This is a genomic window from Streptomyces adustus, assembly GCF_009377175.1.
Taxonomy (GTDB): Bacteria; Actinomycetota; Actinomycetes; order Streptomycetales; family Streptomycetaceae; genus Streptomyces; species Streptomyces adustus.
Genome location: NZ_VJZD01000009.1, coordinates 1 through 57,089 on the forward strand (window position 1 = coordinate 1; position 57,089 = coordinate 57,089).

52 protein-coding genes (1 of these 52 running past the window's edge) are annotated in these 57,089 nt (G+C 71.6%); 24 read left to right on the forward strand and 28 right to left on the reverse strand.

The features are described from left to right. Positions 1-1,164: phosphoenolpyruvate carboxykinase (GTP) (locus FNH09_RS03780; protein WP_162468077.1), on the reverse strand; the 1,164-nt coding region annotated here is incomplete at its 3' end. Between the two features lie 311 nt (positions 1,165-1,475). Between FNH09_RS03780 and trhA the strand changes: the two genes are divergently transcribed. The 4 genes from trhA (at position 1,476) to FNH09_RS03800 (ending at position 5,278) form a co-directional block, all read left to right on the forward strand. Beyond that, positions 1,476-2,189, forward strand: coding sequence for a PAQR family membrane homeostasis protein TrhA (trhA, locus tag FNH09_RS03785; protein WP_152885166.1), 714 nt, complete (start codon positions 1,476-1,478; stop codon positions 2,187-2,189). A gap of 119 nt (positions 2,190-2,308) precedes the next feature. Then, a complete protein-coding gene (locus tag FNH09_RS03790; protein ID WP_152885168.1) occupies positions 2,309-3,877 on the forward strand; it encodes an MFS transporter in 1,569 nt (522 codons plus the stop codon). Beyond that, complete coding sequence (locus FNH09_RS03795; RefSeq protein ID WP_152885170.1) at positions 3,874-4,512, forward strand: TetR/AcrR family transcriptional regulator; 639 nt, start codon at positions 3,874-3,876, stop codon at positions 4,510-4,512. The genes FNH09_RS03790 and FNH09_RS03795 overlap by 4 nt, the downstream gene beginning before the upstream one ends. A gap of 34 nt (positions 4,513-4,546) precedes the next feature. Beyond that, positions 4,547-5,278, forward strand: a complete 732-nt coding sequence (locus FNH09_RS03800; RefSeq protein ID WP_162468078.1) for a Mut7-C RNAse domain-containing protein — start codon at positions 4,547-4,549, stop codon at positions 5,276-5,278. A 23-nt stretch (positions 5,279-5,301) separates the two neighbouring features. On the opposite strand, the gene FNH09_RS03805 is transcribed toward FNH09_RS03800, so the two are convergent. From FNH09_RS03805 to FNH09_RS03825, 5 genes are all read right to left on the reverse strand, one after another. Beyond that, a complete protein-coding gene (locus FNH09_RS03805) occupies positions 5,302-7,728 on the reverse strand; it encodes a galactose oxidase family protein (RefSeq protein ID WP_420802734.1) in 2,427 nt (808 codons plus the stop codon). Further along, complete coding sequence (locus tag FNH09_RS03810) at positions 7,725-8,930, reverse strand: glycosyltransferase (protein WP_152885172.1); 1,206 nt, start codon at positions 8,928-8,930, stop codon at positions 7,725-7,727. Before FNH09_RS03810 ends, FNH09_RS03805 begins: the two co-directional genes overlap by 4 nt. Continuing rightward, positions 8,927-10,576: a phospholipid carrier-dependent glycosyltransferase gene (locus FNH09_RS03815; protein ID WP_162468079.1), complete on the reverse strand. Its 1,650-nt coding sequence runs from the start codon at positions 10,574-10,576 to the stop codon at positions 8,927-8,929. The genes FNH09_RS03810 and FNH09_RS03815 overlap by 4 nt, the downstream gene beginning before the upstream one ends. Further along, a complete protein-coding gene (locus tag FNH09_RS03820; RefSeq protein ID WP_152885174.1) occupies positions 10,573-11,841 on the reverse strand; it encodes a glycosyltransferase in 1,269 nt (422 codons plus the stop codon). Before FNH09_RS03820 ends, FNH09_RS03815 begins: the two co-directional genes overlap by 4 nt. Before the next feature lie 203 nt (positions 11,842-12,044). Next, complete coding sequence (locus FNH09_RS03825) at positions 12,045-14,078, reverse strand: thioredoxin domain-containing protein (protein WP_152885176.1); 2,034 nt, start codon at positions 14,076-14,078, stop codon at positions 12,045-12,047. Between the two features lie 161 nt (positions 14,079-14,239). Here FNH09_RS03825 and FNH09_RS03830 point away from each other — a divergent pair, with 161 nt between their 5' ends. Further along, positions 14,240-17,443, forward strand: coding sequence for a tetratricopeptide repeat protein (locus FNH09_RS03830; protein ID WP_152885179.1), 3,204 nt, complete (start codon positions 14,240-14,242; stop codon positions 17,441-17,443). A 106-nt stretch (positions 17,444-17,549) separates the two neighbouring features. Here FNH09_RS03830 and FNH09_RS03835 read toward each other — a convergent pair whose 3' ends face one another. Together FNH09_RS03835 and mca are read right to left on the reverse strand one after the other, a co-directional pair. After that, positions 17,550-17,795: a hypothetical protein gene (locus FNH09_RS03835; protein WP_152885181.1), complete on the reverse strand. Its 246-nt coding sequence runs from the start codon at positions 17,793-17,795 to the stop codon at positions 17,550-17,552. Further along, positions 17,788-18,669: a mycothiol conjugate amidase Mca gene (gene mca / locus FNH09_RS03840; protein ID WP_152885183.1), complete on the reverse strand. Its 882-nt coding sequence runs from the start codon at positions 18,667-18,669 to the stop codon at positions 17,788-17,790. The genes FNH09_RS03835 and mca overlap by 8 nt, the downstream gene beginning before the upstream one ends. 215 nt (positions 18,670-18,884) lie before the next feature. Here mca and FNH09_RS03845 point away from each other — a divergent pair, with 215 nt between their 5' ends. Together FNH09_RS03845 and greA are read left to right on the forward strand one after the other, a co-directional pair. Then, positions 18,885-19,283, forward strand: coding sequence for a DUF4307 domain-containing protein (locus FNH09_RS03845; RefSeq protein ID WP_152885185.1), 399 nt, complete (start codon positions 18,885-18,887; stop codon positions 19,281-19,283). Positions 19,284-19,518: 235 nt separating this feature from the next. Further along, the gene (gene greA / locus FNH09_RS03850; RefSeq protein ID WP_162468080.1) at positions 19,519-20,019 is read left to right on the forward strand and encodes a transcription elongation factor GreA; all 501 of its coding nucleotides are present in this window, start codon (positions 19,519-19,521) and stop codon (positions 20,017-20,019) included. A gap of 76 nt (positions 20,020-20,095) precedes the next feature. On the opposite strand, the gene ilvA is transcribed toward greA, so the two are convergent. Further along, on the reverse strand, positions 20,096-21,325 hold the full coding sequence (gene ilvA / locus FNH09_RS03855) for a threonine ammonia-lyase (protein ID WP_152885189.1): 1,230 nt from the start codon (positions 21,323-21,325) through the stop codon (positions 20,096-20,098). A 163-nt stretch (positions 21,326-21,488) separates the two neighbouring features. Between ilvA and FNH09_RS03860 the strand changes: the two genes are divergently transcribed. The 3 genes from FNH09_RS03860 to FNH09_RS03870 all read left to right on the forward strand — a co-directional run bounded on the left by FNH09_RS03860 (position 21,489) and on the right by FNH09_RS03870 (position 22,973). Beyond that, entirely contained in the window at positions 21,489-21,995 is a 507-nt protein-coding gene (locus tag FNH09_RS03860) for a MarR family winged helix-turn-helix transcriptional regulator (protein WP_152885280.1), read from the forward strand. Between the two features lie 176 nt (positions 21,996-22,171). Then, positions 22,172-22,684, forward strand: coding sequence for a sigma factor-like helix-turn-helix DNA-binding protein (locus FNH09_RS03865; protein ID WP_338017457.1), 513 nt, complete (start codon positions 22,172-22,174; stop codon positions 22,682-22,684). A gap of 40 nt (positions 22,685-22,724) precedes the next feature. Further along, complete coding sequence (locus FNH09_RS03870) at positions 22,725-22,973, forward strand: hypothetical protein (protein ID WP_162468081.1); 249 nt, start codon at positions 22,725-22,727, stop codon at positions 22,971-22,973. Positions 22,974-22,988: 15 nt separating this feature from the next. Here FNH09_RS03870 and FNH09_RS03875 read toward each other — a convergent pair whose 3' ends face one another. Then, the gene (locus FNH09_RS03875) at positions 22,989-24,149 is read right to left on the reverse strand and encodes a cystathionine gamma-synthase (protein WP_152885191.1); all 1,161 of its coding nucleotides are present in this window, start codon (positions 24,147-24,149) and stop codon (positions 22,989-22,991) included. A gap of 140 nt (positions 24,150-24,289) precedes the next feature. On the opposite strand from FNH09_RS03875, the gene FNH09_RS03880 reads away from it, so the two are divergent. Further along, complete coding sequence (locus tag FNH09_RS03880; protein ID WP_152885193.1) at positions 24,290-25,408, forward strand: hypothetical protein; 1,119 nt, start codon at positions 24,290-24,292, stop codon at positions 25,406-25,408. Between the two features lie 4 nt (positions 25,409-25,412). On the opposite strand, the gene FNH09_RS48170 is transcribed toward FNH09_RS03880, so the two are convergent. The 4 genes from FNH09_RS48170 to FNH09_RS03900 all read right to left on the reverse strand — a co-directional run bounded on the left by FNH09_RS48170 (position 25,413) and on the right by FNH09_RS03900 (position 28,793). Beyond that, positions 25,413-26,009: a DUF3592 domain-containing protein gene (locus FNH09_RS48170; RefSeq protein ID WP_238426442.1), complete on the reverse strand. Its 597-nt coding sequence runs from the start codon at positions 26,007-26,009 to the stop codon at positions 25,413-25,415. 37 nt (positions 26,010-26,046) lie between these two features. Then, on the reverse strand, positions 26,047-27,510 hold the full coding sequence (locus FNH09_RS03890; RefSeq protein ID WP_152885196.1) for a hypothetical protein: 1,464 nt from the start codon (positions 27,508-27,510) through the stop codon (positions 26,047-26,049). Next, entirely contained in the window at positions 27,503-27,832 is a 330-nt protein-coding gene (locus FNH09_RS03895; RefSeq protein ID WP_152885198.1) for an SAV_915 family protein, read from the reverse strand. Before FNH09_RS03895 ends, FNH09_RS03890 begins: the two co-directional genes overlap by 8 nt. Positions 27,833-27,995: 163 nt before the next feature. Beyond that, on the reverse strand, positions 27,996-28,793 hold the full coding sequence (locus FNH09_RS03900; protein ID WP_152885200.1) for a nitrilase-related carbon-nitrogen hydrolase: 798 nt from the start codon (positions 28,791-28,793) through the stop codon (positions 27,996-27,998). 254 nt (positions 28,794-29,047) lie between these two features. Between FNH09_RS03900 and FNH09_RS03905 the strand changes: the two genes are divergently transcribed. Beyond that, positions 29,048-30,520 carry an FAD-binding protein gene (locus tag FNH09_RS03905; protein ID WP_152885202.1) on the forward strand — a complete coding sequence of 491 codons (1,473 nt, stop codon included), beginning with the start codon at positions 29,048-29,050 and terminating at the stop codon, positions 30,518-30,520. A gap of 61 nt (positions 30,521-30,581) precedes the next feature. Here FNH09_RS03905 and FNH09_RS03910 read toward each other — a convergent pair whose 3' ends face one another. Further along, positions 30,582-31,622, reverse strand: coding sequence for an NAD(P)-dependent alcohol dehydrogenase (locus FNH09_RS03910; protein ID WP_152885204.1), 1,041 nt, complete (start codon positions 31,620-31,622; stop codon positions 30,582-30,584). A gap of 179 nt (positions 31,623-31,801) precedes the next feature. On the opposite strand from FNH09_RS03910, the gene FNH09_RS03915 reads away from it, so the two are divergent. Continuing rightward, entirely contained in the window at positions 31,802-32,713 is a 912-nt protein-coding gene (locus FNH09_RS03915; protein ID WP_152885206.1) for a helix-turn-helix domain-containing protein, read from the forward strand. A gap of 81 nt (positions 32,714-32,794) precedes the next feature. On the opposite strand, the gene FNH09_RS03920 is transcribed toward FNH09_RS03915, so the two are convergent. The 4 genes from FNH09_RS03920 to FNH09_RS03935 form a co-directional block, all read right to left on the reverse strand. Continuing rightward, on the reverse strand, positions 32,795-33,478 hold the full coding sequence (locus FNH09_RS03920; RefSeq protein WP_152885209.1) for an ABC transporter ATP-binding protein: 684 nt from the start codon (positions 33,476-33,478) through the stop codon (positions 32,795-32,797). 90 nt (positions 33,479-33,568) lie between these two features. Beyond that, positions 33,569-34,996, reverse strand: coding sequence for an ABC transporter permease (locus FNH09_RS03925; RefSeq protein ID WP_152885211.1), 1,428 nt, complete (start codon positions 34,994-34,996; stop codon positions 33,569-33,571). A 237-nt stretch (positions 34,997-35,233) separates the two neighbouring features. Then, positions 35,234-36,496 carry a L,D-transpeptidase gene (locus FNH09_RS03930; RefSeq protein WP_202919587.1) on the reverse strand — a complete coding sequence of 421 codons (1,263 nt, stop codon included), beginning with the start codon at positions 36,494-36,496 and terminating at the stop codon, positions 35,234-35,236. A 221-nt stretch (positions 36,497-36,717) separates the two neighbouring features. Beyond that, positions 36,718-37,071 (reverse strand): hypothetical protein, encoded by a 354-nt coding sequence (locus FNH09_RS03935; protein WP_152885215.1) that lies wholly within the window; start codon positions 37,069-37,071, stop codon positions 36,718-36,720. 109 nt (positions 37,072-37,180) lie between these two features. On the opposite strand from FNH09_RS03935, the gene FNH09_RS03940 reads away from it, so the two are divergent. Beyond that, entirely contained in the window at positions 37,181-37,534 is a 354-nt protein-coding gene (locus FNH09_RS03940) for a hypothetical protein (RefSeq protein WP_162468082.1), read from the forward strand. A gap of 41 nt (positions 37,535-37,575) precedes the next feature. Beyond that, the gene (locus FNH09_RS03945) at positions 37,576-38,370 is read left to right on the forward strand and encodes a hypothetical protein (RefSeq protein WP_152885217.1); all 795 of its coding nucleotides are present in this window, start codon (positions 37,576-37,578) and stop codon (positions 38,368-38,370) included. Between the two features lie 111 nt (positions 38,371-38,481). Here the strand turns inward: FNH09_RS03945 and hutH are convergent, their stop codons facing one another. The 4 genes from hutH to FNH09_RS03965 all read right to left on the reverse strand — a co-directional run bounded on the left by hutH (position 38,482) and on the right by FNH09_RS03965 (position 43,253). Further along, complete coding sequence (gene hutH, locus FNH09_RS03950) at positions 38,482-40,020, reverse strand: histidine ammonia-lyase (RefSeq protein ID WP_152885289.1); 1,539 nt, start codon at positions 40,018-40,020, stop codon at positions 38,482-38,484. A gap of 94 nt (positions 40,021-40,114) precedes the next feature. Then, entirely contained in the window at positions 40,115-41,257 is a 1,143-nt protein-coding gene (locus FNH09_RS03955; protein ID WP_152885220.1) for a GGDEF domain-containing protein, read from the reverse strand. 137 nt (positions 41,258-41,394) lie between these two features. Further along, entirely contained in the window at positions 41,395-42,195 is an 801-nt protein-coding gene (locus FNH09_RS03960) for an enoyl-CoA hydratase/isomerase family protein (protein WP_152885222.1), read from the reverse strand. 98 nt (positions 42,196-42,293) lie between these two features. Then, positions 42,294-43,253 (reverse strand): hypothetical protein, encoded by a 960-nt coding sequence (locus tag FNH09_RS03965; RefSeq protein ID WP_152885224.1) that lies wholly within the window; start codon positions 43,251-43,253, stop codon positions 42,294-42,296. A 277-nt stretch (positions 43,254-43,530) separates the two neighbouring features. Between FNH09_RS03965 and FNH09_RS03970 the strand changes: the two genes are divergently transcribed. Beyond that, positions 43,531-44,091 (forward strand): hypothetical protein, encoded by a 561-nt coding sequence (locus tag FNH09_RS03970; protein WP_152885226.1) that lies wholly within the window; start codon positions 43,531-43,533, stop codon positions 44,089-44,091. An 85-nt stretch (positions 44,092-44,176) separates the two neighbouring features. Here FNH09_RS03970 and FNH09_RS03975 read toward each other — a convergent pair whose 3' ends face one another. Continuing rightward, entirely contained in the window at positions 44,177-45,340 is a 1,164-nt protein-coding gene (locus FNH09_RS03975; RefSeq protein WP_162468083.1) for an adenylate/guanylate cyclase domain-containing protein, read from the reverse strand. Positions 45,341-45,626: 286 nt separating this feature from the next. After that, the gene (locus FNH09_RS03980; RefSeq protein ID WP_152885228.1) at positions 45,627-46,493 is read right to left on the reverse strand and encodes a biotin--[acetyl-CoA-carboxylase] ligase; all 867 of its coding nucleotides are present in this window, start codon (positions 46,491-46,493) and stop codon (positions 45,627-45,629) included. A 110-nt stretch (positions 46,494-46,603) separates the two neighbouring features. On the opposite strand from FNH09_RS03980, the gene FNH09_RS03985 reads away from it, so the two are divergent. From FNH09_RS03985 to FNH09_RS03995, 4 genes are all read left to right on the forward strand, one after another. Next, positions 46,604-48,196, forward strand: coding sequence for an acyl-CoA carboxylase subunit beta (locus FNH09_RS03985; protein ID WP_152885230.1), 1,593 nt, complete (start codon positions 46,604-46,606; stop codon positions 48,194-48,196). A 15-nt stretch (positions 48,197-48,211) separates the two neighbouring features. Next, positions 48,212-48,421: an acyl-CoA carboxylase epsilon subunit gene (locus FNH09_RS03990; RefSeq protein WP_162468084.1), complete on the forward strand. Its 210-nt coding sequence runs from the start codon at positions 48,212-48,214 to the stop codon at positions 48,419-48,421. Between the two features lie 178 nt (positions 48,422-48,599). Further along, positions 48,600-48,728, forward strand: coding sequence for a morphogenic membrane protein MmpB (mmpB, locus tag FNH09_RS49445; RefSeq protein WP_274390201.1), 129 nt, complete (start codon positions 48,600-48,602; stop codon positions 48,726-48,728). A gap of 31 nt (positions 48,729-48,759) precedes the next feature. Further along, positions 48,760-49,380 (forward strand): Maf family protein, encoded by a 621-nt coding sequence (locus FNH09_RS03995; protein ID WP_152885234.1) that lies wholly within the window; start codon positions 48,760-48,762, stop codon positions 49,378-49,380. On the opposite strand, the gene FNH09_RS50025 is transcribed toward FNH09_RS03995, so the two are convergent. Continuing rightward, complete coding sequence (locus tag FNH09_RS50025) at positions 49,381-50,118, reverse strand: hypothetical protein (protein ID WP_420802735.1); 738 nt, start codon at positions 50,116-50,118, stop codon at positions 49,381-49,383. 375 nt (positions 50,119-50,493) lie between these two features. On the opposite strand from FNH09_RS50025, the gene FNH09_RS04005 reads away from it, so the two are divergent. After that, entirely contained in the window at positions 50,494-52,266 is a 1,773-nt protein-coding gene (locus FNH09_RS04005) for an ATP-binding protein (protein WP_162468085.1), read from the forward strand. A gap of 172 nt (positions 52,267-52,438) precedes the next feature. Here the strand turns inward: FNH09_RS04005 and FNH09_RS04010 are convergent, their stop codons facing one another. Both FNH09_RS04010 and FNH09_RS04015 read right to left on the reverse strand, forming a co-directional pair. Beyond that, positions 52,439-53,401 (reverse strand): DeoR family transcriptional regulator, encoded by a 963-nt coding sequence (locus FNH09_RS04010; RefSeq protein WP_162468086.1) that lies wholly within the window; start codon positions 53,399-53,401, stop codon positions 52,439-52,441. A 166-nt stretch (positions 53,402-53,567) separates the two neighbouring features. Further along, a complete protein-coding gene (locus FNH09_RS04015) occupies positions 53,568-55,016 on the reverse strand; it encodes an NAD(P)H-quinone dehydrogenase (protein ID WP_152885236.1) in 1,449 nt (482 codons plus the stop codon). Between the two features lie 106 nt (positions 55,017-55,122). Here FNH09_RS04015 and FNH09_RS04020 point away from each other — a divergent pair, with 106 nt between their 5' ends. The 3 genes from FNH09_RS04020 to FNH09_RS04030 all read left to right on the forward strand — a co-directional run. Then, positions 55,123-55,560, forward strand: coding sequence for a gamma-glutamylcyclotransferase family protein (locus tag FNH09_RS04020; protein WP_152885238.1), 438 nt, complete (start codon positions 55,123-55,125; stop codon positions 55,558-55,560). A 141-nt stretch (positions 55,561-55,701) separates the two neighbouring features. Further along, on the forward strand, positions 55,702-56,526 hold the full coding sequence (locus tag FNH09_RS04025; RefSeq protein ID WP_162468087.1) for a purine-nucleoside phosphorylase: 825 nt from the start codon (positions 55,702-55,704) through the stop codon (positions 56,524-56,526). 479 nt (positions 56,527-57,005) lie between these two features. Continuing rightward, a protein-coding gene (locus FNH09_RS04030; RefSeq protein ID WP_162468088.1) for a phosphohexomutase domain-containing protein crosses the window boundary here: on the forward strand, positions 57,006-57,089 show its 5' end (the start). The gene runs 1,548 nt beyond the window's last position; 84 of the gene's 1,632 nt are visible here — the first part of the coding sequence; its start codon is at positions 57,006-57,008; its stop codon lies off the right edge, out of view.

Here is a 57,089-nt window from a genome sequence, read left to right on the forward strand (position 1 = left end):
GGCGTTGGGGTGGGCGGCGGGCACGCCGGACTCGGGCGTCCAGTCGTTGCCCTTCCAGTCGGTGAGGTGGGCCGGGGTCTCCTCCGTCATGCCCTCCCACCAGATGTCGTCGTCGTCGGTGAGGGCGACGTTGGTGAAGACGGAGTTGCCCCACAGCGTCTTCATCGCGTTGGCGTTGGTGTGCTCACCGGTGCCGGGCGCGACGCCGAAGAAACCGGCCTCGGGGTTGATCGCGTACAGGCGGCCGTCCTCGCCGAAGCGCATCCAGGCGATGTCGTCGCCGATCGTCTCGACGGTCCAGCCGGAGACGGTGGGCTCCAGCATGGCGAGGTTGGTCTTGCCGCAGGCGCTGGGGAAGGCGGCGGCGACGTACTTGGACTCGCCCTGCGGCGGGGTCAGCTTGAGGATCAGCATGTGCTCGGCGAGCCAGCCCTCGTCACGGGCCATGACGGAGGCGATGCGCAGGGCGTAGCACTTCTTGCCGAGCAGCGCGTTGCCGCCGTAGCCGGAGCCGTAGGACCAGATCTCGCGGGTCTCGGGGAAGTGGGAGATGTACTTGGTGCTGTTGCACGGCCACGGGACGTCCGCCTCGCCCTCGGCGAGGGGGGCGCCGAGGGTGTGCACGGCCTTCACGAAGAAGCCGTCGGACCCCAGCTCGTCCAGGACGGGCTGTCCCATCCGGGTCATCGTGCGCATGGACACCGCGACGTAGGCGGAGTCGGTGATCTCGACGCCGATCGCGGAGAGGTCCGAGCCCAGCGGGCCCATGCAGAACGGGACGACGTACATCGTCCGGCCCTTCATCGAGCCGCGGAAGACGCCCTTCTCGCCCTGGAAGATCTCCCGCATCTCCGCGGGGTCCTTCCAGTGGTTGGTCGGACCGGCGTCCTGCTCCCGCTCGGAGCATATGTAGGTCCGGTCCTCGACCCGGGCGACGTCGGTCGGGTCGGATGCCGCGTAGTAGGAGTTGGGGCGCTTGATCGGGTCGAGTTTGCGGAAGGTGCCCTTGGCCACCAGTTCCGCCGACAGCCTGTCGTACTCGGCCTCGGATCCGTCACACCAGACCACGTTGTCCGGCTGCGTCAGTTCGGCGATCTCGTTGACCCACGAGATCAGTTCCTGATGGTTGGTGGGGATGACGGGAGCCGCGATGTCGCGCGCCACGATTGCTCCTAAAAAGAGGGGATTTTTTGTTGGAGGCCCCGTGGGGGCTGCGACCCGGATGCTGCGCCGCGGAGACAGTTCCGCTCATCCGGTGCCGACCGCACTCATTTGATCATCCGACGTGTCCGCCCATATGTCCAGAGGGCGTCACAGGTGAGCGGAGTGACCATCGCCACGTGTAGCCGGGGTTCTTTGCGTCCACATGGCGTTCGACTGAAGGACTTTTTGCGTTGCCCGAATCACGTGAGATCATGGACACTCGCAGGCTGTACTGACACGTAACTTACGGTTCCGTAGGTACCATGCCCTCCATGACTGCGCCCGTCCCCGACGCGTCGACGGACCCGTCGGCCGCCACCCCCGGCCCCGCCGCGCCCGCCCCGTCGCACCCGATCAAGCCGAAGCTGCGTGGCTGGCTGCATCTGGGCATGTTCCCGGCCGCACTGATCTCGGGACTGGTGCTCACCGCCCTCGCCGACTCCCCACGCGGCCGCATCGCCTGCGGGATCTACGCGCTGACGGCGTGCCTGCTGTTCGGCGTGAGCGCGCTGTACCACCGGGGCGACTGGAGCCCGCGCATGGACGGCGTCCTGCGCCGCCTCGACCACGCGAACATCTTCCTGATCATCGCGGGCACCTACACGCCGCTCACCATGCTGCTGCTGCCGGAGGCCAAGGGGCAGTGGCTGCTGTGGGGCGTCTGGGGCGCGGCGGCCGCGGGCATCGCCTTCCGCGTCTTCTGGGTCGGCGCCCCGCGCTGGCTCTACACGCCCTGCTACATAGCGATGGGCTGGGCGGCCGTCTTCTTCCTGCCGGACTTCATGCGCACGGGCGGTATCGCGGTCCTCGTCCTGGTGATCGTCGGCGGCCTGCTCTACAGCGCGGGCGGGGTGATCTACGGGATCAAGCGGCCCAACCCGTCACCGCGCTGGTTCGGCTTCCACGAGGTGTTCCACTCCTTCACCCTGGCCGCCTTCATCGTCCACTACGTCGGGATCTCGCTGGTGGCGTACCAGCACGCGTAACACCCTCCCCCCTTTTCATGGCCACGGCTCACGAGCCGTGGCCATTTTTCGTTGCCCGAGCTCTGCCGAGAGCAGACTTCACTTGACACTTAACATCTTTTGACAGCTACTCTCATTTCATGGTTACTGTCACGCAAGGCGACGACGTGCCGCGCGACGCCCGCCGCTGGTGGGCTCTGGGCGCCCTGGTCGCGAGCATGCTGGTGCTCGGTTTCGACATGACGATCCTCAATGTGGCGCTGCCGACGATGGCGGACCAGCTCGGCGCCACCACCGGTCAGCTCCAGTGGATGGCGGACGCGTACATCGTCGTCTTCGCCGCGCTGATGCTCCCCGCCGGACTGCTCGGCGACCGGTTCGGACGGCGCCGGATGCTGATCACCGGGCTGGTGATCTTCCTGGCCGGCTCCCTGGTCGGCACCCTGGCCGGCCAGGTGGACTGGGTGATCGCCGCCCGCGCGCTGATGGGCGTCGGCGCGGCACTGGTGATGCCGCTCGCCCTGTCCGTGCTGCCCTCGCTCTTCGGACCGGACGAGCGCACCCGGGCGGTCGGGATCATCTCGGCCGCCTCGGCGCTCGGCCTGCCCCTCGGCCCGATCATCGGCGGCTTCCTGCTCAACCACTTCTGGTGGGGCTCGGTCTTCCTCGTCAACGTCCCGATGGTCGCCATCGGCGTCACGGCCTGCGTGTTCCTGCTGCCCGAGACCCGCGACCCGGCCTCCCCGAAGGTCGACGTCGTCTCCACCGCGCTCACCGCGTCCGGCCTCGCCGCCCTCATCTACGCGATCATCGAGGCACCCGGGCGCGGCTGGGGCGACGCACTGGTCCTGTCGTGCTTCGCGGTGGCCGCGGTCCTGCTCGCCGGCCTGGTCCTGCGCGAGCGGCGGACCGAGCGCCCCATGCTCGACATGAGCCTGCTCGCCCACCGCGGCTTCCTGCTCAACACGGCCGCGGCGACCCTGGTGATGTTCGCCCTGTCCGGCCTGATGTTCGTCCTGCCGCCCTACCTCCAGGCCGTGCTCGGCAACGACGCCCTGGGCACCGGAGTGCGGCTGCTGCCGATGATGGGCGGTCTGATGATCGCCGCGCGGACCGCCCAGCCGGTGGTGGCGCGGTTCGGGTCCCGGGCCGTGGTCGCCGTGGGCCTGGTCGTCCTCTCCTTCGCCGCGCTGCTCGGCAGTCGCACCACGACCGACTCGGGTTACGGCTTCACCGCGCTGTGGCTGTCGGTCGCGGGCCTCGGCTTCGGCTTCTCGGTCGTCCCGGCGATGGACGGCGCCCTGGCCGCACTCCCCCGCGACCGGGCCGGCAGCGGATCCGGGCTGCTGATGACGCTGCGCCAGGTCGGCGGCGCGATCGGTATCGCCCTGCTCGGCAGCCTGCTCGCCGGTGCCTTCCGCGACCGGCTCGACGTCACCGGGCTGCCGGCGCGGGCCGCCGACGCCGCCGGGGACTCGGTGGTGGCCGCGCACCTCGTCGCCGAGAAGGCGGGCTCGGCCCACCTGGCGGCCTCCGCGGACGGCGCCTACGTCCACGGCATGGGCCTGGTGCTGCTGGTGTGCGCGATCGCCTCCCTGGCCGCCGCCCTGCTGGCCGCCGCCTTCCTGCCGAGCACGCGGCCCGCCCGGAACGAGGAGGCCGAGGAGAGCCCGGCCGTGGTCACGCTCACGGGTGATGCCCGACAATGAACCCCATGACGGCCGCACAGCGCACCACCCCCGCCGACCGCCCCCAGCTGGGACTGAGGGAGCGGAAGAAGATCAAGACCCGGGAGGCGATCCGTGCCGCCACCTACGGGCTGATCAAGGAGCAGGGGTACGACGCCACGACGATCGACCAGATCGCCGAGCGCGCCGAGGTGTCGCCGTCGACCGTCTTCCGCTACTTCCCGACCAAGGAGGACATCGTCCTCACGGACGAGTACGACGCGCTCATCATGGAAGAGCTGAGCGCCCGGCCCGCCGACGAGCCGTGGCCGGAGTCCATCCGCTATGTGATGCACCGGGCCCTCGCCCTCGGCGCCAAGGACGACATCGAGGTGTCCCGGCTGCGCAGCAGGCTGACGGTCGAGGTCCCCGCGGTGCGCTCGCGCATGATGGAGAGCATGTCGGTCACCGGCCGCATGCTCTGCCAGGCCATCGGCGAGCGCACCGGCCTCGACCCGGAGAGCGTCGAGGTGCGGGTCTACGCCATGTCCCTGGTCGGCGGTCTGATGGAGGCGTCCCTGTACTGGGCCGAGCGGGGACACACGGACGACTTCCCGGAGCTCATCGACCGCACCCTGGACGTCCTGCAACACGGCCTCCCGCAGCGGAACTCCTGAGACCGCGCACCGCCCCCCGTGTCATCCTGACCAGGTGAACCGACCCGAGATCCACGTCGAAGTCGCCCCCGAACTCACCCTGTTCGTCCCGCACGCCCGACGTCACGGCGCCACCGCCCTGGCCACCGACGGCGTCTCGACCCTCGGCCATGTCGTCGAGTCCCTCGGTGTCCCGCTCACCGAGGTCGGCTCGCTCGTCGTGGACGGCCGCCAGGTGCCGGTCTCGCACATCCCGGCCGCGGGCGAGTCGGTGACCGTCCGCGCGGTCGAACGCCCCCAGCGGATCCCCGGCGCCCCGCTGCGCTTCCTCCTCGACGTCCACCTCGGCACCCTCGCCCGCCGGCTGCGCCTGCTCGGCGTGGACACGGCGTACGAGTCGACCGACATCGGCGACCCCGCGCTCGCCGCCCGCTCGGCCGCCGAACAGCGGGTGATGCTCAGCCGCGACCGCGGGCTGCTGCGCCGCCGTGAGCTGTGGGCGGGCGCGTTCGTCTACAGCACCAGCCCGGACGACCAGCTCCGCGACGTCCTGGACCGCTTCGCCCCCGAGCTGCGCCCCTGGACACGGTGCACGGCCTGCAACGGCCTGCTGAGGACGGCCACCAAGGACGAGGTCGCCGACCAGCTCAAGCACGGTACGCAGGCGTCGTACGACGTGTTCGCGCAGTGCCGGGAGTGCGGGCGCGCCTACTGGAAGGGCGCGCACCACGAACAGCTGGAGGCCATCGTGGAGCGCGCCCTGGCGGAGTTCGCGGGCGAACGCTAGCTCTTCGCCCGCGAACTCCACCGCTACTTCTTCACGTCACCCTTCCCGCAGGCGACCCCGTCCCGGTCGCGGTCCAGGGCCAGCGGGTCGTCCTTGCCGTTGACCTTGAGCCGGCCGTAGTGGTTCGTCTTCAGCCAGGCGCAGCGCGCGGCGGCCGTCTTCTTCACCTGTGCCGGGAAGGCGGTCGGCACACACACGTTGATCGTGCCGTAGTGCCGGTCGCAGCCGGAGACGGTGGGGCTGACCTGCTGCGAGGTGCGCTTCTTGCCGGGCTCGGTGACCGTGCCGGTCAGCGAGTCGGCGAAGGCGTGCACATGCGGGGAGGCTTCGGTGGCGCTCAGCGCCGCCGGGCCCTGGAGGTGGACCCACTTCGCCACCGACGGCACGCCGTTGGCGTCGACCGCGAAGAGCATGTACCAGCCGGGCGGCGCCAGGTTGGGGTTGCTCGTCACGTTCAGGTCGACGTTGTTGCCGCTGACGGACAACGGCAGGTCCACGAACCGCTGGTTGGGGTCGGAGGAGTGGGTCACGGCGGCCGGGCGGATCAGTTCGGCCTTGGCGACGGGCCGGTCGACGGTGATCCGCTGGGTGTCGCCGTAGGTCCACTGGGTGTCGATGACCGAAGTGATCGTCGGCCGGGCGCCCTTGAGCAGGTAGGGCGGGGTGTAGATCGACACGTTGTGGTTCCAGGTGCCGTTGCCCGGGTTGTCGCCGGTCGACATCACCCGCCCGTCGGGCAGCAGGAACGACGAGGAGTGGTAGCCGCGTGCCTGCGGGTCGGCTGCCACCGGGTCGAAGGTGTTGGTCGCCGGGTCGTACAGCGACGACTCGAAGACCGGGTTGGCGCGGTTGTGCAGCGCCCCGCCCGTCTCCAGCACCTTGCCGTCCGGCAGCAGCACCGCGGAGACGTACATCTTGCCCTGGTTGCCGGTCTCGGCCACCGGGCCGTTGCCGAGGTCCACCGTGCCCTGCGGCAGCGGCGGCCCGGCCACGTAGGCGGGGTTGGCCGCCTTGAGGTCGATGACGTCGGTCAGCCGGTTGCCGTCCGGGTTGGAGTCGATGTTGCCGCCGCCGAGGGTGAGGACCTTCTGGTCCTGGGCCGGGGGCAGCAGCACGCTCGCCGACTGGTCGCGCTGGTCCTTGTTCTGGAGGCCGGGGATCTGGGTGATCGTGTTGGCGTTGTAGTCGTAGATCGCCGAGCCGGTACCGGGGATGTTGTTGCCGAAGACGTGGCTGCCCGAGTAGAAGAGGCGGCCGTCCTGCATCAGGATCATCGACGGGTACAGGCCCCAGTACGACCAGGTCTGGTTGACCTGGGACAGCGGCAGCCACTTCTGCTGGGCGTTCGACCAGAGCTCGGCGGTCACCGAGCCGGTGGAGTCCTCGCGCAGACCGCCGAAGGAGATGACGTCACCGTTGCCGAGCTCCGTCGCCGACGGGTACCAGTGGCCGTCGTTGAGGTCGTTGGTCTTGCTGTAGGTCTCGGTGACGGGGTCGAAGATGTACGAGTCCTTGAAGCCCTCGTAGCCGTGGCCGCCCGCCACCGGGAACGCCTTGTTGCCGCTCATCACCAGCACCCGGCCGTCCTGGAGCTGGACGTGCCCGGCGCAGAACATGTCCTTCGGGGTCGGGATGACCTTGTAGCTGCCGTCGGCCGGGTTGTAGACCGCCGAGGTGAAGGTGCCCGCGTTGAACTGCTCCTCGCTGTTGCCGGAGCCCGCGATCAGCAGCACCTTGCCGTTGTTGAGGACGACGGAGTGCATGGAGCGGACCGGGTTCTGCGTGGGCAGCACCGTCCACCGGCCGTTGGCGCACTCGTCTGCGGTGCCGGTGCAGGTGGCCGGCGGTGTGACGTCGGGGACCTGTTCCATCGTGTAGTCGTCGGTGGTCGCCGAGCCGGTGCCGTAGACGGAGACACCCCAGGTGATGCGGTCGGTGCCGGCCGGCACCTCGGGGGTGCGGACCGAGGCCTGGGTCCAGTTGCCCTGCATCTCCAGTGTCTTGAGGTCGGTCCAGTACTGCCAGCCGGCGGTGGTGTCGTGCCGGAAGAGGGTGACGGCCGCGTCCGGAGTGGTCGTCTTGTACCAGAGCGAGAGGTCGTACTGCTTGCCCGGCGAGACCGCCGGGGCGCAGGCGGTGGACTCGGTGACCATCGCCTTGCGGTCGCCGTCGACCCGGCGGGTCAGCGTGACCTTCATGGCCTTGGTGCCGGAGTGGGCGTCGGTGGTGGTGTCGAAGCTGAAGTCGTTGTCGCCCCAGCCCGACTTCTCCCAGCAGTACGGCATGCCGTCGGTGCCGGCCGTCTCGAAGCCGGGGTTCAGGATCAGGTTGGCGGCGGAGGCGGGCTGGGGCGAGGCGAGCAGGAGCCCGGCCGTCAGGGCCCCCACCCCGACGAACGCGGTCCTTCTTCGGTTCCCGCCCCTGCGGTTCACACGGCTGACTCGGTTCACACGGCTCTCCTTGCGGTGCGGCTGTCGGCCGGGGCGTCGGTGCGTCCCCGGCGCGGCAGGTAGACCAGCGCTTCGGTACCGACGAAGCGCAGGACGAACGTCGTCACCAGCGCCAGGGCGGTGGCGGACAGCGCCCCCATCCCGAACCGGTCGACGAACAGGGCGATCAGCGGAATGCGCAGCACGAGGTCGGCGTTGGCCAGCAGCGCGAACCGGCCGACGCGGTCCCACCAGCGCCGGTGCGAGCGCCGGTCGCGGAACAGCAGATGCTCGATGAGCAGGAAGTTCCAGGCGACGCCGAACTGGTTGGCGAGGATCTCCGCGGGGACGTAGTGCATTCCCGCGGCGGTCAGCGCCCCCAGGGCGAGCAGGTTGGGGACGAAGCCGGTGGCGCCGATCAGCCCGAAGCCGACCATGCGGGCCACCGGCGAGGCGGTGCGCAGGCCGACCAGATGGCGCAGGAAGCGCAGGCCCTCCTGCGCGCTGGACTTGGACTCGCCCGCGAACCGGTCCTGGAAGACGAAGGGCACCTCGGTGACCTGGCGGGGGCGGCTGCGCACGGCGAGTTCGAGGAGGATCTTGTAGCCGAGCGGCTTGAGGACGTCGGCGGTGACCGCGCTGCGGCGGATGGCGAAGAAGCCGCTCATGGGGTCGCTGATGCCGTGCAGCCGGCGCGGGAACAGCGACTTGGTCAGCCAGGTCGCCCCGCGCGAGACGGCCACCCGGTAGCTGCCCGCGAGCCCGGCCCGGCTGCCGCCCTTGATGTAGCGGGAGGCGACGACGAGCCCGGCGTGCGCCCGCTCGCCGGTGGCGACCAGCTCCGGCACCAGGGACGGCGGATGCTGGCAGTCGCCGTCCATGACGACGATCCAGTCCGAACCGGCCGCCCTGAGGCCCTCGACGACCGCCCCGCCGAGCCCGCCGACCGGCTCGTCCCGGTGCAGCACGGTCACCGGGAACGGGCAGTCCTCGGCCGCCGCGCGGATGACCTCGGGGGTGTCGTCGGTGGAGTCGTCCACGAAGACGACCTCGCAGGGTAGCCGGGCCGGCACCGACTCGGTGATCAGGTGCAGCAGCCGGCGGACGTTGGCGGACTCGTTGAACGTCGGTACGACGATGGTGACGGCGCCGGGCTCCGGGACCTCCGCGGCCTGTACGACCGGGTCGCCCAGCTCGCCGGGGACGGTGTGCTCATGGCTCATCGCGGGCCTCCGGCGACGGTCTCGATCTGGCGGATCTCGATGCGGTCCTCGCCGGTGCCGAAGGTGGCGACCGGTGTCGAGTGCCGCAGGGCGTCCTGGACGGCGGGCAGATCGGCGGCGTCGCGCCGTACGGTCGGCGAGGCGACCACGTAGTCGAGGTCCCGCCAGCCGTGCGGCATCGTCCTGGTCACCGCGGGGTCGAGGTCGGCCTTGTAGAACCAGATCACGCCCAGGCCGGGCCGGTACCCGGCGTGCACCAGGTCCAGCCAGAGCGCGTCGTCGACCAGGACCCGGGTGCCGGCGGGGTCGGCCACCTCGGTGCTCAGCCACCGGGACGCGGCCCGGTAGGGGGCGTTGGCGTCCGCGGTGACGGCGGTGCGGTCGCCGTCGTACCACCGCGGGACCACATAGGCCCCGGCGGCGAGGACCAGGACCGCGGCGAGAGCGTACCGGCCGCCGGTGACGTACCGGTTCTCGCCCTCGCCGCGCCGTCGGCGCAGCACGGCGTGGGCGACCGACGCGGTGGCGCCGGCCAGGACCAGGGCGAGGAACGGCAGGGCCCCGATGACGTACATCGCGGGCAGGTAGCCGCTGGGGCGCATCGCGACCAGGGCGAGGACGGCGACCGCGAGGGCCGGTCCGGCCAGTGCGCGGGCGGTGACCGACCAGCGCCAGGTGGCCAGCAGCAGGACCGCGCCGGCCAGGCCGCCCAGGGGCAGCACCCGGTCGTAGTACAACCAGGAGTGCAGCACGCCGTACGAGCCGCTGCCCGGGTCCAGGATGAAGCCCGAACCGGGCCTGGACATCTGGTACTTGATGCCGTCCCAGAGCGAGACATGCCCGCCGCCGGGGAACAGCTCGCCCTTGAGCAGGGCGAAGAGGGGGTACGAGAAGCCGATCAGGACGCAGGCGGTGACGGCGCCGGTGAGCGCGAACTTGCGGGTGTCTCGGTGTCCGTGGCGCCACATGGTGACGACCACGGCGGGCAGGACGACGAGCATCGTCTCCTTGGTGAGCACGGCCGCCGCGGCCGCGATCCCCGCGCCGAAGTGGTGCCAGAGATGCCGGCTCGGGGAGGCGGCGAGGCAGAACGCCAGCAGCGTCCACATCACGGCGAGGTTGTCGAGGAAGATCTCGCGCTGGAGGACGACGGACAGCGGGGAGAGCCCGAACAGGGCCATGCCGAGCCCGGCGGCCCAGCGCGGCAGGGCGAGCCGCCGGGCGAGGACGAAGACCAGTACGGCGCTGACCGCGCTGACGGCCAGCATCACCAGCCGCATCGAGCCGACGGTCATCGAGCCGGGGCTGACCAGGGACGGGATCCAGGTGAGCAGGGCGATCTGGATCCAGCCCAGGGGCGGGTGGTCGTACCAGTAGGTGTAGTGGGCCAGGCCCCGGCCCTCCTGGACGGCCCAGGCCTGGGCGAGGTAGGTGCCCTCGTCGTCGCTGAGGGTCGGGTAGTCGGCGATGTTCCAGCCCTGCACGACGAGGATCGCCACGAGGAGCACACCGCACAGCAGAAGGTCGGGGCGGGACGACCGCAGCCGCCTGGGCGGCTCCGTGCGGTCGGTCGGACGGGTCGTGGGCGCAGGCCGGCGCTGCGCGGGGACCTTGGCTGCGGTCACCGCGGGAAGGGTGGAGGTCACGCGGGGACGTCCTCTCGGATCACTTCGGATGCGGTGAGATGCGCGCCGACATGAGAGGTCAGTTCCCAGTCGTTGCGGCCGCGGTGCTCGCGCCACACGGCGCGCATGGCGGCCCCGGCGAGGAGGACCTGGTAGAAGGGCCCGCCCACGATGAGCTTCAGGTAGTGGACGAGGCGGACGCGCAGGCCGTACTGCTTGCCGAAGTCGTGCAGTCCGACGACCTCGAAGACGAAGGTGACCAGGGCCGTGACGGCCGGGAGGAAGGTGACGAAGGCGATCCCGACGGGCACGTCGAGGAAGAGCGCGATGGCCACGTTGAGCGGGATGATGACGCCGGAGAAGGCCTGGAGGAACGGCGTCATGAGGGTGTAGCGAGCCAGCAGCCGCTGTCCGAAGCCCGGGAGCTGCTTCCAGTCCTTCTTCCGGTAGACCTGGAGGAAGCCCTGGTTCCAGCGGGTGCGCTGCTTCAGCAGCGACATCAGCGAGCCCGGGGTCTCCTCCCGGGTCACCATCGCGGAGTCGTAGGCGACGACGACCTTCTTGCCGACGCTGGACAGCCGCACCCCCAGGTCGCAGTCCTCGGCCAGGCACTCGGGGTCCCAGCCGTCGGCCTCGCGCAGCACGTCGGTGCGCACGAAGACGGTGTTGCCGCCGAGCGGGATGAATCCCTTCTGCGCGTGCAGGTGCAGCCGGGAGCGGAACCAGAAGAAGTACTCCAGGCAGTTGCGCAGGCTGTACCAGCTGGAGTGGAAGTTGATCAGCTGCACCCCGCCCTGGACGACGTCCGCGCCGGTGCTGCGGAACGCGTGGTCGACGTGGGCGAGCAGTTCGGGGTGGACCTGGTCCTCGGCGTCGAAGACCCCCACGACATCGCCGCGGCAGTGCGGCAGCGCCGTGTTCATGGCCTTGGGCTTGTTCTTCTTCTCGTGGGTGTCGACGACCACCCGCACCCGTGGATCGCGCCGCGCAGCCTGCTCGGCGACCGCCGTGGTCTCCGGGTCGTCGTGCCCGACGATGACGATGATCTCGAAGTCGGTGTGGGTCGATTCCAGCAGCCGTTGGATGGTGTGGTCCAGCACGGCCTGTTCGTGCCGGGCCGGCAGCAGCAGCGAGAAGGAGAGGTGCTCGCCCCCGTCCGGTCTGCTGAAGCGGGTGGAGGCCAGCACTTCGGGCGTACGCCACGCGTGCATCTGCCACCACAGGGTGAAGGCGGCCATCCAGAACAGTGCCAGTGAAACGGCAGCGATGAAGACAGACGTCAGCAACAGATCCCCCCGGATCCCCATAGCCCCCTGTCGCGACGGGGAGTCACTACCGTCGCGTTACTGTGCAGAGACTAGGGGGGATCTGTGAAGTTCATGCGCTCTTCCGATAAATAGCATGTTTCGGAATGACGGCACCACTAGCCGGACGTGTCCGAACAGATACCCAATTGGGCCCTGTCGGAACCAACGTCCCACGGCATGTTTCAGCCGCTCAGCGCCTCGCGCAGCCGCTCCTTTTCGGTCGTCGGGGCGTCGCACGTGAAGTTACGGCAGACGTACGCCGTCGCCTCGCCGCCGACCAGCGGCCGGTCGGACAGCAGCGGGAACTCGTCACTCTCCGCGGTCCCGACGGCGACCACGGCACCGGGGGCGGTGCCCAGAAGTGCCGTACGGTGCAGGGCCCGGGTCGCCGGATCGTCGAGCGCCGGGCCGACGATCGCGACCTCCCGCGGTCCGTCCAGCAGCGCCTCGGCGACCGCGAGTCCCCAGCCGATGAAGCGCGGCACCCGCGGACCGAGCGCCTTCACCACGCCCAACGCCCGCTGTGCCGCCGCCCGGTGGGGCTCGGAGCCGGTCTGCGCCGCGTAGCCCAGCAGGGCGCCCGCCGCGGCCGTCCAGCCGGACGGGGTGGCGTTGTCGGTCGGATCCTGCGGGCGGCGGATCAGCTTCTCGGCGTCGACCGCGGTGTCGAACAGGGCACCCGACCCGGGGTCGACGAATCCGGCCAGCACGTGGTCGAGGAGCAGCCCGGCGAATTCGAGCCACACCCCCTCGCCGGTCACCGACGCCAGCGCGAGGAAGCCCTCGGCGACATCGGCGTAGTCCTCCAGCACTCCCGCGTTCGCGCCGGTCCGGCCGTCCTTGCTGGTGCGGGAGAGCCGTGCGTGCTCGTCCAGGTGCAGCCGCACCAGGAGATCGGCGGCGGAGACGGCGGCCTCGACCAGGTCGGGGCGGTCGAAGTAGGCGCCGGTCTCGGCGAGGGCGGCGATCGCGAGCCCGTTCCAGGCGGCGACGACCTTGTCGTCCCGGCCCGGCGCGGGCCGCAGGCCCCGGGCCGCGAACAGCCGGGTCCGGACCGAGGCGACCTTCTCCGCGTCGAACACACCCTCCTGCTGGGGAAGTTGCAGCACGGAGGCGCCCTCCTCGAAGGTCCCCTCCGCGGTCACCCCGAAGTAGGCGGCGGCCAGTTCGGCGTCCTGCTCCCCGAGCACCTCGGCGAGCTGCGCGGGCGTCCACACGTAGTACGCGCCCTCGACGTGGCGACCGTTGCCGTCGTCGCTGTCGGCGTCGAGCGCGGAGGCGAACCCGCCCTCGTCCGTGCGCAGTTCACGCACCATGAAGTCGGCCGTCTCCAGCGCCACCCGCCGGGCCGACTCCGAGCCGGTGGTCCGCCACAGATGCGCATAAACTCGACACAAAAGCGCATTATCGTAGAGCATCTTCTCAAAATGGGGCACAACCCAGTCCCGGTCCACGGAGTACCGGGCGAAACCGCCGCCCAACTGGTCGTAGATACCGCCACGGGCCATCCGCTCACAGGTGTCCTGCGCCATCTGGAGCGCGCCCTCGGAGCCGGTACGGGCATGGTGGCGCAGCAGGAACTCGACCACCATGGACGGCGGGAACTTGGGCGCCCCGCCGAACCCGCCGCGCCGGGCGTCGTACTCCCGGGTGAGCGCGAGCAGCGCCTGCGCGAGCTCCTCGTCGCCCGGGGTCCGCGCGTCGCCGTAGGAGATCTCCCGTGCCGCCAGGTCCCGCACGATCTTCCCGGCGACCTCCGCGACCTCGTCCCGCCGCTCGGTCCAGGCGCCGTGCACCCCCTCCAGCACCTGCCGGAAGGACGGCATGCCCTGCCGGGGCACGGGCGGGAAGTAGGTCCCGAAGTAGAAGGGCTCGCCGTCCGGCATCAGGAAGACCGTCATGGGCCAGCCGCCCTGCCCGGTCGCCGCCTGCACGGCCTCCATGTAGACGGCGTCGACGTCGGGCCGCTCCTCGCGGTCGACCTTGACGTTGACGAAGTGCTCGTTCATATAGGCGGCGGTCCGCTCGTCCTCGAAGGACTCGTGCGCCATGACGTGACACCAGTGACAGGCGCTGTAGCCGACGCTCAGCAGCACCGGCCTGCCGCTCGTACGGGCCTCCTCGAAGGCCTCGGCCGACCACGGCCACCAGTCCACGGGGTTGTCGGCGTGCTGGAGCAGATACGGGGACGTCTCATGAGCCAGGCGGTTCGGCATGGAGTCCATCCTGCCCCAGTACCCCCCGATCCACGGACAGCGCCGATACGGCGCGGCCCACCGCCGCAGCGGCGGCGGGCCGTCGGCCCTCTCCCCTCCACTCCTCATCCGCCGCACACTTGACCACGAGGCACACCGTCGCCGCCGGAGGGGGACCTGGCATGAGGGACAGTCACAGGGTGGAGGCCGAGCAGCTGATCGTGCGGGCCGTCGAGGAGGAGGTACGGCGCTCGGGCGGCCGTGCCAACGGACAGGTCCTGCTCACCCGGGCCCGCGCCGCGCTCGACACCATGGCACAGACGGCCGCCGAGGAGTACGCGGCCTACACCCGCGCCCTCGACGAGGCACACGCCGGACAGCTCACCTTCGGACAGCGCTACGCCCGCGAGGGCGGGGCAACACCCCTGCTGGTGGCGGCCGTCGCCGCGGTCGCGGCCGCGGTCGGCGATCTGGCCCTGGGCACCGGCGCGGGCACGGCGCTGGCCGCGGGCGCCGTCGTCGGGGTCGCGGGCGCGGCGGCGACCGTCGTGAAGGTGGCCGGTTCCCATCTGCCGGCCGCCCACCACCGGGCGGGAGCCGTGGGCCAGCCCGGCGGCCCGGAACAGCTGAGGTTGCAGTGGCTGACGGCACTGGAGGTACGCGGGATCCGTCCGTTCCTGGACCAGCAGCGGGTGCTGAGCGCCTCCACCGGCCCGAAGAAGAAGACGGGCCCGCAGCTGCGCGGGACGGACAAGAGCGCGGCCGCGCGCGGCCGCAGCGTGCTGGGCCAGTCCTTCGGTCAACTGCCGGATGCCGACGGCCCGTTCGCGGGACGGCGGACGGAGCTTGCGCAGCTGAGGCAGTGGGTGCAGGCGGCCCGCGCCAGCTCGGAGACCCGGCCGACGGTCGTCGTGCTGCACGGGGCGCCCGGCAGCGGTCGTACCACCCTCGCGGTCCGTGCCGCCCACGACCTGAAGGACCAGTTCCGGGGCGCGTGCGTGGTCGATCTGCGCGGCGACAGCGCGCAGGAACCGCCGCTGCCCACCCGGGACGCGCTGCTGCATCTGCTCAACCGGCTCGGTGCGCCCCGCGAGCAGCTGCTGTTCCGGGAGCGCGTCTCCCCCGAACAGCAGGTCAAACGGCTGACCGAGCTCTACCACCAGCATCTGACCGGACTGCCCGTCACCGTGATCCTGGACGACGCCTGCGACCCCGAGCAGATCCGCACGCTGGTCCCCGAGCGCTCCGACAGCCTGGTGCTGGTCACCGCCCGCGAGCCGCTGGAGCTGCCCGCCGAGCTGACCGCCTGGGTGCACCGGCTGCCGGTACGGGCCCTGGACGCGGCGGGCGCGGAAGAACTGCTCGGGGCGGCCGCCCAGGACAACTCGGGCCCCTACGACGCCGAATCGGCCGACCTGATAAGCCGGTTGTGCGGCGCGCTGCCGTTGGCCCTGCGGATCGCGGGCTCCGCGCTCGGCCCGCGCTCGCCCCGGCAGCTCGCCACCGACCTGAGCGCGTACGGTCCGGTCGAACCGGTCGAGCGGGTGCTGTGGCTGCGCTACACCGACCAGCCGGACCCGGCCCGCAGGCTGCTCAGACGGCTGGCCCTGGCCGGCCGGGCCTCGCTCGGCGCGGCGGCGGCCGCCGCGCTGCTGGCCACCGATCGGCAGGAGGCCACCCAGCAGCTCGTGGCGCTCGCCCGGGCGGGCCTGATCGACCACGTCCGCGGCGATCGCTACCGGCTGCACGACCTGGTCCGCTCCTTCGCCCAGGCCCGCCTCCTCGACGAGGAGGAACCGGCCGAGCGCACGGCCGCGCAGGAACGCCTGATCGTCAGCTACGCCGAGCTGGCCGACTCGGTGCTGCGGCTCGTCGACGGCAACATGTCCACCCGCTCGGACCGCTTCAACCCGCACGGCTTCACCTCCCTCGACGAGGCGCTGCGCTGGCTGGACGACGAGTCGAGCTTCATCACCGCGACCCTGCGGCACGCGGAGGGCGTGGACCAGGCGGCGGTGCAGAACCTGCTCGGCGCGCTGTGCGACTACTGCCTGCTGCGCGGCGACCTCTACCGGCTGGGCGAGATCAGCGAACTGGCCCAGTCCGTCGACCAGGGTCTGCTGGTCCGCTCGGTGCAGTGGCGTACCGGCATCGCGGCCCGCCAGCTCGGCGAGCTCGACAAGGCCCGTACGACCCTCACGTCCGTCGTCGACCTCTACCGGGAGGCCCACCACGACGCGGGCGCCGCTCGCGCCCTGTGCTCGCTGGGCATCACGCTGCACCACCAGGGCCTGCTGACCGAGGCGGCGGCACGGCTGCGGGAGGCCCTGGCTCTCCAGGCGGATCCCGCGCTCGCCACGGACCGCGCCTGGACCATGCACGCGCTGGCCGCCGTGGAACGCGACCGCGCCCACCTCGCCGAGGCCCTCGACCTGCTGACCCGCTCGCTGGTGCTGCACCGTGAGGGCGGTTCCGTGCACGGCGAGGCGTGGGCCCACTTCCAGCTCGGCCAGCTGGGGCTGCGCATGGGCGACGTACCGCGCGCGGAGGCGGAACTCGGCAAGGCCCTGGACCTGTACGGCCGGACCGGCGACGCCCGCGGCGAGGCCTGGGCGCTGACCCAGCTGGCGCGGGCCCGGCTGGTGGCCGGTGACCCCTCGCCCGCGGTGGACGGCCTGCGCCGGGCGGCCGCCCGGCACCGCGACAACGAGGACGCCCGCGGCGAGGCCTGGACCCTCTACTACCTCGGCCAGTCGCTGGAGGAGACCGGCGACCTGGACCGCGCGGTGCGCGCGCTGGAGCGCTCCCGCACGATGTTCTCCCGGATGCGCGACGTCTACGGCCTGGCCTGCGCCCGCCACCACTCGGCCCGGGTGACCCGGGACCAGCGCGCCGCGCAGACCGGCTCGCTGCGCAACTCCGGCTTCGCCCGCCAGCTGCTCGTCGACGCCCGCGCCGACTTCCAGCGCATCGGCGTCGCCCACGGGGAGGCCTGGACCTGCCTGGAGCTGGCGGTCGTCGACGCGGGCAACGCCCGGGACCGGCAGGCCCTGGCCCTGTGCGAGGAGGCCGCCGCCCTGTTCGCCTCGTACGGCGATCTGCGCGGTGCCGACTGGGCCGCCTTCCTGCGCTGCACCCTGCTGCCGCACACCGAGCCCGACGGCGCCGAGGCCGCCCTCCGGGAGGTGACCCGCCTCGCCGGCTCGGGCCACCCGCTGCGCGACGAGAAGCTGGCCGGCAGCCTGGAGACGTACCGGCTGCTGCTGGAACGCGGCGTGAGCCCGGAGACGGGCTGGCAGGCATGGCGCCTGGGACTGGTCCCGAACCGCCACGCCCGCGAGGTGATGGGAGTACCGGTACCGGAAGGGACACGAGCCGCGCAGTGACGCCCGCGGCCCCTGGCGGCCCGCCGGGGGCAGGGGAAGTCCGGGCGTTCCGGGTGTGGGGCGGCGGGAGCGCCGCCCCTGCCCGGTTTCGGGTGGCCGTGGGTGGTCAGCCCTGGTGCGGCTCGGCCCGAGCGGCCGCCGTCGCCCCGGAGTCCGGGTCCGAGGACTCCTTGAAGTCGACCTTGCCCATGTGCTTGTTCATGGACTTCATCAGGGCCCACACCGCCAGGGCCATCACCGCGAACACGATGAAACCGAGGACGCCGGGGGTGACCTTGTTCTCGTCGACCTCCTTGGCGAGGGGGACGAGGTGCGTCACTGCCAGACTCACGCTTGCGCTCATGTCAGGCATTGTCGCGGATGCCCGCAAAGAGGTCGTCCTCGGGGAGGGAGGTGTCCACGAGGGACTTCGCCAGCTCGTACTCCTCCGTCGGCCAGACCTCCTTCTGGAGCTCCAGCGGCACCCGGAACCAGCCGCCGTCGGGGTCGATCTGCGTGGCGTGCGCGATCAGCGCCTTGTCGCGGATCTCGAAGAAGTCGGCACACGGCACGTGCGTGGTGAGCGTGCGCTCGGTGCGCTCGAACTCGCTCCAGCGCTTGAGCCAGTCCCCGTACGGCGACTCCATGCCCCGGTCCAGCAGCGCCTGGTGCAGCGCCTCGGTGCGCGGACGGTTGAAGCCCTGGTTGTAGTACAGCTTGAGCGGGCGGTAGACCGGGCCGTACTCGCTCTCGGGGTACATCTCGGCGTCCGCCGCGCCCTCGAACGCCACCATCGAGATCTTGTGGGTCATGATGTGGTCGGGGTGCGGGTAGCCGCCGTTCTCGTCGTAGGTGGTGATCACCTGGGGACGGAACGAGCGGATCTGCTTGACCAGCTCGCCGGCCGCCTTGTCGACGTCCTCCAGGGCGAAACAGCCCTCGGGCAGCGGGGGCAGCGGGTCGCCCTCGGGCAGACCGGAGTCGACGAAGCCGAGCCACTCCTGCTTGACGCCGAGGATCTCCCGGGCCTCGTCCATCTCCTTGCGGCGCACCTCGTGGATGTTCTCCTCGATGTACTTGTCGCCCTGGAGCTTCGGGTTGAGGATGGAGCCGCGTTCCCCGCCCGTGCAGGTCACGACCAGCACGTCCACCCCCTCGGACACGTACTTCGCCATGGTGGCCGCGCCCTTGCTCGACTCGTCGTCGGGGTGCGCGTGCACGGCCATCAGTCGCAGCTGGTCAGTCAAGACTCATTCCTCGGTGGTCGGCGCCCGCTGGGCACGGGAGCAGGTCGGTAGGTGCCGGCCCGCTGGAGAGGTCGATGTGGGGTGGCGGTCGGGCCGCGGGCGGGCGGCTTCTATAGTGACCGAATCGGGGGACGAATAATTCCGGGGTCCCGCCCCGGAGCGCACTTTCGGAGCTTCATCCGACACCGCCCACGGGCGTTGCCGAGAGGACGATCATGAGTACGGCGAGCACGCGACTGCCCGAGGGCCGTTACGGCCGTTCCTCGGACCAGCGGGCCGACCGCACGCTCAAGGTCGTCGGGGCCGTGCTCGGCGCCGCGCTGCTGGCCCTGATCGGCTTCCTCGGCTACCACTACGTCGTCCAGAACGAGATCAGCGCCCAGGTGATCACGTTCGACGCCTCGGCCCACGCGGTGAAGGTCCACCTCGAAGTGCACAAGGACGCGGGCGCCGACGGCTACTGCACGCTGCGCTCCCAGGCCGCCGACGGCTCCGAGGTGGGCCGGGCGGACTTCCGCTTCTCCGGCTCGGCCACGCGGATCGACAGGATCGTCACCCTGCGTACGACGGCCCTCGGCACGACGGCCGAGCTCCTCGGGTGCCACACCGGCTGACACCGGTCTACCGGCCGTACCGGCGCCTACCGGCTGACATCGGGCCCTATCGGCTGACGAGGTGCGCATCCTCCGGAATGCGTAGCCGCTGACCTGCGCCGACAGAATTCTGGTGGCTTATGTCCTCCCCCTTCGGCCCGTGAACCGTTAGGCTCGTGGTTTCGCCCATCCGTGAGGGACCATTCTTTTGGGGAGGGCGATGCTTTGTATTCCCTGTACCGACGAGGAGCACCCTGTGACCCAGACCAGCGAGAACGTCACCTGGCTGACCCAGGAGGCGTACAACAAGCTCAAGGACGAGCTTGAGTACCTTACTGGTCCCGCGCGCACGGAGATCGCCGCCAAGATCGCGGCCGCGCGCGAGGAGGGCGACCTGCGTGAGAACGGCGGGTACCACGCCGCCAAGGAGGAGCAGGGCAAGCAGGAGCTCCGTGTGCGCCAGCTGACCCAGCTCATGGAGAACGCCCAGGTGGGCGAGGCCCCGGCCTCGGCGGACGGCACGGTCGCACCCGGCATGGTCGTGACGATCGCCTTCGACGGCGACGAGGACGACACGATGACGTTCCTGCTCGCCTCGCGCGAGTACGCGAGCGCCGACATCGAGACCTACTCACCGCAGTCCCCGCTGGGTTCCGGCGTGATCGGCCACAAGGTCGGCGAGGACGCGGAGTACGAGCTGCCCAACGGCAAGAAGGCGTCGGTGCGCATCCTGAAGGCCGAGCCCTACAGCGGCTGAGCCCTTTCATCTCGTACGAAGCCCCCGGCGCCCCCGAGACGCCGGGGGCCTCGTCGTACGGCGAAGCGCTCCGGTCTCAGCCGATGACGGTGTACCCGGCCTCGCGCAGGGCCCGGCCGACCTCGGCGCAGTGCTCCGCGCCCTTCGTCTCCAGGTGCAGCTCCACCTCCGCCTCCGAGAGGCCGAGCCGCGGGTCGGTCCGTACGTGGCTGACGTCCAGGACGTTCGCGTCGGCCACCGACAGCACGCCCAGGAGCGCCGCGAGGGCGCCCGGCCGGTCCGTCAGGCGTACGGTCACCGCGAGGTAGCGGCCCTGCGCGGCCATGCCGTGCCGCAGGATCCGCTGGATCAGCAGCGGGTCGACGTTGCCGCCCGACAGCAGCGCCACCACCGGCCCCTCGAAGGCCTCCGGCTCGCTCAGCAGGGCCGCGACCGGAGACGCCCCGGCGGGTTCGACGACCAGTTTGGCCCGCTCCAGGCAGAGCAGCAGCGCGGTCGACAGGTCGTCCTCGCCGACCGTGCGGACCTCGTCCACCAGCGCGCCGACGATCCCGAAGGGCACGTCACCGGGCCGTCCCACCCTGATGCCGTCGGCCATGGTGGCCGGGTTCGCGATCGACACCGGGCGTCCGGCGGCCAGCGAGGGCGGATAGGCCGCCGCGCCCTCCGCCTGCACCCCGACGATCCGTACGTCCGGCCGCAGCGCCTTCACCGCGACCGCGACCCCGGCCGCCAGTCCGCCGCCGCCGATCCCGACGACGATCGTGCGCACCTCGGGGCACTGGTCCAGGATCTCCAGGCCCACCGTGCCCTGGCCCGCGATGATGTCGGGGTGGTCGAAGGGGTGGATGAACACCGCGCCCGTCGCCTCCGCGTACTCCTGGGCGGCGGCCAGCGTCTCGTCGACCACCTGCCCGTGCAGGCGCACCTCCGCCCCGTAGTGCTGGGTCGCGCTGATCTTCGGCAGCGGGGCGCCCTTGGGCATGAACACGGTGGAACGCACCCCGAGCAGCGACGACGCCAGGGCGACGCCCTGGGCGTGGTTGCCCGCGCTGGCGGCGACGACGCCGGCGGCCCGTTCCTCGGGCAGCAGCCCGGCGATCCGCACGTACGCGCCGCGCAGCTTGAACGACCCGGTCCGCTGAAGGTTCTCGCACTTGAGGTGCACCGGCGCACCGACCAGCCGCGACAGGTACCTGCTGCCCTCCATCGCGGTCGTGCGGGCCACGCCCGCGAGCATCTTCTGCGCTCCGCGCACGTCGTCCAGGGTGACCGGCGGCAAGGGGTCGGCCTTGCGGTAGTTCATGACTCAAGTCTCGCAGTTCACACACGAAGCGTTTCTTTGTGACCAACCAGCGAGACCGGTTTCCGCAGCGCCAGTACGGCCCGCCCTTCGGCCGCGTACCCTGTCCCCCACATCCCAGCACCCTTCATGAAGTGAGTCCGCGGCCATGCCCACAACACCCGAAATGTCGATGGACATGACGACCCTCGGTGACCCCGGCCTTCTGGACACCCTCCAGCACGAGGTGGCGGTGTTCGCCCGCCGTGCCGAACAGACCCGGCTCGGTGGCGTGGGGCAGGTGCGCAACTCCATGGACCGCGCCGCGTACCTCCTGCTCAACCGGCTGGACAACGAGGGCCCGATGGGCGTCAAGGCGCTCGCCGCGAGCATGGGCATCGACTCCTCGACCGTCACCCGCCAGGTGGCCCCGCTGGTGGACACCGGCCTGGTCAAGCGCACCTCGCACCCGGAGGACGGGCGCGCGGTGGTGCTCCAGCTGTCCCCGCGGGGGCTGGCGCGGCTGGAGGAAGTGCGTTCGTCGAGGCGTCAGTTGATGGCCGAGCTGACGCACGACTGGGCGCCCGGGGAGCGGGAGACGTTCTGCTCGCTCCTGACCCGTTTCAACAGCGCGCTCTCCGCCCGGATGGCACCCCAGGCGATCGCGGGCCCGAACCCGCAGCCCGCTTCCTGAGCCGCAGCCGACGCACCGGGCCGTGGCGGTCTCCCCTGCCGGGACGCGCGGCCCGCGGTTTCCGGCCGTGCGCGCCCCTTGACCGAGAGGTCGCCCCGGGCCTCATATGAGACCGGGTCTCCCCCACCGACGGCGGGGAACCGTTTCCTCAGGGCGGCTGTCAGGCGGGAGGCACGGTGCGAGAACGGCATGCCTCGCAAGCTGCCCGCCAGGCCCGGGAGTTCGAGTCGTTCGTGGCCGGCGCGGGTGGACGGCTGCTGCACACCGCCACGCTGCTCACCGCGGAGGCGCCGGACGACAACCCGCGCGCGCGACGCCTGCTGACGCTTTCCCTGGCCCACACCTACGCGTCCTGGGACCGGCTGCGCGGCGAGGATCCGTACGACCGCACCCGTCGATATCTGGCCACCCGGTTCGCCCATGGTGCGTGGTACCGCTACGGCGTCCTCGGTATCGGCCGTCGCGCCCGCGTGCACCCCGCGAGCGCGCTGGCCGTCCTCACGGCGCAGGAGCGTCTGATCCTGGTCCTGCGGTTGTACGAGGGGGTCGCGGAGGAGCAGGCGGCGTCGCTGCTCGGCCTGCCCGTCGAACGCGTCCACGCGATCTGCGACCGGGCGACGGCCACCCTGCTGCACCCGCCCCGGCGCCCGGCGCCGGCGGTGGCCGAGGCGAAGGTGGCCCCGTCGTGACGGCCCCCGGGACCGTCACGCCGGGCGAGGGGAGGCACCGGTGAACCGGCCCGAGCGGGAGGCGGCGGCGCGGCGGATCATGGAGCGGACCCCGCCCCCGCTGCCGCCCGGCCTGCACGCGGACGTCGTACGCCGTGGCGGTCGCATCCTGCGGCGCAGGACGCGCACGCGCCGTCTGCTGTGGCTGCTGCTGCTCGCCGGGGTGCTGGCGTTCACGGTCTGGGCGCTGACCGCCCGGCCCTGGGTGGAGCCGCCCTCGGACCCGACTCCACCCTCGATCGGCTGGTGAACCGCCCGACAGGCCCTAGGGGCGGTCCAGGGCCTGCTGGAGGTCCTCCAGCAGGTCCTCGACGTTCTCGATGCCCACGGAGAGGCGTACGAGATCGGCGGGCACCTCCAGGGCCGAGCCCGCCGCGGAGGCGTGCGTCATGCGTCCGGGGTGCTCGATCAGCGACTCGACGCCGCCGAGGGACTCGCCCAGCGTGAACACCTTGGCCCGGTTGCAGACCTCGACCGCCGCCTCCTCGCCGCCCTCGACCTGGAAGGACACCATGCCGCCGAACGCCCTCATCTGCTTGGCGGCGACCTCGTGCCCGGCGTGCTCCGGCAGGCCCGGGTAGAGCACCCGCGTCACGCGGGGGTGCCGGGTGAGCATGTCGGTGATCTTCGTGGCGTTCTCGCTGTGCCGGTCCATGCGCACCGACAGCGTCTTGGTGCCGCGCAGCACCAGCCAGGAGTCGAAGGGCCCGGCGACCGCGCCCATCGCGTTCTGGTGGTAGGCGAGTTCCTCGCCCAGCCCGGCGTCGTTGACGATCAGCGCGCCGCCGACGACGTCCGAGTGGCCGCCCATGTACTTGGTCAGGGAGTGCACCACGACGTCCGCGCCGAGCGCCAGCGGCTGCTGGAGGTACGGCGTGGCGAAGGTGTTGTCGACGACGAGCCGGGCACCCGCGTCACGGGCGATCTGGGCGACGGCGGCGATGTCGGTGATGCCGAGCAGCGGGTTGGAGGGGGTCTCCACCCACACGGCCTTGGTCCGCGGCGTGATGGCCGCGCGTACGGCGGCGGGGTCGCTGGTGTCGGCCACCGACCACTCCACGCCCCACCGGGCGACGACCTTCGCGAACAGCCGGAACGTGCCGCCGTACGCGTCGTTCGGGATGACCACGTGGTCGCCGGGGCTCAGCAGCGTACGCAACAGGCAGTCCTCGGCCGCCAGTCCGGACGCGAACGCGAGGCCGCGACGACCGCCCTCCAGGGCGGCGAGGTTCTCTTCGAGGGCGGTGCGGGTCGGATTGGCGCTGCGGCTGTACTCGTAGCCGCCGCGCAGTCCGCCGACGCCGTCCTGTTTGTAGGTCGAGACCTGGTAGATGGGCGGGACGACGGCGCCGGTGAGGGGGTCGGCGGTGTTGCCCGCGTGGATCGCGAGGGTCTCGAAGTGCTGACTGATGTGCCTGTCACTCATGAGCCCCGAGCGTAGTGCGCCCGGAGGGCCGGTGCCGGACGGCGGGACGGCCGGGTCGCGATGGCGGCGGCACCGGCCGTCGGAACGCCGGCCGTCGAACGGGTTGGCCAATTGTCGGCGCGGTCTGGTTCGCTTGAGCCATGGAGATTCTCTGGGTCCTGATGGCGCTGGTCATGCTGGGCTTCGTACTGAGCCCCTTCCTGCTGCGCAGGCGCGGCCGGATCGAGCAGGTGGCGCCCGGACACCCGGACGCCGCCGATCCGGCGACGTACGGATTCATGCGCGAGGAGGAGCTGGACATCCGGCTGCCCGGCCCCGACCAGGACCTCGTCGACGTCCTGGACCTGGTGCAGCGCACCCAGGACTACCGGGCGGCACAGCAACTGCTGGCCGGCACCGAGACGGAGGGCGAGCTGCGCTGGCAGCGGGTGCAGGCCTTCGCCGGGGCGGCCTCACTGGAGCTGCGGCAGCGTCCCGGCGGGGTGAGCGAGACGCCGGGCGGGCAGTGGCTGCGAGTGTGGCGGGCCGAGGCGCCCAAGGACGCGGGCGGCGCGGCCGTGCACGCCGAGTTCCTCGCGCAGCAGGCGTGGCGGACGTCGACACCCGGGACGGAGGAGTTCCGGATCATCATGGAGGAGGCGCGGGACGCCTGCGGGCAGGCGGCCCTGCTCGCCCCCGGCGACCCGGTCCCGTACATCGTCGAGCTGTCGGTGGCCCGCGGGCTGGCCTACTCCCAGGCCGAGTTCGAGCAGCTGTGGCTGAAGATCCTGGACCGCGCCCCGGCGCACATGGGCGCGCATCTGGCGGCGCTGCACCACTGGTGCGAGAAGTGGCACGGTTCGCGCGAGCTGGCGTACTCCTTCGCGGAGTCGGCGGCGGCCCGGGCCCCCCGGGGCTCGCTGCTGGCCGCCATGCCGCTCTTCGCGGTCTTCGAGCACCTGCCCGAGGTGAACCTGGTCAACAGCTTCTACCAGAGCGAGGTCGTGACCAAGGCGATCCACGGCGCGCTGTTCGCGGTGCACGCGGCCCGCCCCGACGACCCGATGCTGGCGCACGTCCGTCACCTCCTCGTCTTCTTCCTGGTCCGCGCCGAACGCTGGTCCGAGGCGATGAACCAGCTGATACACGTCGACGGCCACGTGGGCGCCCTCCCCTGGGCCCTGTCCGCCGACCCGGCCGCCGAGTTCGCGATGTACCGGGCACTGGCGGTGGCAGGCTACGAGGCCAACGGCGGCAACCCGGCGACGCTCCCGCACTGATCCGTCACTGGTGCTCCTTCGCGCTCCTCGGCCTCTCCGCCGTCTGCGCCCCCGCCCGCTCGATCAGCAGCCTGCGCCGTCGGAAGGTGAGGAAGAGCGCCCCGGCCAGGAAGAACGGGGAAAGGACCAGTGACACCAGCATCGGCAGGGTCACGGTCGGTGGACTCTTCACCCAGGCCGTCGTGAGCACCCGGGTGGGGTCGTGCGGGTCGTAGGTCACCGATACGACCCGTCCGGTCACCAGGCCGCCGGGGCGCCTGCCGCCCCAGTCGCTGAGCGTCGTGTCGACCTCGCCCCGGGGGCCCCTGAACCGGATCTCGGTGTTGCCGGGGCTGCCGAAGTGGTCCTTCGGTGCGGACGTGACCTCCGCCCACGTGGCGACACCGCGCGAACGCAGGTCGCCGACGAGCGAGCGCGAGGGGACGAGGAAGAGGAGAAAGATCCCTAGAGCCACGAGGCACAGAGCGAACAGCGTCAGAATCAGCCGCCGCTGCGGCACCGGCTGCCGCAGCCGGGCGATCTTGCCGCGTGACGCGTCCAGACGAGCTTTCTGTTCGGCGGCCTTCGGGGGCAGGGTCCAGTCGCTCCGCGACCGGTTCACCCTTTTCTTCTTCACCATGAAATCCGGTTTCCGTGAGTCACAACCCGAGCCAGCCACCGACCGACTCGGCGGCACCGCCGATGCTCTTGCCGACATCCTCGACCGCGTGGGTGACGGCGTGCACAGCCTTCTTGCCGGTTTGGGTGTTGAGGACGTAATAGGCGCCGTAACCAAGACCGGCACCCACGAGGATGCCCGCCCCGACAGCCCAGCCGACCGGCCCTCCGGCAGCGGCCACCACCAGCGCCTCCGTACCCCAGGTGGTGGCCATTCCGACTCCGAGGGACACGACGTTCGAGGTCACAGCGACGTCCGGGTCCGAATGGTTGACCTTGATGTCGTACGCGATGCCCCCGACGGTCAGCAGTGTGCCGACCAATGGCAGCCGGTCCCCTGTCCTGAAGACCTTGCCGAGCCAGCCGGCCTCCGCGCCCGCCGACCCTCCCCTGATGAAGGGGGCCTTGTCGGCGAACCAGCGGGCCGAATCGCCGACCGACGCCTCCATGAAGCGGGACATCGGGCCCAGCCCGTACTTGCCGTAGATGCGCTCCGCCTCACGGGACGCGGCCTTGGACGCCTTGGCCGCGGCGCGCGTCTCGGTCCTGAACCGAGCCCGCTCCTTCGGGCTCATGGCGTTGACGCGCTTCTCGTAGGCGGCTTCGGCCTCCCGCGAGAACTGCTCCGCCTCGCCCCGGAGCTGCTCGGACAGGTGCGACTGGAAGCCGATGACGGAGGCGAGGAGTCCGGCGTGCACGGTCCATGTCGCCTTGGGGTCCCCCAGGTCCGTGACCGCCTTCTCCAGGTGCTTCCAGGCGGTGTCCCACAGATCGGGATCGTCCCCCTGCAACAGCGCCCGGTTGAAGACGGCGCCCGGGTCGTCCTCGGGGATGTCACCATGAAACAGGTCGAGCACCTTGTCGAAGCCCGGCGCGGGTTCGTCGGCGTTCACCGCGGCGGTGAACGCGGCACCGAACGTCTTGATGTCCTCCCGGGCCGTCGGCGCGTCGGACATCGCGACGGCCATCGGGAGGTTCTTGACGAGGTTGGGGTCCATCCTGGCGTAGAAGGACGAGTCGAAGTCCGGATCACCCTTGTGCGCGGCCAGTTCCTGGGCGATTCGATGGAACTCCGGGCCGGCCTCGGCGGGGTCCATGTCCTTGAGTTCGTCGGCCTGCGCGGCCAGGTCCGCGCCCTCCTCCCGCGCCTGCCGCACGGTCCATATCGGTTCGCGCAGCTGGACCATGGTGGGCCTGGGGCCCACCCCCTCGAACTCCATGGCGGCGGCGAGCTTCTGGCGTCGGCGCAGCATCGGAAGTTCGTCGTCGACCCAGGAGGCTATCTTCCCGATCTCGGTCAGACTGCCGGTGTCGAGGCCGAGCGCCTGGAATCGACTGAAATACGCGGTCCTGCTCTCGTGCAGGGTTTTGCTGCCCGACGCCAGATTGTTGATGGTCTTCAGAAGATTCTCGGGATTGATTCCCGAGAAGTTCGGGTCACCCATTCGCCACGACTCCCGCGCCTTCGGCCAACCCGGGGTTCAGCAGTACGGCTTGAGCACCCGACCCGCGCAGCGCGTCTTCGAGCTTTTCGGTGGGAATCGCGACCCATGGCTGTTCTTCGCCCATCGCGTCGACCAGAAGGGCCACGGTCGAGAAAGCGAGAGCCACGAGTCGATCCTCGCCGGACTCGGCCTCCAGCGGCACGAGCAGCACGTCGACCGTGCCCTCCAGGACCGGGGCACCGTCATCGCCCCGGGACATGTCCGTCACGGTGGGCAGCACAAGTGCATTCGGGGCCTCACGAACAGGACTTGTCGATTCCATCCGCTCAGCGTATAAGCCGTGTCGGCAATGCCGGAGTCAAGCTTCTTGAAAGCATTGGGAATTGCGGGGATGGCGACCCGATGCACACCGCGGCCAATCACGGTCGCCTTCCGGATGGAGGCGGCCACCGTCAGCCGGATCGCGCCGACGGTGCTTCCGGCCTTCAGGGCGAGGTGGGGGCCTTGATGGTGAGCACTCGGTCCCGCAGGACGGGGAGTTCGGCGCGGATTCGGGGGACCTCGGACATGTCGAGGTCCACGGTCAGGGTCTCCTGCGCGGTGCGGGTCTCGCCCAGGACGGTTCCCCAGGGATCGACGACCGCGCTGTGGCCGGCCTGCTCCATGCCGCCGTGCGTGCCCGTGGCGCAGCAGGCCAGGAGGAAGACCTGCTCCTCCAGGGCCCTCGTGCGGGTGAGCAGCCGCCAGTGGCTCAGCCGGGCCGCGGGCCAGGCGGCGGGAACCGCAACCAGTTCGGCGCCCGCGTCGAGCAGGCCCCGGAAGAGTTCGGGGAAGCGGAGGTCGTAGCAGATGGCGAGGCCGACCACGCCGAAGTCGGTGGGCACGGTGACGATGTCGTCGCCGCCGCCCATCAGGGTCGCCTCGCCGGTGTCGAAGCCGTACCGGTGGATCTTGCGATAGCGGCCGCGCAGGTCGCCGTGCCGGTCGAAGAGGAGCGCGGTGTTGTACAGGGTCCCGTCCGCGTCCCGCTCGACGATCGAACCCGCGTGGAGCCACACTCCGGCCCGACGCGCCGCGGCGGACATCGCCTGGGCGGTGGGGCCGTCGAGCCCTTCGGCCTCGTGCTCCCAGCGGTCGTACGACCAGGCGCCGGCCGCCCAGAGCTCCGGCAGGACCACCAGATCGTCTCCGGTCCTGGCGCGCACCAGCGAGGCCGCCCGGCGGCGGCGCTCGTCCGCGGTGTCCGACGCGTCCACGGACAGCTGTACCAGCGAGGCACGCATGGGTGTCACCTCCGCGACCGCGCCCGCGCGGCCCAGGGAAACCTGTTCCCACGAGCGTAAGGAGGCGGCTGCGCCCTGCGCGCCCTGTGGGGTCCGTACGGGGCACGGGCCGACGCGGCGCCGGTCCCGGCCGCCTCGGCCGCATCCGGCAGCGGCTCGCCCGGGAGTGGTCGAAGTCCGCGTCCGGCGGGAGCAACTACCCTACGCTGAGCTCGATTTGACCATGTCGGATCGGCTGAGAGGTGGTAGGTCGGATGGCTCACACCCCGTCAAGACGTGCCGTGCTGCGCGGACTCGCCGTCACCGGGACGGCGGTGATCGGCTTCGACCCCGGTACCCGCAGCTGGGCCGCGGCCGGATCGGCGTCCGGCCCGGACACGGTCGGGATCCCCCGGCTGGACGGGACGCTCGTCACGGACGAGCCGTCGCTCGCCGCCACCGCCGACGACTACGGGCACCTCGTGCACCACCGTCCCGTGGCCGTGCTGCGCCCGGGCTCGGTCCGCGACATCGTCGCCATGGTCCGGTTCTGCAACGAACGGCGCCTGCCGGTCGCGCCGCGCGGGCAGGGACACGCCACGTTCGGCCAGGCGCAGGTGAGGGGCGGTCTGGTCATCGAGACCGCGACCCTCGCGGACATCGGTCACGTGGGGCCGGACAGCACCACCGTCACCGTCGGGGCGGGCGCCCGGTGGAGCGACGTGGCCCGGGCGACGACCGCCCACGGGCTCACCCCGCCCGTCTTCACCGACTATCTCGAACTCTCCGTCGGCGGCACCCTGTCCGTGGGCGGGCTGGGCGGCCAGACCCACCGGCACGGCGCCCAGGTCGACAACGTCACCGCGCTCCTGGTCGTCACCGGAGCGGGCGAGACGGTCCGCTGCTCCCCCACCCGGCGCCCCGACCTCTTCCACGCCGTCCTGGCCGGGCTCGGCCAGTGCGCCGTCGTCGTCGAGGCGACGCTGCGACTGGTGCGCGCGCCGGAGACCGTACGCCACTACCTGCTGTCCTACGACGATCTGGAGACCTTCCTCGACGACCAGCGCGTCCTCGTCGAGGAGGACCGTTTCGACTACGTCGAGGGCCAGGTCGTCGCGGACGCCGACGGCGCCTTCCGCTCGTACCTCCTGGAGGCGGTGGCCTACGGCCCGCCGGCCGGACCCGCGCCCGAGGACACCGCCCTGCTGCGCGGCCTGCGCCACGACCCGGCCCGGGTCGAGCGCGCCGACCTGGCCTACTACGACTTCCTCGACCGGCTGGCCCCGGCGGTCGCCGCGCTGAAGGCGGCGGGCCTGTGGTCGTACGCCCACCCATGGCTCAACCTGCTGCTCCCCGGGTCGTCCGCGGCCGCGCTCGCCGGCCGGATGCTGGACGCCCTCACCCCGGCCGACCTGGGCCCCGGCGTCGTCCTGCTCTACCCGCTGCGCCGGGACCGGCTGAACACCCCGCTGCTGCGCACCTCCGACGACTCCCTGTCGTACCTCCTCGGAGTGCTGAGGACGACGCCGCCGGACGACACCGCCGCCGCCGACCGCCTGCTGGCGGCCAACCGCTCCGCCTACGAGGCGACCGCAGCGGCCGGCGGCACCCAGTACCCGGTCGGCAGCATCCCCTTCGGCCGCGCTGACTGGCGGGCCCACTTCGGCCCGGCCTGGCCGCGGCTGAAGGCGGCGAAGCGCCGGTACGACCCGCGCGGGATCCTGGTCCCGGGCCAGGGCGTCTTCTGAGCCCGGACGCCCCGCCGCCCGCCTCCCCGGGCGGCGGAGAGACGGGCGGCGGGCGGCTCGGTCAGATCGTCGCGACGTCGATCACGAACCGGTAGCGCACATCGCTGGCGAGCACCCGCTCGTACGCCTCGTTGATCTCGTCGGCCCGGACCAGCTCGATCTCGGCGCCGAAGCCGTGCTCCGCACAGAAGTCCAGCATCTCCTGGGTCTCGCGGATGCCGCCGATGCTGGATCCGGCCAGCGTCTTGCGGCCCCCGATCAGCGAGAAGAGGTTGAGCGAGATCGGCTCCTCGGGGGCGCCCACGTTCACCAGCGCGCCGTCGGACTTCAGCAGGGACAGGTACATGCCGAAGTCGAGCGGCGCCGACACCGTGGAGACGATCAGGTCGAAGCTGCCGCGCAGCTCCTCGAAGGTCTTCGGGTCGCTGGTGGCGTAGTAGTGGTCGGCACCCAGCTTCAGGCCGTCCTCCTGCTTGCGCAGGGACTGCGACAGTACGGTCACCTCGGCGCCGAGCGCGTGCGCGATCTTGACGCCCATGTGGCCGAGGCCGCCCATGCCGAGGATGGCGACCTTCTTGCCGGGGCCCGCGTTCCAGTGCCGCAGCGGCGAGTACAGGGTGATGCCGGCGCACAGCAGCGGAGCGGCCTCGTCCAGCTTGAGGCCGTCGGGGATGCGGACGACGTAGTTCTCGTCGACGACGACCTTCTCGGAGTAGCCGCCGTAGGTCGGCTCCCCGTCCCGGCCGACGCCGTTGTACGTCATGGTGGCGCCGCCGGTGCAGTACTGCTCCAGGCCCGCCTTGCAGTTGTCGCACTCACGGCAGGAGTCGACCATGCAGCCGACACCCACCCGGTCGCCGACGGCGAACCGGGTCACGCCGGGGCCGACCTCGGAGACGACACCCGCGATCTCGTGGCCGGGGACCATCGGGAAGATGGCCTGGCCCCAGCCTTCGCGGGCCTGGTGGATGTCCGAGTGGCAGATGCCCGCGAACTTGATGTCGATCAGCACGTCGAACTCGCGGACCGCGCGGCGCTCGATCGTGGTGCGCTCCAGCGGCGCCTTGGCTGCGGGGGCGGCGTAAGCGGCGACAGTGGTCATGCCGATTCTCCTAGCTGGTGATTCCGTGCCCGGCCGTCCTCGGCCGGGCACGGTGTCCAGCCTGCCCGAGATCCGGACGGCCACCCAGACCACGCTTGTGCCTACGTCCGGTGTTCCTACTACTGGCGGGGTCAGGCTCGGGAACGTAGGACCAGCCGCGGGCCGTGAATACTGGATGCATGGACGAACTGCCCGAGCCCGCAGCGGGGCCCCTGGAGCCGGGCCGGGCGGCGCTGGACCGCCGGGCCGAGCTCAGCGAGTTCCTGCGGTCCCGGCGGGCCCGGCTGAAGCCGGAGGACGTGGGGCTGCCGGACTTCGGGCGGCACCGCCGGGTGCCCGGGCTGCGGCGCGAGGAGCTGGCCCAGCTGGCCGGGGTGTCCGTGGCGTACTACACGCGGCTGGAGCAGGGCAACGGGCGGAACGTGTCGGCCGAGGTGCTGGACTCGATCGCGCGGGCGCTGCGGCTGACCGGCGCCGAGCACGCGCACCTCACGCATCTGGCGAAGCCCAAGCAGCACAAGCGCAGGCCGGCGGCGCGGCAGCAGCAGGTGCGGACCGGGCTGCGGCAGCTGCTGGACAGCATGGACGGCATCCCGGCCTATGTCTCCGGCCGGCGCTCGGACATCCTCGCGTGGAACCGGATGGCGGCGGCCCTGTTCGGCGACTGGGCGGAGCTGCCCGCGCAGGAGCGGAACTGGGCCCGGCTGGTGTTCCTCAGGCCCGACTACCGCGAGCTGTTCGTGGACTGGGACCAGAAGGCGACCGACATCGTCAGCTACCTGCGGATGGACGCCGGCTGCCATCCGGACGATCCGCGGCTGTCGGCGCTGGTCGGCGAGCTCTCCGTGAAGAGCGAGGTGTTCCGCAGGCTGTGGGCCACGCACGACGTCAAGGAGAAGAGCCACGGCACCAAGCGGATGCGCCATCCGCTCGTCGGCGACCTCGCCCTCTCCTTCGAGACGTTCGGCCTGGTCGACGACAGCGAGCAGCACCTGATCACCTATCACGCGGAGCCGGGCTCCGCGTCGGCCGAGGCACTGCGTCTGCTGGCCAGCTGGGGCACGGACGCGAGACGCGTACCGCTGGCCTGAGCGGACGGGTCCGGGTGCGGAACCGTCCGCGTACCACCACCGGTGCGGTCGTGCGCGGACGGCGTCGTCGGCGTACTCGGGTTACGAGTTCGCGTTCTCCTTGACGGTGATCTTTCCCTTGCGGATGGTCGCCAGGCGCGGCGCCTTCTTCGCGATCGCGGAGTCGTGGGTCACCATGATGAAGGTGAGCCCGTGCTCCTTCCACATGCTTTCGAGCACCTCCATGATCTCGTCGCGCATGCCCTCGTCGAGGTTGCCGGTGGGCTCGTCGGCGAGGAGCACCTTCGGCTGCTTCACCAGGGCGCGGGCGATGGCGACCCGCTGCTGCTGACCGCCGGACATCTCGCCGGGCAGGTGTCCCAGCCGCTCGCCGAGTCCGACCGACCTCAGCGCCTCGGCGGCCCGCTCGCGCCGGTCCTTGACCTTCACGCCGAGCGGTACGAGCGCGGTCTCGACGTTCTCCTGCGCGGTCAGCGTCGGGATGAGGTTGAACGACTGGAAGACGAAGCCGATGTTCTCGCTGCGCACCTTGGTGAGGCGGGCCTCGGACAGCTTGGCCAGGTCGGTGCCGTCGAGGACGACCTCGCCGGAGGTGGGCCGGTCGAGTCCGCCGAGCATCTGGAGCAGGGTGGACTTGCCGCCGCCGGTGGGGCCCTGGATGACGAGCCGGTCGCCGTCCGCGATGGTCAGGTCGATGCCGTCGAGCGCGTGGACGGTGTCCTTGCCCCGCGTGTAGCGCTTGGTGACGCTTCTGAGTTCGTACATGGTGGGTGCAACTCCTGGGTGAGGTGTGGAGACGGGGGCCCGCCCCGCCGAGGGCGGGCCCCGGGGCCGCGGGAACCGTGCGGGGGCCGGTTATTCGACGCGGCGCAGGGCGTCGGCCGGGCGCAGCCGGGAGGCACGCCAGCCGCCGAAGGCACCGGCGATCAGACCTCCGGCGACGGCCAGGCCGACCGCGAGCGCGACGGTGGTGAGGCTGACGGGCGCGGTCAGCGCGACGTCGAGGGTCTTGGCCGCGGCCTGCCGGCCGGGACCGCCGAAGCCGCCGCCACCGCCGCCTCCGCCGCCCATCTGGGCCTGGAGCGTGGGGCTGATCGCGGTGACGGTGTACGCGCCCGCCAGGCCGAGCGCGATGCCGAGGGCGCCGCCGAGCAGGCCGTTGACCATGGCCTCGCCGACGACCTGCCGGGTGACCCGGCCGGACTTCCAGCCCAGCGCCTTGAGCGTGCCGAACTCGCGCACCCGGCGGGAGACGGCCGAGGAGGTCAGCAGACCGGCGACCAGGAACGCGGCCACGAGCACCGCGATGGACAGCCACTTGCCGACGTTGGTGGCGAGGCTGGAGGCGGTGGACAGGGAGCCGGAGACGGTGTCCGCCAGGTCCGCGGAGGTGGTGACGGTCGTACCGGAGACGTTCTTCTGGATCGTGGACTTGACGCTGTCGATCTGCTGCGAGTCGGTCGCCTTGACGTAGATCGTGGTGACCTTGTTCTTCGAGTCGCTGAGCGTCTGCGCCTGCGTCAGCGGGATGTAGAGGTTGGCCGCGGAGTCACCGCTGTCGGCCGTCGCGACGCCGACCACCTTGAACTTGACGCCCTTGATGGTGACGGTGGAGCCGACCTTGAGCTTCTTCTCCTTGGCGTACGCCGAGTCGACGACGGCGACCTTGGCGTTCGCCTCCGAGGTCGTGAACGTACGACCGCTGCTGATCTTGGAAGAGGTCAGCGGGCCGAGCGCGGGCTTGGTGACGTCCGTGCCGTAGACCGAGTAGTTGTTGACGTCGAAGTCGGCGCCGCCGCCCTTGACCTCGCCCTGCGGCTGGCCGCCGCCGCGGCTGAAGCCGCCGCCGTTGCCGTTCTGCTGGAACTGGCCGCGGGTGAACTGGCCGCTGACCTTGATGACCTGGAGGCTCAGTCCGCCGACCGCGTCCGAGACGCCGGACTGCTTGCCGACCTTGGAGACGGTGGCCGTGGACAGGGTCTGGAAGCCCTGGACCATGACCCGGTCGGTGCTCTGCTCCGCGTCGGAGTCGTTGTCCTTCGCGTCGAACTGGAAGCGCGGACGCTGTGAGGTGCCGGTGGTCGGCGAGGCGGCCTTGGTGACCGTCATGTCGGTGCCCAGTCCGTACAGCGACTGGAGGACCTTGTCCTGGGCCTTCCCCATCCCGGAGGAGACGGAGTTGACCACGATGACCAGCGCGATGCCCAGCGCGAGGCCGGAGGCGACGACGAGGGCCGCTTTTCTGCGGCGGCGCAGTTCGCGCCTCAGGTAGGTGAAGAACATGGCCGCAAGCTAGGTACGGCATGTGATGACTCGATAAGGCCGAAATAAGAGAACGATGAGAAGGCTGTGCGAGCCCCAGGAAAGTCCCCTCGAAGGCCCCTGAGAGCCCCCAGAAGCCTCAGGAGGCCCACGGGAGGCGCCGAGCCGCCCCCGGAAGGCCGATGCCCGTCCCGGAGGGGCCGGAAACGGCCGATGCCGCCCCGGGGGGCGGCATCGGTCGGCGATGGGGAGGGTGGCTCAGACGGCCGAACCCGCCTTCCACTGCGCCCAGTCCATGTTCCAGCCGTTGAGGCCGTTGTCCGGGGCGACGGTCTTGTCGCCGGTGTTCGAGACGACCACGACGTCACCGACGATCGAGTTGTCGAAGAACCAGGCCGCCGGGGTGCTGGCGTCGTTGGCGCCCTTGGTGTCCGACAGGCCCACGCAGCCGTGGCTGGTGTTCACGTTGCCGAAGACGGACTTCGCGCCCCAGTAGTTGCCGTGCACGAAGGTGCCGGAGTTGGTCAGGCGCATGGCGTGCGGCACGTCCTTGATGTCGTACTCGCCCTTGCCGTCGTCGTCGGTGAAGCCGACGGTCGCGCCGTTCATCCGGGTCTCCTTGAACTTCTCGGAGATCACCATCTGGCCCTGGTACGTCTTGTTCTCGGGCGAGCCGGCCGAGATCGGGATGGTCTTGACCGTCTTGCCGTCCTGCGTGACCTTCATCTGCTTGGTCTGCGCGTCGACGTAGGTGACCTGGTTGCGGCCGATGTGGAAGGTGACGGTCTTCTGCTGCACACCGTAGACACCGGGGGCGCCCTCGACACCGTCGAGCGCCAGCTTCAGCGTGACGGTGGAGTCCTCCTTCCAGTAGTCCTGGGGGCGGAAGTCGAGCCGGTTGGCGTTGAACCAGTGGCCGACGACCTCCTGACCGCTGCTGGAGGAGACCGTGATGCCCTTCTGGACGGCCGTCTTGTCGCTGATCGCCTTGTTGAAGTTGATCGACACCGGCATCCCGACGCCGACGGTGGAGCCGTCGTCCGGGGTGAAGTTCCCTATGAAGCTGTTGGCCGGGGAGACCGTGGTGAACGAGGCGTTCTCGTGCGCCTCGCGACCCTCGGAGTCCTTGGCGGCGGCCGCGACCTTGTAAGTGGTGGAGCGCTCCAGCTGGCCGCTGGGCTTCCAGCTCGTCTTGTCGGCGGACAGCTGCCCCTCGACGGCCTTGCCGTCGGAGGTCGTCATCGTCACCTCGGTGAGCGTGCCCTTGGCCACCGTGACGGCGGCGGAGTTGTTGATGGAAGCGTTGGACGAACCGTCAGCAGGTGTGATCTTGATCTGCGCCACCGACGTCTTCTTGGCCGCCGCCTCGTCGACCTTGGCCTGAGAGGTTCCGTCGCCGCTGCCGGATGCGTCTGCGTCACCGCCGGAACACGCCGTCAGTACGAGCACACCGCCGAGCAGGGCGGACGCGGCCATGAGACGCTTGCGCCGCTTGCTGTCCGTCATCACACGCTTCTCCATCGTTGCCGAATTCCCCAAAAACCCCGAGAGTCCCCGTTTAGAACTACCTACGCTACGACCGGTTCGTCCCTTTTTACATAGTTGCCATATGTGGGTCGCGCCACGTCCGCCGGGCGGTCACCCGCCGGGGCCGGTGTTGCGGGTGTCGGTCAGTGCGTCCCTTGAGACGAAGAAACCCCGAGCGTCGGTTGCCACTCGGGGTCCCGAATTCCCCGAGCCGCTCAACCGGTGCCGGATTCGCGGTCGTCTTCGTCATCCTCGGAGCCATCTTCCTCGTCCACGTCCCAGTCAGGCGAATCCGGGTCGTACTCGACCACCTCCGTCGACCATGAGGCCTGTTGCAGCTCCACCCCAGGCACCTCGCTGACCAGGTCGAACGGATCCACCAGATAGGCGAGGGCCTCGGCGGTGTCTTCCGTCACAGCGCTCTCCGCCTGCGCCTGTTCGTCACCCGGAAGCTCCTCGTCGTCCGCGATCCGCGCCAACGCGGCAGCCGTCAGAGCCTCCGCGTCGTCCACTTCCACAACGAGTTCCACGCGAAGCCGTACAAAACGTGTTGTCTCTTCAGCAGTCATGAACGGAGCGTACGACTCCGGCCTCCCCTAACTTTCCCACGACCCGCGACTTTCATTAGCATCGCCCTACCCGGCCAATTCACCAGCGCCACAAGGGGATCGATATTCCGTGTCTTCCGCCCGCCGTCCGTTGCTGACCGCCACCGCCGCGGGAACCCTTCTGGGGGCCCTGTGGTTCGTGCCGTCCGCGAACGCGTCCCAGAACAGCCCGGCGGCGTCGCAGCCTTCGACGACCGCGCCGGCCGAGGCCACCACCCAGGCGCGGACCATGTCCGCGACGACCGACGGCACCGCCGACGACGCCGCCGTCGGTGCGGCCGCGGGCGACGGGACGGAGGGGACCCGGCTCGCCGACACCGGAAGCTTCGACACCACCCCGTACACGGTGGGCGGAAGCCTCTGCCTCGCCATGGGTGTCGGCTTCGTGACGTACGCGGTCCGTCGCGAACGCCTTGGTTTTTAAATAACTTGACGGTTCTTTGACTCAACATTCATAGTCCGCTCATGAAGAGATCATCGGGGGCGCGTCTCGGCGCCACGGCTGCCGTGAGCGTGCTGTCGCTCGCCCTCATCACGGGCTGTTCCGGCGACGGTTCGAAGGACACCGCGGACGCCAAGGCGTCCGGTTCCGCCTCGTCGAAGACCACCGCTCCGGCCGCGAAGGCGCTCGGCGCCGCCGACCTGGAGAAGCTGCTGCTCGCCCAGGGCGAGGTCAAGGGCTACAAGGTCGACTCCGGGGACGACACGCTGCCGAAGTCCAAGTCCGAGGTGGAGACGGACAAGGCGGAGTGCGCCCCGCTCGCCTGGGCGACCGCCGGTCTGGCCCCGGGCGACACGGCCGCCGGCGCCAGCAACTCCGTCCAGCAGGCCAAGGCGTCGGACAAGTCCGTCGCCGCGGAGGACGCCAGTGCGGAGGACATCGCGAACGCCTTCGACGTCACCATGACGTTCGTGGGCCTCTCCTCGTACGACGGCGACGGCGCGGAGAAGGCCCTGAAGGCCGTCAGCGACGGGGTGAAGGCCTGTTCCGGCGGGTACGGCCTCAAGGCCGACGGCGAGGACACGAAGGTCACCAAGGTCACCGCGGCGAAGGGCGTCGGCGGCGGCGACGAGTCCGTGGCCTTCGCCGAGCAGGTCGACATGGACGGCGAGGGCACGGCCACCTTCAACACCGAGGTGATCCGCAAGGGCAACACGGTCGCCACGTTCTACACGGTGAACTTCGCCGCGTTCGCGACGGGCGAGGCCATGGAGAACCCGGCCGCCGTGGTCCAGGCGCAGGTCGCCAAGCTCAAGTAGGCGCGAGGCGCACTCGCGAGCGGTCGCGGGTGCGCGGGGTGAACCCGCGCATCGTCGCGGGGTGAACCCGGGGCCCCGCCGTCCTGTTCGGACGGCGGGGCCCGAGCCGTTCTAGAGGAGCGGGCCGGTGACCGGCACCACGGCCGCCACCAGCAGCCCCGCGCGCACGAACGCGTCCGCGGCGGCGAGGTCCGGCGCGAGGAAGCGGTCCGGTCCGGGACCCTGCACCCCCGCCGCCCGTACGGCCTCGATGGCCGCCTGCGAGGCCGGGGCCGGGGCGAGGCCCTCGCGCAGCTCGATGGCGCGGGTCGCCGCGTACAGCTCCACGGCCAGCACGCGCGCGAGGTTGTCCACGGCCGTACGCAGCTTGCGGGCGGCCGACCAGCCCATGGAGACGTGGTCCTCCTGCATGGCGGAGGACGGGATCGAGTCCGCCGAGGCGGGCACCGCGAGCCGCTTCAGCTCGCTCACCAGCGCCGCCTGCGTGTACTGAGCGATCATCAGGCCGGAGTCGACGCCCGCGTCGTCCGCCAGGAACGGCGGCAGACCGTGGCTGCGGTTCTTGTCCAGCAGCCGGTCGGTGCGGCGCTCGGCGATGGACGCCAGGTCGGCGACGGCGATGGCGAGGAAGTCGAGGACGTAGGCCACGGGCGCGCCGTGGAAGTTGCCGTTGGACTCGACCCGGCCGTCGGGCAGGACCACCGGGTTGTCCACGGCCGAGGCCAACTCGCGCTCGGCGACCAGCCGGGCGTGCGCCAGGGTGTCCCGGCCGGCGCCCGCGACCTGCGGGGCGCAGCGCACCGAGTAGGCGTCCTGGACCCGCGGGGCGTCGTCCTGGTGATGCCCGGTCAGACCCGAACCCTTCAGAACGGCCAGCATGTTGGCCGCGGCGGCGCCCTGGCCCGGGTGCGGGCGGATGGCGTGCAGCTCGGGCGCGAGGACCTTGTCGGTGCCGAGCAGGGCCTCCAGCGACAGCGCGGCGGTGATGTCGGCGGACTTGTAGAGGGTGTCGAGGTCGGCGAGGGCCATCACCAGCATGCCGAGCATGCCGTCGGTGCCGTTGAGGAGGGCCAGGCCCTCCTTCTCGCGCAGCTCCACCGGGGTGATGCCGTGCTCGGCGAGGAGTTCGCCGGCGGGGCGGACGACCCCGTCGGGACCTTCCGCGTCGCCTTCGCCCATGAGGGTGAGGGCGCAGTGCGACAGCGGCGCCAGGTCGCCGGAGCAGCCGAGGGAGCCGTACTCGTGCACGACCGGGGTGATGCCGGCGTTCAGCACGTCGGCCATGGTCTGCGCGACCTCGGGCCGCACACCGGTGTGTCCGGAGCACACGGTCTTCAGCCGCAGGAACATCAGGGCCCGTACGACCTCCCGCTCCACGCGCGGGCCCAGGCCGGCGGCGTGCGAGCGGACGATGTTGCGCTGGAGCTGCGCACGCAGCTCGGGGCTGATGTGCCGGCTCGCCAGGGCGCCGAAGCCGGTGGAGACGCCGTAGACGGGCTCGGGCTTGGCCGCCAGCGCGTCCACGATCTCGCGGGCCGCGGCGAGGGCCGCCACCGCCTCGTCGGAGAGCTCGATCCGGGCGCCGTCGCGCGCCACGGCGAGAACGTCGGACGCGGTGACCCCGGACGTCCCCACCACCACAGTGTGCATATCCATATTCAGGAGCGTACGCACTGAATTCCAAGATGTCACCAGTGGGTGGGCGGTGCACCCCTTACCGAGTCCGTCACACGCCGGACCGGCGTCAGCGGCGCCCCCGGAAGCGGCGGCGCTCCGGGGTCACCTCCCGCGAGGGCGCGTCCGCCAGCCGTACGACGGGGTCGTCGGGCCCCTCCCGTCCGGCGACGACCGGCCGGTCCGCCCGCAGCGCCTTGGCCCGGTACTGGGCCGCGTCGGCCAGCCGGAACAGCCGGCGGGCCGAGCGGACGGGTCCGATGGGGTCCTCGGTGCACGCCACCCCGCAGGCGACGCCGTCGCCGAGCTCCAGCTCGGCCGCGCGGCGGCACAGCTCGCCCGCGGCCCGCACCACGTCGTCGGCGGGCGGTCCTACGGCGAGCAGGCAGAACTCGTCGCCGCCGAGCCGGGCGGCCAGCGCCCCGGGCAGCATCGCCCCGCACAGCGACAGGACGGACCCGAACCGTTCGAGGAGCCGGTCGCCGACGGCGTGCCCGCAGGTGTCGTTGACCCGCTTGAGGCCGTTGAGGTCGCAGACCACGAGGCCCACCGCGGCACCCTCGCGCCGGTGCCGTTCGATCGCCTCGTCGAGGCGCATGTCCACGGCGCGGCGGTTGGCGAGTCCGGTGAGCGCGTCGGTGAAGGCGAGTCTGCGCGCCTCCTCCAGCCGCTCGGTCTGGGCGATCCCGGCGGCGACGACGGAGGCGAGGACGGTGGCGAAGTCGGCGTCGTCGCGGCCGAAGACGGGCGCGTCGGCCGCGCGGGCGACATAGAGCTCGCCCCAGGCGCGGCCGTGCATCACCAGGGGCGCGACGACACAGCACCCCCGCCCGCGCCGCCGCAGCGAAGCGACCCTCTGATGGCAGTAACCGGAACCACCGGAGGCCGCGCCGAAGGCGGTCTCGACCCAGGCGTCGGGCTCCCCGCCCGCGGCCCAGCGCTCGTGCAGGAACTCGGTGATCTCCGGGAACTGGTGCACCGGGTAGGCCTCGGCCTCGGGGAACTCCTCCTCGTCCGGGGCGCGGTCCCCCACGTTCACGAGCACCCGCAGGCGGCCCAGCTCCCGCTCCCAGACCGACAGCGCGGCGAAGTTCCCCGACAGCGCGCGGCAGGCCCCGAGGGCCGCCGCCCGCCATGACTCGCGGGGGGTGTGGGCCGCCGCCATCCCCTGCGCCAACGCCACCACGCCCGCGAGCCGACTGTCCTCACCCATCACTCCAGGTTAGGGACGTTCCATGACAACCGGGGCATTGATACGGCGAACAGGTGGACGGACGGCGGGTGCCGGTCCGGCGGCGGGGACGGGCCGACACAGCCCCCGGGCAAGCGCGCCGCCGAGCAGGCGTCGGCTCACTCGCCCGGCCACTGGGGCTTGCGCTTCTCGTTGAACGCGGCCACGCCCTCCGCCCGGTCCCCCGAGAACGCCACCGACCGCCACGCCGCGTCCTCGACCTCGAGCCCGGCCCGCAGGTCGAGGCCGTGCCCGAGCCGCAGCGCGCGCTTCGCGGCCCGCAGGCCCACGGGCGAGTTGGCCGCGATCCGCGACGCCAGCGCCAGCGCCTCCTCCCGGTCGCGCCCCTCCTCCACCAGGACGTCCACCAGACCCAGCTCCCGTGCCTCGGGCGCCTCGACCCGGCGCGCGGTGAAGATCAGCTCGGCGGCCCGCGCGGCCCCGATCCGGCGCGGCAGCAGCTGCGTGCCGCCGCCACCCGGAAGCACGCCCACGGAGACCTCCGGCAGCCCGACCACCGCCGTGCCGTCGGCCACGATCAGATCGCAGGACAGCGCGAGCTCGAAGCCCCCGCCGAGCGCGAACCCGTGCACCGAGGCGACCGTCGGCACCGGCAGCTCCAGCACCCCGGTGTACGCACCCCGCGCCACCGGCCGCTGCCGCATCAGGTCGGCGTCGGTGAAGGAGTTGCGCTCCTTCAGGTCCGCGCCCACGCAGAACGCCCGCTCGTGGGTCGAGGTCAGCACGACGGCCCGTACGTCCCGGTCGCCGCCCAGCGCCGTGCAGGCAGCGGCGATCGACCGGGCCATCTCGGTCGAGACCGCGTTCATGGCCTTGGGCCGGTCGAGGGCCAGCTCGGCGACATGCCCGTCACCGTGCCGCCTCACCAGCACGAACTCCCCGAACCGCTCCTCGCTCATGACACCCTCCGGTTAACGCGGGTTAACATCCGACTCCGCCCGATCATCGCAGCCCGACCCCGCGGGGGAAAGAGCGGGCTCCCGCGCGGGCGGTTCTCTCAACCCCCACCCGATTCCCCGTTCGAGTGACATCCCGCCCAACCGGCGCCCGATCGCCCATGGCAGCGCATAACGTGCGCTCCGCCATGGCGCAACGGGGGCGCGCATCGGGGAGGGATCACGATGACGGACACAGCGGTCGAGAAGACCGCACCGATCAGCAAAACCACGGCAACGACCGCGGCGGCTTCCGCCGAAGGCGGCGCGGGCACGCCCGGCAGGGCGAGCGGGGCGCACGCGCCGGGCACGCCGGGTACCGCTCGCACGCCGGACGCACCGGGCGGGGCGGGCGCGCCAAGCGCGACGGGTACCGCGGGCACGCCGGGCGCGGCGCCCACGGCGAGCGCGCCAGGCCGGGCGAGCGGGGCGCACGTGCCGGGTACGGCGGGCGTGCCAGGCACGGCGAGCGGGGCGCACGCGCCGGGTACGGCGGGCGTGCCAGGCACGGCGAGCGGGGCGCACGCGGTGCGCACGGCTGGGGTGGCGGGCGCACCAGGCAGGGCGGGCCGCGCGGGCACGCTGGGCATGCCGAACGCAGCGGCCACACCGAAAGCGGCGGACACGCCGGGCCGGGCGGGCACGGCAGGCACGGCAGGCCCGGCTGGGTCGCTGGGCACGGCAGGCGTGCCGAGGACGGCAGGCACGGCGGACACCCCGGGCGGGGCCGGCACCGCAGGCACAGCAGGCACGGCTGCCGCGGCTGGGTCGGCGGGCACCGCAAGCCCGCTGAGGCCGCCAGACGCGGCAAGGCCGACGGTCACACCGAGGTCGCCGGGCACGGCAGGCACGCCGAGAACGGCAGGCACCGCAGGCGCGGCTGGGTCGCCGGGCACGGCAGGCACGCTGAGGACGGCCAGCACGGCAAGCACGGCTGCGTCCGCGGGCACCACAAGCCCGCTGAGGCCGCCAGGCGCGGCAAGGCCGACGGTCACACCGAGGTCGCCGGGCACGGCAGGCACGCCGAGAACGGCAGGCGCCGCAGGCGCCGCACGCACCGCAGGCACGCCGAGGGCGGCGGGCACATCGGACGCGGCAGGCGGGACGCGCACGCCAGCCGCAGCAGGCGGGGCGGGCACAGCGAGCGCCGCGGACGCGGCTGGCGTGGGCCCTGTCGTGGTGGGCAGGGGGCGTGGTGCGGGTTCCGGCGGGGCTCGGCGGCCGGTCCGTGTTCCGGCCCCGGTCACCGGACGTCCCTGGGCCCCCCGGGGCCGGCACCGCAGGCCGCGCCCGCGCAAGGTGCTGCTCGCGGCGGGTGGGCTCGCGCTGGCCGCCGGTGTGCTGAGCCTCGTACGGCTGGCGCCCGACTCCGGTGTCGGCGGGCTCGGCGCGGCGGAGACCGAACCCAGCCCGGACATCGGCGGGGACTGGTCGCCCAGCGCCGCCGCCACCGCCGTACCCCGGGTGAGCCCTTCGTCGACCTCCGTGACGGGCGGGGCGGACGGGACGGGCCCGGTCGCAACCACCGTCCGCGTCACCCCCGCCCCGGCGGACTCGGCCCGGGCGTCGTCGTCCGCTCTCCCCTCCGCGGCGGCCTCCGCCACAGGCCGCGCCGGTGCCCCCGTATCCGCGTCGGAACCCGGTACGCAGGTCACGGGCGCCGCCACTCCCCGCCCGACGGCCCCACGGCCCGCACCGGCAACCACCGCCCCGTCGGGCCGGCAGACGGACCGGCCGGACCCGTCGGATCAGCAGGGCGAGCAGGGCGAGCAGGACGAGCTAGACACCCCGGGGGCCCCAGGGCTGTGCGTGCCGGTCATCGGGCTGTGCGTGGACGTGCCGGACCTGGCCGCCCGGTGACCCGGCACCGAGAACCGAGAACCGGAAAGCGAAAAGCGGAAAGCGGCGACCGGGCCGCCGCTCAACGGTCGCCCGCGCCCCCGGGCTACCGCTGGTCGCCGTCGCGGCGGGTGAGGAGCCAGGGCTCGACCACGCCGAGTCCGCGCACCGGCCGCTGCCACATCGGCCGCAGCGCGAAGCGGTACGTCGGCGGCTCCTCGCCCTCCTTCTCAGCGGCGGCCGCGGCCTCCGCCGCCTCCGCCTCGGACACCGGCGCCTCACCGGTGCGGATGAGCTCCTGCGCGAAGGCGCCGTCGACGAGGACGGCGTCGCGCGGGGCTATCGACGTCAGCCGTGAGGCCAGGTTGACCGTCGTGCCGAAGACGTCGCCCATCCGGGTCGTCACCGTGCCGAAGGCCATGCCGACGCGCAGTTCGGGCATCGTCTCGTCGTTGGCCATGGTCTCGATGAGCCGCAGCGCGATCTCCGCGGCGACCCCCGCGTCGTCCGCGGCGAACAGCACCTCGTCGCCGAGCGTCTTGATGAGCCGTCCGCCCCGGGCCGCCACCAGGTCGGCGGAGGTCGTCTCGAAGGCCTCGACGAGCTCGCCGAGCTCCTCCTCCTCCATCCGCCGGGTCAGCCGGGTGAAACCGACCAGGTCGGCGAAGCCGACGGCCAGGCGCCGGTCGACCATCTCCTCGTCGTCGGCGGCCTGCACGACCCGGCCGGCCGAGGCGGCGAGCTGACGGCGCCAGACGTAGACGAGGAACTCCTCCAGCTCGGGCAGCAGCAGCTCGACGATCGGGTACGTCACCTCGGTACGGGTCATCCCCGGCTCGGGCGGCTCGGTCAGCCCCTCCAGGAACGAGTCCATCTGCCACTCGGCCAGCCGGGCGGTGGTCTGCCCGGTGGACCTGGCCACCTGCACCGCCATGGCCTCGCTGAGCAGGCCCGCCTCCACGAGACCGGCCAGCCGGCGCAGGGCCAGCACGTCCGCCTCCGTGAGCGCCTTGGCCTGGCCTATGTCGGCGAAGCCCATGGCCCGCCAGAACCGGGACGCCAGCTCCATGGAGACACCGGCGCTGCGGGCCGCCTGGAAGGGGGTGTAGCGCCGCTCGGCGCCGAGAATGAGCTGTTCGAGACGCAGGGCGAGGGGGTTCCCGTCGGATTCGGCGCCCTGCGCGTCGTTCCGCTCGGGCGAGGTCGAAAACGGGGGTGGATCGACCCGGCCGTCCGCGTCCGCGCCGGAGCCCGTGTCGTCGACGGTCACGCCTGTTGCCCTTCCGATCTGCCACGGTCAGGTATCGACCGGCCTTTACTGTACGGCAGGTGTGCGCCAGCTCACTCCGTCAGGTGGAGCGGACGTTCCCTTCCCGTGCGCGTGCCTCACCCGGCGTCGTCGCAGGCCGGTGCGGGCCCCGCCGGGTACTCGGAGGCCTCGGCCCCCGGCGTCGGCAGGACGGCCGCGCCCCCGGACGCCGGGCGGGCCGGACGGCACGGACCGAATGACACGGACCGGCCCTTCCATGACACCCGCCCGACGGTCCGCCCGCACCTCAGGCAGGTCGCAGATGCACGATGTCGCCCGCTCCGACCGGCTCCTGCACTCCTTCGCCGGTGGCCAGCACCAGCCGTCCGTCCCCGTCGACCGCCACCGCCTCGCCGACGATCGAACGGTCGCCCGGCAGTTCGGCCCGCACGGTCCGGCCCAGCGTGGCGCAGCCCGCCGCGTACGTCTCCTGGAGCCCGCTGGAGACCGGATCGCCCCCGGCGTCCCGCCAGCGTCCGTACCAGTCCTCCAGGGCCCGCAGCACGGCCCGCAGCAGCGGATCCCGGTCGGTGGCCACCGCCCCGGCCAGCAGCAGCGAACCGGCCTGCGGCACCGGCAGCTCGTGCTCGCGGAGCGTGACGTTGACCCCGACGCCGATCACGACGCCGTCCTCCCCGGCGCGCTCCGCGAGGATCCCGCCCGCCTTGCGCTCCTCGCCCCCGACCGTGACCAGCAGGTCGTTGGGCCACTTCAGGGCCGTGTCCACGCCCGCCGCGCGGGCCAGTCCGGTCGCCACGGACACCCCGGTGAGCAGCGGCAGCCAGCCCCAGCGGGCCACCGGCACGTCACTGGGCCGCAGCAGGACGGAGAAGAACAGGCCGGAGCGGGGCGGTGCCGACCAGCGGCGGTCCAGGCGGCCCCGCCCGGCGCTCTGTTCCTCGGCGACGAGAACCGCGCCCTCGGCCACCTTGGCGTCCACGGCCCGGGTGACCAGGTCGGAGTTCGTGGAGCCCGTCGAGGGCACCACCTCCAGCTCCGTCCACAGGCTTCCCGGACGCACCAGCGCGCGGCGCAACGCGCCCGCGTTGAGGGGCGGACGATCCAGATCGGACCAGGGACTGTCGTTTCCGTGGGAGTCATCTCGCGGCGTCATGCAAGCCACCCTAGGTGTGTGAAACGCCGCACTGCCGAACGGTAGGGCCGCCACTACTCTACGGATGAGTAACCGTCCCCCCTTTTGAGCAGGCAGGGAGCCGTATCCCGATGTCCGAGCCGGAAGAGATCGACATCCACACCACCGCGGGCAAGCTCGCGGATCTCCAGCGCCGTATCCAGGAAGCGACGCACGCCGGTTCGGAACGCGCCGTCGAGAAGCAGCACGCCAAGGGCAAACTGACGGCGCGTGAGCGCATCGAGCTGCTCCTCGACGACGACTCGTTCGTCGAACTGGACGAGTTCGCGCGGCACCGCTCCACCAACTTCGGACTCGACAAGAACCGCCCCTACGGCGACGGCGTCGTGACCGGTTACGGAACCGTGGACGGGCGGCCGGTGGCCGTGTTCTCCCAGGACTTCACCGTCTTCGGCGGCGCGCTGGGCGAGGTCTACGGGCAGAAGATCGTCAAGGTCATGGACTTCGCGCTGAAGACCGGCTGCCCGGTCATCGGCATCAACGACTCCGGTGGCGCCCGGATCCAGGAGGGCGTCGCGTCGCTGGGCGCGTACGGCGAGATCTTCCGCCGCAACACCCACGCCTCCGGTGTCATCCCGCAGATCAGCCTGGTGGTCGGCCCCTGCGCGGGCGGTGCGGTCTACTCCCCCGCCATCACCGACTTCACGGTCATGGTCGACCAGACCTCGCACATGTTCATCACCGGCCCCGACGTCATCAAGACCGTCACCGGCGAGGACGTCGGCTTCGAGGAGCTGGGCGGCGCCCGCACCCACAACTCCGTGTCGGGCGTGGCGCACCACATGGCCGGGGACGAGAAGGACGCCGTCGAGTACGTCAAGCAGCTGCTGTCGTACCTGCCGTCCAACAACCTCAGCGAGCCCCCGGTCTTCCCGGAGGAGGCGGACCTGTCCGTCACCGACGAGGACCTGGAACTGGACACGCTCGTCCCGGACAGCGCGAACCAGCCGTACGACATGCACACGGTCCTCGAACACGTCCTGGACGACGGCGAGTTCTTCGAGACCCAGCCGCTGTTCGCGCCGAACATCATCACCGGCTACGGGCGGGTCGAGGGCCACCCGGTGGGCATCGTCGCCAACCAGCCGATGCAGTTCGCCGGCTGTCTGGACATCAAGGCCAGCGAGAAGGCCGCCCGGTTCGTGCGGACCTGCGACGCCTTCAACATCCCGGTGCTCACCTTCGTGGACGTGCCCGGCTTCCTGCCCGGCGTCGACCAGGAGCACGACGGCATCATCCGCCGCGGCGCCAAGCTGATCTACGCCTACGCCGAGGCCACCGTCCCGCTGATCACGATCATCACCCGCAAGGCCTTCGGCGGCGCGTACGACGTCATGGGCTCCAAGCACCTGGGCGCGGACCTCAACCTGGCCTGGCCGACCGCGCAGATCGCCGTCATGGGCGCGCAGGGCGCGGTCAACATCCTGCACCGCCGCACGATCGCGGAGGCGGAGGCCGCCGGCGACCTGGAGGCGACCCGGGCACGGCTGATCCAGGAGTACGAGGACGCGCTCCTCAACCCCTACGTCGCGGCCGAGCGCGGCTACATCGACTCCGTGATCATGCCGTCGGACACCCGCCGGCACATCGTGCGCGGTCTGCGTCAGCTGCGTACCAAGCGGGAATCCCTGCCTCCGAAGAAGCACGGCAACATCCCCCTCTAGACCCTGGGAGCGGTTGTGACGATCAAGGTCGTACGGGGCAATCCGACCCCGGAGGAGCTGGCCGCCGCACTGGCGGTGGTCCGAGCGCGCGCCGCGGCGGCCCAGGCCGAGCCGTCCGGCGCGCCCACGCCTCGGGACTCCTGGTCCGACCCGGCCCGGGTGGCCACCCGTCCGGTGCCCCGGCCGGGCCCCACGGCGTGGGCCAGGACCTACTGGCCCGGCTGAGCACACCGCGCGGCGGACCGGCCGGTCCGCCGCGCCGTCCCGACGTTCGACGGCCACCACCGGCTCCCCTGGCGGTGGCCGTCGTCCTCACAGCGGGTCACCGACGCACAGCGGGTCGCGGACAAGTTGAGTACGCGTACTCAGGCGCCGCGCGCCGGAGCGCCGCAGGCTCGTACGCATGCTGTGGTCCGACCCCGAGAACGAGCCGCCTCAGGAACTGCGCGAGATGCAGCTCATGTTGCGGCGGCTGGGCGTTCTCATGGCGCTGGCCATGGTGGTCATCATGATCGTGATCGGTCTGAGGTGAGTCCGGGCGGGGCCGCCGATACGCTGGCCGCATGACTGAACAGCCGCGCCGTCGACTCGTCCTCGCCTCCCAGTCCCCCGCCCGGCTCGGGCTGCTGCGACAGGCCGGACTCGCCCCCGAGGTGCTGGTGAGCGGTGTCGACGAGGACGCCGTCTCCGCGCCCACCCCCGCCGAGCTCGCCCTCGCCCTCGCCGAGGCCAAGGCCTCCGTCGTGGCGGCCCGCCCGGAGGTCCAGGGCGCGCTGGTGATCGGCTGCGACTCGGTGCTCGACCTGGACGGGCAGGCGCTCGGCAAGCCCGCCGACGCCGAGGAGGCCACCGCCCGCTGGAAGGCCATGCGCGGCCGGGCCGGCACCCTCCAGACCGGCCACTGCGTCTGGGACACGACGGCCAAGCGGTATGTGTCGGGCGTGGCCTCCACCGTGGTCCACTTCGGCGAGCCCACCGACGCGGAGATCGCCGCGTACGTCGACTCGGGCGAACCCCTGCACGTCGCGGGGGCGTTCACCCTCGACGGCCGCTCGGCCCCGTTCATCGAGGGCATCGACGGCGACCACGGCAATGTGATCGGCATCAGCCTGCCCCTGGTGCGACGGCTGCTGGCCGAGCTGGGCGTCGGCATCACGGAGTTGTGGACGCCCCGGGAGAGCTGATCAGGACGCGCCGGACACGGCCGGTGAGGCGGTGACGGGGGTACCGTCCTCGGACTCCCGGAGTTCCTGGGCTTCTTGGGACTCCTGAGACTCCTGAGACTCCTGAGACTCCTGGTGCTGTCGAGACTCAGGAGTCTCCTGGGCCTCCTGGGCCTCGCGAGGCTCATCGGGCTTGTGCAGGTCGGGCTTGCGGAGGTCGGGCCCGCGGGAATCCTGGGGCTGCTCGCCGTCTCCCGGTTCCTGCGGATCCACGGGATCCTCCGGGGCGTCGGAGCCTTCGGGGGCGCCGGGGTCCGCCGGGCCGCCGGAGTCGCCGGTCGTGCCGGACACGGCCGCCACGGGCCCTTCCTGACGGTCGTACGTCATCAGCAGCAGCACGATCAACGCGAGCACGACGACCATGAACGCGAAGACGCTCCGGCCGAGCAGCCCCCAGGCGAGGGCACCCAGCAGGCCGTGCACCACCGCCGCGCTGATCAGCAGGATCCGTCCGAGGCCGGCGGGCGGCCGGTTGCGCACGCCGACCAGCAGCGCGGCCACGCCGCAGGACGCGAAGTACAGCCCGAAGACGATCCCGCCGATCTTCGTCGCCGTCGACATCGCCCCCAGGTCCAGTCCCGCCACCATCATGTTCTGGCGGTCCGCGGCGACCCCCAGGAACCAGTTGAAGGCCGCGATCCCGACCGCCTCCACGAAGAGCACGACCGCCAACAACCATGCCACCGGTCTTCGCAGCACCGGCCCCCACCCACTTTCGACTGCCGTTCGAGCAGATCTGCCGTTACCCCAAGTACGTTTGGGACATCGCGAACGCTACTAACGGGTAAACCCAGGGACAAGGGTTCGGGGGAGGGCAAAGAATCGTTGGGCCATTCGTAGGGACTCCACAAAGAAACCGAGTGGGCCGCAGCACGCTCTCACAGAGACCTTGCCCACACCGGAGGGCTAGGGTTTTCGCAAGGAGTCCTGCGTACCGAGGTGCGACAAGGGATTTCTCGGGTCGGGCGCGCCTCGCATCACGCTCCGTGTGGGCAAGCTCACCATTGGGGATGGGTCGAAGTGGCGTGTCGGCAGTCCCTAAACTCGGCTTGTTTCAAGGAGGGAGCCTCAATCGTGCGCAAAGTGCTCATCGCCAACCGTGGCGAAATCGCTGTTCGCGTTGCCCGGGCCTGCCGGGACGCCGGGATCGGGAGCGTGGCCGTCTACGCCGACCCGGACCGGGACGCTCTGCATGTCCGTGCCGCGGATGAGGCGTTCGCCCTGGGCGGTGACACCCCGGCGACCAGCTACCTGGACATCGGCAAGGTGCTGAACGCCGCCCGTGAGTCCGGCGCGGACGCCATCCACCCGGGCTACGGCTTCCTCTCGGAGAACGCCGACTTCGCCCAGGCGGTCCTGGACGCGGGCCTGATCTGGATCGGCCCGCCCCCGCAGGCCATCCGCGACCTGGGTGACAAGGTCGCCGCCCGGCACATCGCCCAGCGCGCCGGCGCGCCGCTGGTGGCCGGCACCCCCGACCCGGTCTCCGGTGCCGACGAGGTCGTCGCGTTCGCCGAGGAGCACGGGCTGCCGATCGCCATCAAGGCCGCCTTCGGCGGCGGCGGGCGTGGTCTGAAGGTCGCCCGGACCCTGGAAGAGGTCCCGGAGCTGTACGACTCGGCCGTACGTGAGGCCGTCGCGGCCTTCGGCCGCGGCGAGTGCTTCGTCGAGCGTTACCTCGACAAGCCCCGGCACGTGGAGACCCAGTGCCTGGCCGACACCCACGGCAACGTGGTCGTCGTCTCCACCCGTGACTGCTCGCTCCAGCGCCGCCACCAGAAGCTGGTCGAGGAGGCGCCGGCGCCGTTCCTGTCCGAGGCGCAGGTCGCCGAGCTGTACAGCTCCTCGAAGGCGATCCTGAAGGAGGCCGGCTACGTCGGCGCGGGCACCGTGGAGTTCCTGGTCGGCGCCGACGGCACGATCTCCTTCCTGGAGGTCAACACCCGTCTCCAGGTCGAGCACCCGGTGACCGAGGAGGTCGCCGGCATCGACCTGGTGCGCGAGATGTTCCGTATCGCGGACGGCGAGGCCCTGGGCTACGACGACCCCGCCCTGCGCGGACACTCCTTCGAGTTCCGGATCAACGGCGAGGACCCGGGCCGCGGCTTCCTGCCCGCTCCGGGCACCGTCACCGCCTTCGACGCGCCGAGCGGACCGGGCGTGCGTCTGGACGCGGGCGTGGAGTCCGGCAGCGTCATCGGCCCGGCCTGGGACTCCCTGCTGGCCAAGCTGATCGTCACCGGCGCCACCCGCGAGCAGGCCCTTCAGCGGGCCGCCCGTGCGCTGGCGGAGTTCAAGGTCGAGGGCATGGCCACCGCCATCCCCTTCCACCGCGCGGTCGTCCAGGACCCCGCGTTCGCTCCCGAGCTGACCGGCTCCGACGCGCCGTTCACGGTCCACACCCGCTGGATCGAGACCGAGTTCGTCAACGAGATCAAGCCGTTCGCCGCCCCGGCCGACGCCGAGGCGGACGAGGAGGCCGGCCGCGAGACGGTCGTCGTCGAGGTCGGCGGCAAGCGTCTTGAGGTCTCGCTCCCCGTCTCGCTCGGCATGTCGCTGGCCCGTACCGGTCTGGCCGCCGGTGCCAAGCCCAAGCGCCGCGCCGCGAAGAAGTCCGGCCCGGTCGCGTCCGGCGACACCCTCGCCTCCCCGATGCAGGGCACCATCGTCAAGGTGGCCGTCGAGGAGGGCCAGGAGGTCAAGGAGGGCGACCTGATCGTCGTCCTGGAGGCCATGAAGATGGAGCAGCCCCTCAACGCCCACCGTTCGGGCACCGTGAAGGGCCTCAACTTCGAGGTCGGCGCGTCCGTCACCTCGGGCGCGGCCATCTGCGAGATCAAGGACTGACACCGGCACTGACACCGGCGTACCTCGAAACGCCCCGCGGACCACGGCAGTCGGTCCGCGGGGCGTTCCGTTTCCCCGCGTACCGTGCGGAGGTGCCGAAGACCGTGCAGAGATGTCAAAGGGCGCGCGTCCACCCGCCGTCGGGCGCCCGCCGTCGAGCGGGTCTCGGCGGTCAGCGGCGGCGCAGGTCCGCCACGCGCGCCCGTTCCGCGCCCGGCGGCTGGTCGTTCAGGACCGCGGCGCTCCGCAGGCCGGGGCCCACGCCGGGAACCTGACCGCGACGGGGGGCGGGGAGGGGTACGTCCCGACGCTGCTGCTGGCGCGCCGGGACGGCGTCACCCCCCGGGCTCCCCGCCGCCCCGGCCACGGCGATCTGCACCCCCTGGTCGGCGAGGGCCTGGAGTTCGGTGGCCGCACGGTCGTCGTGAGCGGGCGGCTCGTCGGTGATCAGACGGGTGATCAGATCGGTGGGCACGGTCTGGAACATGGTGTCCGTACCGAGTTTGGTGTGGTCGGCGAGGACGACGACCTCCGCGGCGGCCTGGACCAGCGCCCGGTCGACGGAGGCCGACAGCATGTTGGACGTGGACAGCCCGCGCTCGGCGGTCAGACCGCTGCCGGAGAGGAAGGCCCGCGAGACCCGCAGCCCCTGGAGGGACTGCTCGGCACCGCTGCCCACCAGGGCGTAGTTGGAACCGCGCAGGGTACCGCCGGTCATCACGACCTCCACCCGGTTGGCATGGGCCAGCGCCTGGGCGACCAGGAGGGAGTTGGTGACGACGGTCAGCCCGGGTACGCGGGCGAGCCGGCGGGCCAGCTCCTGGGTGGTGGTTCCCGCCCCGACCACGATGGCCTCGCCCTCTTCGACGAAGTTGGCGGCGAGGTCGGCGATGGCCGTCTTCTCGGCGGTCGCGAGATGAGACTTCTGCGGAAAGCCGGACTCCCGCGTGAACCCGCCCGGCAGTACCGCACCGCCGTGCCGGCGGTCGAGGAGTCCTTCTGCCTCCAGTGCGCGCACGTCCCGCCGTACGGTCACTTCGGAGGTCTGGACGACGCGGGCGAGCTCACGGAGCGACACGGCCCCGTTCGCTCGCACCATTTCGAGGATCAATTGGCGACGTTCTGCAGCGAACACGAAACTGACAGTAACCCCAACGACCGTCTGGTTTCAGCTGTTTGCGCCGAATAACAGAAGTTGTTCGCACGGTGAAGGGCGAAGTGGTATAGGGCCTAGTCGCCCCGACTATGCCGCACGAATGGTCGACAACTCCCCGTGACCAGCGGGGAGTCGCTTTCGGCCGTCAGCCCTCGCCCGTCGCCTTACGGGTGTGCAGCTGCCGGGCCACTTCCGCGATCGACCCCGAAAGAGAGGGGTACACGGTGAACGCGTTCGCGATCTGTTCGACCGTCAGATTGTTGTCGACGGCGATCGAGATGGGGTGGATCAGTTCCGAGGCGCGCGGCGCCACGACCACACCGCCCACGACGATGCCCGTGCCCGGCCGGCAGAAGATCTTCACGAAGCCGTCCCGGATGCCCTGCATCTTGGCGCGCGGGTTGCGCAGCAGCGGCAGCTTCACCACCCGGGCGTCGATCTTGCCCGCGTCGACGTCCGCCTGGGAGTAGCCGACGGTGGCGATCTCGGGGTCGGTGAAGACGTTCGAGGAGACCGTCTTGAGGTTGAGCGGGGCCACCGCGTCGCCGAGGAAGTGGTACATGGCGATGCGGCCCTGCATGGCGGCGACGGAGGCGAGGGCGAAGACGCCGGTCACGTCACCGGCCGCGTACACGCCGGGGGCCGTGGTGCGGGAGACCTTGTCGGTCCAGATGTGACCGGAGTCGCGCAGCCTGACGCCCGCCTCCTCAAGGCCGAGCCCGGCGCTGTTGGGGATGGCGCCGACGGCCATCAGACAGTGCGTGCCGGTGATGACCCGGCCGTCGGAGAGGGTGACCTCGACGCGGTCGCCGACCCGCTTGGCGGACTCGGCGCGGGAGCGGGCCATCACGTTCATGCCGCGGCGGCGGAAGACGTCCTCCAGGACGGCGGCGGCGTCCGGGTCCTCGCCGGGCAGCACGCGGTCGCGGGACGACACCAGGGTCACCTTGGAGCCGAGCGCCTGGTAGGCACCGGCGAACTCGGCGCCGGTGACACCCGAGCCGACCACGATGAGCTCCTCGGGGAGTTCGTCGAGGTCGTACACCTGGGTCCAGTTGAGGATGCGCTCACCGTCGGGCAGGGCGTCCGGCACCTCGCGCGGGTGACCGCCGGTGGCGATGAGGACGGCGTCGGCGACGAGGGTCTCCTCGGTGCCGTCGGCGGCCGCCACGACGACCTTGCGCGAGCCGTCGAGGGCCTGCATCCCCTCCAGCCGGCCGCGCCCGCGCATGACGCGCGCGCCGGCCCGGGTCACGGAGGCGGTGATGTCGTGCGACTGGGCGAGCGCGAGCCGCTTCACCCGTCGGTTGACCTTGCCGAGGTCCACGCCGACGACGCGAGCGGCCTGCTCGATGTGCGGGGTGTCGTCGGCGACGATGATGCCCAGCTCTTCGTACGACGAGTCGAAGGTGGTCATCACCTCGGCCGTGGCAATAAGGGTCTTCGACGGCACGCAGTCGGTCAGCACCGACGCTCCGCCCAGACCGTCGCAGTCGACGACGGTCACCTCCGCGCCGAGCTGCGCCGCCACCAGCGCAGCTTCGTAGCCGCCCGGTCCACCACCGATGATCACGATCCGAGTCACGTACTCCATTGTCCCGCACGCGTCGAGGTGCTATTGCCCCGGGGCCGGACCGGGTCCCGACGGACTCGTCCGGGACGGGCGTGACACGCGGGACGGCTGCCGTACTCTTCGACCCATGTCGCTCTACACCGCGTATGCCGGCAACCTCGACGCGCGGCTGATGTCCCGCCGCGCCCCGCACTCGCCGCTGCGCGCGACGGGCTGGCTGAACGGCTGGCGGCTGACGTTCGGCGGCGAGCAGCTCGGCTGGGACGGCGCGCTGGCCACGGTCGTCGAGGACCCCGACGCGCAGGTCTTCGTCGCGCTCTACGACATCGCCTCCATGGACGAGGAGTCGCTGGACCGCTGGGAGGGCGTCGGCCTCGGCATCTACCGCCGCCTGCGGGTCCGCGTGCACACCCTGGACGGTCAGGAGCCGGCGTGGACGTACGTGCTCAACGGTTACGAGGGCGGACTGCCCTCCGCCCGCTATCTGGGCGAGGTCGCCGACGCCGCGGAGTCGGCGGGCGCGCCCCACGACTACGTGATGGAACTGCGCAAGCGGCCCTGCTGAGCCGGGCGCGGACCGCCCTCGCGGATCGGCCTCGTGGGATCGTCCCGAACGGCGCTTCGTTGGAAACGACAAGACAACGATCGCCATCCCGTGAGCACTGTCATCTACGCGCGTAGGCCCAGACCGGCTACCCTCGACCGCGTGAACGCATCTCTTCTTCCGGACGACATCCAGGGCGACCCCTATGCGGCCGCCGACGCCGCCGCCTCGCGCCTGCGCGAGCTGACGGGCGCCGAGACCCACGACGTCGCCCTCGTGATGGGCTCCGGCTGGGCACCGGCCGTGGACGCCCTCGGCGCTCCCGAGGCCGAGTTCCAGGTCACCGAGCTGCCCGGCTTCCCGCCGCCGGCGGTCGCCGGCCACGGCGGCACGATCCGCTCGTACCGCATCGGCGAGAAGCGCGCGCTCGTCTTCCTGGGCCGTACCCACTTCTACGAGGGCCGTGGCGTCGCCTCCGTCGCGCACGGCGTGCGCACCGCGGTCGCCGCGGGCTGCAAGACCGTGGTGCTGACCAACGGCTGCGGCGGTCTGCGCGAGGGCATGCGCCCCGGGCAGCCGGTGCTGATCAGCGACCACCTCAACCTGACGGCGACCTCGCCGATCGTCGGCGCGAACTTCGTGGACCTCACCGACCTGTACTCGCCGCGCCTGCGCGCCCTGTGCAAGGAGATCGACTCCAGCCTGGAGGAGGGCGTCTACGCCCAGTTCCCCGGCCCGCACTACGAGACCCCGGCCGAGATCCGCATGGCCCGCGTCATCGGCGCGGACCTGGTCGGCATGTCGACGGTCCTGGAGGCCATCGCCGCCCGCGAGGCGGGTGCCGAGGTGCTGGGCATCTCGCTGGTCACCAACCTCGCGGCGGGCATGACGGGCGAGCCCCTCAACCACGAGGAGGTCCTCCAGGCCGGCCGCGACAGCGCCACCCGGATGGGCTCCCTGCTGGCGCAGGTGCTGGACCGCCTGTAGGCGACCGGCCCCGCGGGTCCGGCCCGGCGCCGGGCCCCACGGGGTTCGAGGAGCGGACTCCGGGGGCAGAGCCTCCGGGGAGGAACGTACGGGGCGGGCGGGACGCACGGGGCACCTGACGCCCCGGGCACCGCCCGCACCGTACGCGCGACCCGCCCGGACACGCGATCCGCCCGGGCGGCGGACGCATCCGGGCGGCTGACGCCCGGGGGCGCGGGACGACCGTGGACCGCGCAACCGTCGGGCACCTCGCGACCGTCGTGGACCGCGGGACGACCGTGACCGCGGTACGGCTGCGATCGCGGGGCGGGCGGCTCCGGGGGCACTCGCGCCCGTGGGTACGCACCCCCGTGCACCCGCATCCCCCGTACGCACCACCCGCCCGCACCACCCGCAGGCGCGCGCCACCGCACGCATCGCAGGCACGCACCACCGCACGCGCGCGCAGCGCGGCACACGAACGAGAGGTTGGACCGAACGTGCAAGACGATCTCATCGCACGGGCCACGTCATGGCTGGCCGAGGACCCCGACGCGGACACCCGCGCGGAACTCGCCAAGCTC

Coding starts and splice junctions, on each gene's coding strand:
- FNH09_RS03920 (WP_152885209.1), bottom strand. CDS start 33,478: ATGTACGAACTCAGAAGCGTCACCAAGCGCTACACGCGGGGCAAGGAC.
- FNH09_RS03905 (WP_152885202.1), top strand. CDS start 29,048: ATGGCTCACACCCCGTCAAGACGTGCCGTGCTGCGCGGACTCGCCGTC.
- FNH09_RS03830 (WP_152885179.1), top strand. CDS start 14,240: ATGAGGGACAGTCACAGGGTGGAGGCCGAGCAGCTGATCGTGCGGGCC.
- FNH09_RS03890 (WP_152885196.1), bottom strand. CDS start 27,510: ATGGGTGACCCGAACTTCTCGGGAATCAATCCCGAGAATCTTCTGAAG.
- mmpB (WP_274390201.1), top strand. CDS start 48,600: ATGCTGTGGTCCGACCCCGAGAACGAGCCGCCTCAGGAACTGCGCGAG.
- FNH09_RS03860 (WP_152885280.1), top strand. CDS start 21,489: ATGTCGATGGACATGACGACCCTCGGTGACCCCGGCCTTCTGGACACC.
- FNH09_RS03915 (WP_152885206.1), top strand. CDS start 31,802: ATGGACGAACTGCCCGAGCCCGCAGCGGGGCCCCTGGAGCCGGGCCGG.
- ilvA (WP_152885189.1), bottom strand. CDS start 21,325: ATGAACTACCGCAAGGCCGACCCCTTGCCGCCGGTCACCCTGGACGAC.
- FNH09_RS04020 (WP_152885238.1), top strand. CDS start 55,123: ATGTCGCTCTACACCGCGTATGCCGGCAACCTCGACGCGCGGCTGATG.
- FNH09_RS03985 (WP_152885230.1), top strand. CDS start 46,604: ATGTCCGAGCCGGAAGAGATCGACATCCACACCACCGCGGGCAAGCTC.
- FNH09_RS03930 (WP_202919587.1), bottom strand. CDS start 36,496: ATGGAGAAGCGTGTGATGACGGACAGCAAGCGGCGCAAGCGTCTCATG.
- FNH09_RS03960 (WP_152885222.1), bottom strand. CDS start 42,195: ATGAGCGAGGAGCGGTTCGGGGAGTTCGTGCTGGTGAGGCGGCACGGT.
- FNH09_RS03845 (WP_152885185.1), top strand. CDS start 18,885: ATGAGTACGGCGAGCACGCGACTGCCCGAGGGCCGTTACGGCCGTTCC.
- FNH09_RS03995 (WP_152885234.1), top strand. CDS start 48,760: ATGACTGAACAGCCGCGCCGTCGACTCGTCCTCGCCTCCCAGTCCCCC.
- FNH09_RS03835 (WP_152885181.1), bottom strand. CDS start 17,795: ATGCCTGACATGAGCGCAAGCGTGAGTCTGGCAGTGACGCACCTCGTC.
- trhA (WP_152885166.1), top strand. CDS start 1,476: ATGACTGCGCCCGTCCCCGACGCGTCGACGGACCCGTCGGCCGCCACC.
- FNH09_RS03935 (WP_152885215.1), bottom strand. CDS start 37,071: ATGACTGCTGAAGAGACAACACGTTTTGTACGGCTTCGCGTGGAACTC.
- FNH09_RS03980 (WP_152885228.1), bottom strand. CDS start 46,493: ATGACGCCGCGAGATGACTCCCACGGAAACGACAGTCCCTGGTCCGAT.
- FNH09_RS03810 (WP_152885172.1), bottom strand. CDS start 8,930: ATGAGCCATGAGCACACCGTCCCCGGCGAGCTGGGCGACCCGGTCGTA.
- FNH09_RS03910 (WP_152885204.1), bottom strand. CDS start 31,622: ATGACCACTGTCGCCGCTTACGCCGCCCCCGCAGCCAAGGCGCCGCTG.
- FNH09_RS03925 (WP_152885211.1), bottom strand. CDS start 34,996: ATGTTCTTCACCTACCTGAGGCGCGAACTGCGCCGCCGCAGAAAAGCG.
- FNH09_RS03880 (WP_152885193.1), top strand. CDS start 24,290: ATGGAGATTCTCTGGGTCCTGATGGCGCTGGTCATGCTGGGCTTCGTA.
- FNH09_RS03895 (WP_152885198.1), bottom strand. CDS start 27,832: ATGGAATCGACAAGTCCTGTTCGTGAGGCCCCGAATGCACTTGTGCTG.
- FNH09_RS03790 (WP_152885168.1), top strand. CDS start 2,309: ATGGTTACTGTCACGCAAGGCGACGACGTGCCGCGCGACGCCCGCCGC.
- FNH09_RS03825 (WP_152885176.1), bottom strand. CDS start 14,078: ATGCCGAACCGCCTGGCTCATGAGACGTCCCCGTATCTGCTCCAGCAC.
- FNH09_RS03900 (WP_152885200.1), bottom strand. CDS start 28,793: ATGCGTGCCTCGCTGGTACAGCTGTCCGTGGACGCGTCGGACACCGCG.
- hutH (WP_152885289.1), bottom strand. CDS start 40,020: ATGCACACTGTGGTGGTGGGGACGTCCGGGGTCACCGCGTCCGACGTT.
- FNH09_RS03795 (WP_152885170.1), top strand. CDS start 3,874: ATGAACCCCATGACGGCCGCACAGCGCACCACCCCCGCCGACCGCCCC.
- FNH09_RS03875 (WP_152885191.1), bottom strand. CDS start 24,149: ATGAGTGACAGGCACATCAGTCAGCACTTCGAGACCCTCGCGATCCAC.
- FNH09_RS03955 (WP_152885220.1), bottom strand. CDS start 41,257: ATGGGTGAGGACAGTCGGCTCGCGGGCGTGGTGGCGTTGGCGCAGGGG.
- FNH09_RS04015 (WP_152885236.1), bottom strand. CDS start 55,016: ATGGAGTACGTGACTCGGATCGTGATCATCGGTGGTGGACCGGGCGGC.
- FNH09_RS03945 (WP_152885217.1), top strand. CDS start 37,576: ATGAAGAGATCATCGGGGGCGCGTCTCGGCGCCACGGCTGCCGTGAGC.